Annotated in this window: 57 protein-coding genes and 2 pseudogenes (2 of these 59 only partly in view); 35 read left to right on the top strand and 24 right to left on the bottom strand. The window is 64.5% G+C overall.

The window, feature by feature from the left end; all coding sequences use genetic code 11:
• Nucleotides 1-336, top strand: partial view of an acyl-CoA dehydrogenase family protein gene (locus ACZBJS_RS02965; protein WP_463438330.1) — the 3' portion only. 1,902 nt of this gene lie to the left of the window's left edge; only the last 336 of its 2,238 coding nucleotides appear in the window; the start codon falls outside the window, past its left edge; its stop codon occupies nucleotides 334-336.
• A gap of 10 nt (nucleotides 337-346) precedes the next feature.
• Nucleotides 347-1,540: a CaiB/BaiF CoA transferase family protein gene (locus ACZBJS_RS02960; RefSeq protein ID WP_141342319.1), complete on the top strand. Its 1,194-nt coding sequence runs from the start codon at nucleotides 347-349 to the stop codon at nucleotides 1,538-1,540.
• Nucleotides 1,541-1,561: 21 nt separating this feature from the next.
• On the opposite strand, the gene ACZBJS_RS02955 is transcribed toward ACZBJS_RS02960, so the two are convergent.
• Nucleotides 1,562-2,056, bottom strand: a complete 495-nt coding sequence (locus ACZBJS_RS02955) for a MarR family winged helix-turn-helix transcriptional regulator (protein WP_253587174.1) — start codon at nucleotides 2,054-2,056, stop codon at nucleotides 1,562-1,564.
• Nucleotides 2,057-2,263: 207 nt separating this feature from the next.
• On the opposite strand from ACZBJS_RS02955, the gene ACZBJS_RS02950 reads away from it, so the two are divergent.
• From ACZBJS_RS02950 to ACZBJS_RS02920, 7 genes are all read left to right on the top strand, one after another.
• Nucleotides 2,264-2,590: a hypothetical protein gene (locus ACZBJS_RS02950; protein WP_141342320.1), complete on the top strand. Its 327-nt coding sequence runs from the start codon at nucleotides 2,264-2,266 to the stop codon at nucleotides 2,588-2,590.
• Nucleotides 2,591-2,603: 13 nt separating this feature from the next.
• Nucleotides 2,604-3,923, top strand: coding sequence for a Rieske 2Fe-2S domain-containing protein (locus ACZBJS_RS02945; RefSeq protein WP_141342321.1), 1,320 nt, complete (start codon nucleotides 2,604-2,606; stop codon nucleotides 3,921-3,923).
• The gene (locus ACZBJS_RS02940) at nucleotides 3,920-4,885 is read left to right on the top strand and encodes a PDR/VanB family oxidoreductase (protein ID WP_463438329.1); all 966 of its coding nucleotides are present in this window, start codon (nucleotides 3,920-3,922) and stop codon (nucleotides 4,883-4,885) included. The genes ACZBJS_RS02945 and ACZBJS_RS02940 overlap by 4 nt, the downstream gene beginning before the upstream one ends.
• Nucleotides 4,886-4,912: 27 nt before the next feature.
• Nucleotides 4,913-6,136: an ABC transporter substrate-binding protein gene (locus tag ACZBJS_RS02935; RefSeq protein WP_316394807.1), complete on the top strand. Its 1,224-nt coding sequence runs from the start codon at nucleotides 4,913-4,915 to the stop codon at nucleotides 6,134-6,136.
• Between the two features lie 53 nt (nucleotides 6,137-6,189).
• Nucleotides 6,190-7,473, top strand: a complete 1,284-nt coding sequence (locus ACZBJS_RS02930; RefSeq protein WP_316394809.1) for a CaiB/BaiF CoA transferase family protein — start codon at nucleotides 6,190-6,192, stop codon at nucleotides 7,471-7,473.
• Nucleotides 7,470-8,666, top strand: a complete 1,197-nt coding sequence (locus ACZBJS_RS02925; RefSeq protein ID WP_316394811.1) for a thiolase C-terminal domain-containing protein — start codon at nucleotides 7,470-7,472, stop codon at nucleotides 8,664-8,666. Before ACZBJS_RS02930 ends, ACZBJS_RS02925 begins: the two co-directional genes overlap by 4 nt.
• An 83-nt stretch (nucleotides 8,667-8,749) precedes the next feature.
• Complete coding sequence (locus tag ACZBJS_RS02920; RefSeq protein WP_141342326.1) at nucleotides 8,750-9,151, top strand: Zn-ribbon domain-containing OB-fold protein; 402 nt, start codon at nucleotides 8,750-8,752, stop codon at nucleotides 9,149-9,151.
• Between the two features lie 219 nt (nucleotides 9,152-9,370).
• Here ACZBJS_RS02920 and ACZBJS_RS02915 read toward each other — a convergent pair whose 3' ends face one another.
• Complete coding sequence (locus ACZBJS_RS02915) at nucleotides 9,371-9,880, bottom strand: ParB N-terminal domain-containing protein (protein WP_463438328.1); 510 nt, start codon at nucleotides 9,878-9,880, stop codon at nucleotides 9,371-9,373.
• 406 nt (nucleotides 9,881-10,286) lie between these two features.
• Here ACZBJS_RS02915 and ACZBJS_RS02910 point away from each other — a divergent pair, with 406 nt between their 5' ends.
• Nucleotides 10,287-10,865, top strand: coding sequence for an enoyl-CoA hydratase/isomerase family protein (locus tag ACZBJS_RS02910; RefSeq protein ID WP_463438327.1), 579 nt, complete (start codon nucleotides 10,287-10,289; stop codon nucleotides 10,863-10,865).
• 209 nt (nucleotides 10,866-11,074) lie between these two features.
• Here ACZBJS_RS02910 and ACZBJS_RS02905 read toward each other — a convergent pair.
• Nucleotides 11,075-11,314, bottom strand: a pseudogene (locus ACZBJS_RS02905) (DUF2000 family protein); the annotation flags it as partial.
• A gap of 20 nt (nucleotides 11,315-11,334) precedes the next feature.
• On the opposite strand from ACZBJS_RS02905, the gene ACZBJS_RS02900 reads away from it, so the two are divergent.
• Nucleotides 11,335-11,577 (top strand): DUF3363 domain-containing protein, encoded by a 243-nt coding sequence (locus ACZBJS_RS02900; protein ID WP_244558751.1) that lies wholly within the window; start codon nucleotides 11,335-11,337, stop codon nucleotides 11,575-11,577.
• A 27-nt stretch (nucleotides 11,578-11,604) separates the two neighbouring features.
• On the opposite strand, the gene ACZBJS_RS02895 is transcribed toward ACZBJS_RS02900, so the two are convergent.
• A complete protein-coding gene (locus ACZBJS_RS02895; RefSeq protein ID WP_463438369.1) occupies nucleotides 11,605-12,057 on the bottom strand; it encodes an RES family NAD+ phosphorylase in 453 nt (150 codons plus the stop codon).
• Nucleotides 12,058-12,191: 134 nt separating this feature from the next.
• Nucleotides 12,192-12,857, bottom strand: coding sequence for a hypothetical protein (locus ACZBJS_RS02890; protein WP_463438326.1), 666 nt, complete (start codon nucleotides 12,855-12,857; stop codon nucleotides 12,192-12,194).
• A 481-nt stretch (nucleotides 12,858-13,338) separates the two neighbouring features.
• Between ACZBJS_RS02890 and ACZBJS_RS02885 the strand changes: the two genes are divergently transcribed.
• Entirely contained in the window at nucleotides 13,339-13,668 is a 330-nt protein-coding gene (locus ACZBJS_RS02885) for a hypothetical protein (RefSeq protein ID WP_463438325.1), read from the top strand.
• 338 nt (nucleotides 13,669-14,006) lie between these two features.
• Complete coding sequence (gene dusA / locus ACZBJS_RS02880) at nucleotides 14,007-15,002, top strand: tRNA dihydrouridine(20/20a) synthase DusA (RefSeq protein ID WP_463438324.1); 996 nt, start codon at nucleotides 14,007-14,009, stop codon at nucleotides 15,000-15,002.
• Between the two features lie 9 nt (nucleotides 15,003-15,011).
• Here the strand turns inward: dusA and ACZBJS_RS02875 are convergent, their stop codons facing one another.
• The 5 genes from ACZBJS_RS02875 to ACZBJS_RS02855 form a co-directional block, all read right to left on the bottom strand.
• Complete coding sequence (locus ACZBJS_RS02875; RefSeq protein ID WP_229191310.1) at nucleotides 15,012-15,929, bottom strand: LysR family transcriptional regulator; 918 nt, start codon at nucleotides 15,927-15,929, stop codon at nucleotides 15,012-15,014.
• 165 nt (nucleotides 15,930-16,094) lie between these two features.
• The gene (locus ACZBJS_RS02870; protein WP_456784614.1) at nucleotides 16,095-17,273 is read right to left on the bottom strand and encodes a muconate/chloromuconate family cycloisomerase; all 1,179 of its coding nucleotides are present in this window, start codon (nucleotides 17,271-17,273) and stop codon (nucleotides 16,095-16,097) included.
• Between the two features lie 66 nt (nucleotides 17,274-17,339).
• Nucleotides 17,340-18,209: an intradiol ring-cleavage dioxygenase gene (locus ACZBJS_RS02865; RefSeq protein ID WP_076826429.1), complete on the bottom strand. Its 870-nt coding sequence runs from the start codon at nucleotides 18,207-18,209 to the stop codon at nucleotides 17,340-17,342.
• A gap of 72 nt (nucleotides 18,210-18,281) precedes the next feature.
• Nucleotides 18,282-18,806 (bottom strand): flavin reductase family protein, encoded by a 525-nt coding sequence (locus ACZBJS_RS02860; RefSeq protein ID WP_463438323.1) that lies wholly within the window; start codon nucleotides 18,804-18,806, stop codon nucleotides 18,282-18,284.
• Entirely contained in the window at nucleotides 18,803-19,420 is a 618-nt protein-coding gene (locus tag ACZBJS_RS02855; protein WP_246786706.1) for an FAD synthetase, read from the bottom strand. Before ACZBJS_RS02855 ends, ACZBJS_RS02860 begins: the two co-directional genes overlap by 4 nt.
• A 251-nt stretch (nucleotides 19,421-19,671) precedes the next feature.
• Between ACZBJS_RS02855 and ACZBJS_RS02850 the strand changes: the two genes are divergently transcribed.
• A complete protein-coding gene (locus ACZBJS_RS02850; protein ID WP_028334229.1) occupies nucleotides 19,672-21,249 on the top strand; it encodes a 4-hydroxyphenylacetate 3-hydroxylase N-terminal domain-containing protein in 1,578 nt (525 codons plus the stop codon).
• Between the two features lie 88 nt (nucleotides 21,250-21,337).
• Entirely contained in the window at nucleotides 21,338-21,628 is a 291-nt protein-coding gene (gene catC, locus ACZBJS_RS02845) for a muconolactone Delta-isomerase (protein WP_141342335.1), read from the top strand.
• A gap of 22 nt (nucleotides 21,629-21,650) precedes the next feature.
• On the opposite strand, the gene ACZBJS_RS02840 is transcribed toward catC, so the two are convergent.
• The 4 genes from ACZBJS_RS02840 to ACZBJS_RS02825 form a co-directional block, all read right to left on the bottom strand.
• Nucleotides 21,651-22,241, bottom strand: coding sequence for a TIGR02281 family clan AA aspartic protease (locus ACZBJS_RS02840; RefSeq protein ID WP_076826434.1), 591 nt, complete (start codon nucleotides 22,239-22,241; stop codon nucleotides 21,651-21,653).
• A 25-nt stretch (nucleotides 22,242-22,266) separates the two neighbouring features.
• Nucleotides 22,267-22,470, bottom strand: a complete 204-nt coding sequence (locus ACZBJS_RS02835) for a DUF1289 domain-containing protein (RefSeq protein WP_028334232.1) — start codon at nucleotides 22,468-22,470, stop codon at nucleotides 22,267-22,269.
• A gap of 256 nt (nucleotides 22,471-22,726) precedes the next feature.
• Complete coding sequence (locus ACZBJS_RS02830) at nucleotides 22,727-24,334, bottom strand: sensor histidine kinase (RefSeq protein WP_463438322.1); 1,608 nt, start codon at nucleotides 24,332-24,334, stop codon at nucleotides 22,727-22,729.
• Nucleotides 24,335-24,632: 298 nt separating this feature from the next.
• Nucleotides 24,633-25,505: an NAD(P)-dependent oxidoreductase gene (locus ACZBJS_RS02825; RefSeq protein WP_463438321.1), complete on the bottom strand. Its 873-nt coding sequence runs from the start codon at nucleotides 25,503-25,505 to the stop codon at nucleotides 24,633-24,635.
• Between the two features lie 203 nt (nucleotides 25,506-25,708).
• Between ACZBJS_RS02825 and ACZBJS_RS02820 the strand changes: the two genes are divergently transcribed.
• The 7 genes from ACZBJS_RS02820 to ACZBJS_RS02790 all read left to right on the top strand — a co-directional run bounded on the left by ACZBJS_RS02820 (nucleotide 25,709) and on the right by ACZBJS_RS02790 (nucleotide 32,896).
• Nucleotides 25,709-26,146, top strand: a complete 438-nt coding sequence (locus ACZBJS_RS02820) for a VOC family protein (protein ID WP_016843272.1) — start codon at nucleotides 25,709-25,711, stop codon at nucleotides 26,144-26,146.
• A 57-nt stretch (nucleotides 26,147-26,203) separates the two neighbouring features.
• Nucleotides 26,204-27,334, top strand: coding sequence for an Mrp/NBP35 family ATP-binding protein (locus ACZBJS_RS02815; protein WP_463438320.1), 1,131 nt, complete (start codon nucleotides 26,204-26,206; stop codon nucleotides 27,332-27,334).
• Between the two features lie 293 nt (nucleotides 27,335-27,627).
• A complete protein-coding gene (locus ACZBJS_RS02810) occupies nucleotides 27,628-27,777 on the top strand; it encodes a hypothetical protein (RefSeq protein ID WP_229160782.1) in 150 nt (49 codons plus the stop codon).
• A gap of 308 nt (nucleotides 27,778-28,085) precedes the next feature.
• A complete protein-coding gene (locus ACZBJS_RS02805) occupies nucleotides 28,086-29,174 on the top strand; it encodes a TRAP transporter substrate-binding protein (RefSeq protein WP_028334237.1) in 1,089 nt (362 codons plus the stop codon).
• Nucleotides 29,175-29,414: 240 nt separating this feature from the next.
• On the top strand, nucleotides 29,415-30,503 hold the full coding sequence (locus tag ACZBJS_RS02800) for a TRAP transporter substrate-binding protein (protein ID WP_463438319.1): 1,089 nt from the start codon (nucleotides 29,415-29,417) through the stop codon (nucleotides 30,501-30,503).
• 387 nt (nucleotides 30,504-30,890) lie between these two features.
• Nucleotides 30,891-31,565 (top strand): response regulator transcription factor, encoded by a 675-nt coding sequence (locus tag ACZBJS_RS02795; RefSeq protein ID WP_028344544.1) that lies wholly within the window; start codon nucleotides 30,891-30,893, stop codon nucleotides 31,563-31,565.
• A 2-nt stretch (nucleotides 31,566-31,567) separates the two neighbouring features.
• A complete protein-coding gene (locus ACZBJS_RS02790; protein WP_253623955.1) occupies nucleotides 31,568-32,896 on the top strand; it encodes a sensor histidine kinase in 1,329 nt (442 codons plus the stop codon).
• A 31-nt stretch (nucleotides 32,897-32,927) separates the two neighbouring features.
• Here the strand turns inward: ACZBJS_RS02790 and ACZBJS_RS02785 are convergent, their stop codons facing one another.
• From ACZBJS_RS02785 to ACZBJS_RS02760, 6 genes are all read right to left on the bottom strand, one after another.
• Nucleotides 32,928-34,208: a M20/M25/M40 family metallo-hydrolase gene (locus ACZBJS_RS02785; protein WP_463438318.1), complete on the bottom strand. Its 1,281-nt coding sequence runs from the start codon at nucleotides 34,206-34,208 to the stop codon at nucleotides 32,928-32,930.
• A 216-nt stretch (nucleotides 34,209-34,424) separates the two neighbouring features.
• A complete protein-coding gene (locus ACZBJS_RS02780) occupies nucleotides 34,425-36,026 on the bottom strand; it encodes a TRAP transporter large permease (RefSeq protein WP_057017254.1) in 1,602 nt (533 codons plus the stop codon).
• On the bottom strand, nucleotides 36,023-36,562 hold the full coding sequence (locus ACZBJS_RS02775) for a TRAP transporter small permease subunit (RefSeq protein ID WP_028334243.1): 540 nt from the start codon (nucleotides 36,560-36,562) through the stop codon (nucleotides 36,023-36,025). The genes ACZBJS_RS02780 and ACZBJS_RS02775 overlap by 4 nt, the downstream gene beginning before the upstream one ends.
• 342 nt (nucleotides 36,563-36,904) lie before the next feature.
• Entirely contained in the window at nucleotides 36,905-37,939 is a 1,035-nt protein-coding gene (moaA, locus tag ACZBJS_RS02770; RefSeq protein WP_463438317.1) for a GTP 3',8-cyclase MoaA, read from the bottom strand.
• 254 nt (nucleotides 37,940-38,193) lie between these two features.
• A complete protein-coding gene (locus ACZBJS_RS02765) occupies nucleotides 38,194-38,679 on the bottom strand; it encodes a hypothetical protein (protein ID WP_463438316.1) in 486 nt (161 codons plus the stop codon).
• A gap of 159 nt (nucleotides 38,680-38,838) precedes the next feature.
• Entirely contained in the window at nucleotides 38,839-39,519 is a 681-nt protein-coding gene (locus tag ACZBJS_RS02760; RefSeq protein ID WP_092084387.1) for an HAD hydrolase-like protein, read from the bottom strand.
• A 76-nt stretch (nucleotides 39,520-39,595) separates the two neighbouring features.
• Here ACZBJS_RS02760 and ACZBJS_RS02755 point away from each other — a divergent pair, with 76 nt between their 5' ends.
• The 6 genes and pseudogenes from ACZBJS_RS02755 to ACZBJS_RS02730 all read left to right on the top strand — a co-directional run bounded on the left by ACZBJS_RS02755 (nucleotide 39,596) and on the right by ACZBJS_RS02730 (nucleotide 44,483).
• Complete coding sequence (locus tag ACZBJS_RS02755) at nucleotides 39,596-40,429, top strand: SDR family NAD(P)-dependent oxidoreductase (protein ID WP_463438315.1); 834 nt, start codon at nucleotides 39,596-39,598, stop codon at nucleotides 40,427-40,429.
• 108 nt (nucleotides 40,430-40,537) lie between these two features.
• The gene (rpiA, locus tag ACZBJS_RS02750; protein ID WP_141340543.1) at nucleotides 40,538-41,236 is read left to right on the top strand and encodes a ribose-5-phosphate isomerase RpiA; all 699 of its coding nucleotides are present in this window, start codon (nucleotides 40,538-40,540) and stop codon (nucleotides 41,234-41,236) included.
• Between the two features lie 23 nt (nucleotides 41,237-41,259).
• Nucleotides 41,260-41,790, top strand: a complete 531-nt coding sequence (locus ACZBJS_RS02745; protein WP_057017260.1) for a DUF2059 domain-containing protein — start codon at nucleotides 41,260-41,262, stop codon at nucleotides 41,788-41,790.
• A gap of 216 nt (nucleotides 41,791-42,006) precedes the next feature.
• Entirely contained in the window at nucleotides 42,007-43,392 is a 1,386-nt protein-coding gene (gor, locus tag ACZBJS_RS02740; RefSeq protein ID WP_057017261.1) for a glutathione-disulfide reductase, read from the top strand.
• Between the two features lie 475 nt (nucleotides 43,393-43,867).
• A complete protein-coding gene (locus ACZBJS_RS02735; protein ID WP_057017262.1) occupies nucleotides 43,868-44,077 on the top strand; it encodes a DUF2934 domain-containing protein in 210 nt (69 codons plus the stop codon).
• A gap of 57 nt (nucleotides 44,078-44,134) precedes the next feature.
• Nucleotides 44,135-44,483 (top strand): annotated as a pseudogene (locus tag ACZBJS_RS02730) (cupin domain-containing protein).
• 178 nt (nucleotides 44,484-44,661) lie between these two features.
• On the opposite strand, the gene ACZBJS_RS02725 reads toward ACZBJS_RS02730, so the two are convergent.
• Complete coding sequence (locus tag ACZBJS_RS02725) at nucleotides 44,662-45,588, bottom strand: alpha/beta hydrolase family protein (RefSeq protein WP_253623951.1); 927 nt, start codon at nucleotides 45,586-45,588, stop codon at nucleotides 44,662-44,664.
• Between the two features lie 151 nt (nucleotides 45,589-45,739).
• Here ACZBJS_RS02725 and ACZBJS_RS02720 point away from each other — a divergent pair, with 151 nt between their 5' ends.
• From ACZBJS_RS02720 to ACZBJS_RS02710, 3 genes are all read left to right on the top strand, one after another.
• On the top strand, nucleotides 45,740-47,128 hold the full coding sequence (locus tag ACZBJS_RS02720; protein ID WP_028334252.1) for a class II 3-deoxy-7-phosphoheptulonate synthase: 1,389 nt from the start codon (nucleotides 45,740-45,742) through the stop codon (nucleotides 47,126-47,128).
• A 49-nt stretch (nucleotides 47,129-47,177) separates the two neighbouring features.
• On the top strand, nucleotides 47,178-47,531 hold the full coding sequence (locus tag ACZBJS_RS02715; RefSeq protein WP_463438314.1) for a diacylglycerol kinase: 354 nt from the start codon (nucleotides 47,178-47,180) through the stop codon (nucleotides 47,529-47,531).
• 149 nt (nucleotides 47,532-47,680) lie between these two features.
• Nucleotides 47,681-49,432: an NAD+ synthase gene (locus ACZBJS_RS02710; protein ID WP_057017264.1), complete on the top strand. Its 1,752-nt coding sequence runs from the start codon at nucleotides 47,681-47,683 to the stop codon at nucleotides 49,430-49,432.
• A gap of 7 nt (nucleotides 49,433-49,439) precedes the next feature.
• On the opposite strand, the gene ACZBJS_RS02705 is transcribed toward ACZBJS_RS02710, so the two are convergent.
• Nucleotides 49,440-50,606 (bottom strand): DUF2865 domain-containing protein, encoded by a 1,167-nt coding sequence (locus tag ACZBJS_RS02705; protein WP_076826456.1) that lies wholly within the window; start codon nucleotides 50,604-50,606, stop codon nucleotides 49,440-49,442.
• 143 nt (nucleotides 50,607-50,749) lie between these two features.
• Entirely contained in the window at nucleotides 50,750-51,073 is a 324-nt protein-coding gene (locus ACZBJS_RS02700; RefSeq protein ID WP_076826458.1) for a hypothetical protein, read from the bottom strand.
• Between the two features lie 294 nt (nucleotides 51,074-51,367).
• On the opposite strand from ACZBJS_RS02700, the gene cysS reads away from it, so the two are divergent.
• From cysS to ACZBJS_RS02680, 4 genes are all read left to right on the top strand, one after another.
• Nucleotides 51,368-52,783, top strand: coding sequence for a cysteine--tRNA ligase (gene cysS / locus ACZBJS_RS02695; protein ID WP_463438313.1), 1,416 nt, complete (start codon nucleotides 51,368-51,370; stop codon nucleotides 52,781-52,783).
• Nucleotides 52,780-53,286, top strand: coding sequence for a GNAT family N-acetyltransferase (locus ACZBJS_RS02690; protein ID WP_463438312.1), 507 nt, complete (start codon nucleotides 52,780-52,782; stop codon nucleotides 53,284-53,286). The genes cysS and ACZBJS_RS02690 overlap by 4 nt, the downstream gene beginning before the upstream one ends.
• Nucleotides 53,283-54,881 (top strand): citramalate synthase, encoded by a 1,599-nt coding sequence (cimA, locus tag ACZBJS_RS02685; RefSeq protein ID WP_463438311.1) that lies wholly within the window; start codon nucleotides 53,283-53,285, stop codon nucleotides 54,879-54,881. The genes ACZBJS_RS02690 and cimA overlap by 4 nt, the downstream gene beginning before the upstream one ends.
• Before the next feature lie 109 nt (nucleotides 54,882-54,990).
• A complete protein-coding gene (locus tag ACZBJS_RS02680) occupies nucleotides 54,991-55,368 on the top strand; it encodes a VOC family protein (RefSeq protein ID WP_456784625.1) in 378 nt (125 codons plus the stop codon).
• Nucleotides 55,369-55,528: 160 nt separating this feature from the next.
• Here ACZBJS_RS02680 and ACZBJS_RS02675 read toward each other — a convergent pair whose 3' ends face one another.
• Nucleotides 55,529-55,638 carry the final stretch of an LOG family protein gene (locus ACZBJS_RS02675; protein WP_463438310.1) on the bottom strand. Its footprint extends 496 nt past the window's final position, so 110 of the gene's 606 nt are visible here — the last part of the coding sequence; its start codon lies off the right edge, out of view; its stop codon occupies nucleotides 55,529-55,531.

Genomic DNA, 55,638 nt, shown 5'->3' with positions numbered 1-55,638 from the left:
ATCATCCGCGACAGGATGGTGACCTTGGCGTCAGAGATCGAGATCGGCCGTCTCTTGATGATGCGTTGCGCCGAACTTGCCGCCGACGGCGTGACGCCGCCGGAATATGGCGCGATCAGCAAGGTGTTCTCCGGTGAGCTGATGGAGCGATTCGGCGAGGCTGCGCTCGACATCCTTGGCATGCGTGCCGCGCTGTCCGAGCAGATGCCGGGCGCGATCGACAACGGTCGCTTCGAGCAAAGCCTGCGGCATTCGCTGATGTGGGTCATCAGCATCGGGACCAACGAGATTCAGCGCAGTCTGATCGCGCAACGCGCGCTCGGGCTGCCGAGATAGGAGAGATCGGATGCAGAAGGATGGCGACAGGGCGCCGCTCACCGGCGTGCGCGTGCTCGATTTCTCGATCATGGTGGCAGGGCCGTATTGCGCGCGGCTGCTCGCCGACGTCGGCGCCGAGGTCATCAAGATCGAGCCTCCGGAAGGCGATGACATGCGGTTGCGAACGCCGCTGCGCGAAGGCCACAGCACCTATTTCGGCCAGCTCAATGCCGGCAAGCGTAGCCTGGCGCTGGACCTGAAGAATGCCGACGCCATCAGGCTCGTACATCGCATGGTCGCGGAGGCGGACATTCTCGTCGAGAATTTCCGCCCTGGCGTGATGGACCGCCTTGGTCTTGGCTACGAGACGCTCTGCGAGATCAACCCGCGCCTCATCTATTGCTCGATCTCGGGTTATGGCCAGTCAGGCCCAGCAGCCGAGCGCGCGGCTTATGCGATGATCGTCCATGCCGAGAGCGGATTCGATCACTCCTTGATGCGTTATGCCGGTGACCGGGAGCGTCCCGCGCCGGGCGCGATCTTTGTCGCCGATATCCTCGGCGGCATCTTCGGCTATTCCGCGATCCAGACCGCGATGGTCCAGCGAACGCGCACCGGGAAAGGACAGCGCGTCGATGTAGCCTTGATGGACTGCATGATGAATCTGCTGGTCTATGAGCTTCAGGAGGCGCAATTCCCGATCCGTTCGCCGCGCCCGACCTATGGGCCGGTCCGCGCGCGCGATGGCGATATTCTGATCGCCCCGGTCACGCCGCGTAATTTCGCGGCGCTGTGCGAGGTGACCGGGCAGGAAGAGTTGGTGAACGATCCGCGCTTTTCGACCATTCCAGCGCGCGGCGCCAATTGGACCGCCATGATGCAGGTGATCGAGAAATGGACCGAACGCCACACCGTTGCTGAATGCATCGCGGCGCTGGATCGCGCCGGTGTTCCCTGCGCCGAGTACCGGACGCCGGGCGCGGCGCTGACCGATGCCCATTTGCGCCAACGTGGGGTGTTTGGGACCGTCTCGGACGGGGCAGGTGACTTCATCGGCGTCAATGCGCCATGGCAGATGTCCGGGGCCGATACGCCGATGGGACGTCGAGTTCCCGGGATCGGCGCGCAGCGGGACGATGTGCTGTCGCGGATCCTGGGCCTGTCGCCGGACGCAATCGCGACGCTCGCCGCTGCGGGCACGTTCGGGAAGGTGCAGGCGTAGGGCCGCTGGACGCCGGCGATTTCACGTATCGGCCGGACTGTCCGGCGGCGGAGCCTTCGCGATCGCCAACAGGCATTTCAGGAAATGCGCGCGGTCCTCCTTGCGAAGGGGGGCCAGCATGATGTTTTGCAGCTCGGTGGCGGCCGGAATGACGGCGAGAAGCGCTTCCTCGCCTTTAGCCGTGATCTGCACCTGGAGCGAGCGGCGGTCGTCCGGATTGTCTTTCTTCGAGACCAGTCTGCGCGCGACCATGCGCTTCAGCATTTCGCTGAGCGTGTTGCGGTCGCAGCTGATCCGTTCGGCCAACACGGAGGGGGTTAGAGGACCTAACTGATACAGCGCCATCAGCACACCGAACTGCCGCGGCGTGATATCGCTCTGGCGCGTCATGCTTTGATAAAGCCCATCGTAGCGGGCCTCCAGCAGACGCAACAGGAATCCGACACCACCCTCGAGCTGCCAGTCGCGTGCAACGTCTGCCGCCGAGGTTGTCTGCTTGCCTTTATCGGCTGCCATGCCGTTGTCTGGATCCCAGCTGCGTTCTGCGAATTGCGTCCTAGCCGTTAGCAGCTTGGCTGATCGTCCTCAACCCTGTGGCGAACCACGTCACCAGCCTCTTTCTGAGGGAGACAGGGTCGGCCTCGGCTCTTGCCAGCCTTCCGATAATGTAGTACGTATACGTATCAAATGCGATGCGAAGACGTCGTTCAGGGAGGTTGAAACTTGGACCTGCGTGAGCTGCTGTCGATTCCCTATTTGCTTGAGGCGGAGGCAGTCGAAACCGAGCCGGGGAAGTGGCGGGTTCGCCTTGCCTATCCGGAGCTGCCGGGGTGCACGGCTGAAGCCGCCGTCGTCGAGGACGCTCTGCGCGAGCTCGAGCGGCGGCGCATCGAATTGATTGTCGGCCTGGTGGAGCAGGGCAAGCAACCTCCCATTCCACGCCAGCCGCTCACCGCATCCGATCCGCTCTGGACCGCCCAGGATCTCGGACTGTCTGACCGTGTCGCCGCGCTTCTCGGCGGCGCGGCAGGCCCGGCCACACGCAATTGAAGGAGGCGACCCCATGCTCTCGCGCGAAGACAATGAACGGCTGGTGAGGGTCGGCAAGGGAACGCCACTCGGCGAACTTTTCCGCCTGTACTGGATTCCTTTCCTGCCGTCGGCTGATCTCGCCGCGGACGGGCAGCCGAAGCGCATCCGGCTGCTGGGCGAGGATCTCGTCGCCTTTCGCGATTCCGAGGGGCGCATCGGGCTGGTCGACCAGGCCTGCCCGCATCGCGGAGCGCCGCTGGTCTTTGCACGAAATGAGGATTGCGGGCTGCGCTGCGTCTATCACGGCTGGAAATTCGACGTCACCGGCGCCGTGACTGACATGCCGGCAGAGCCAGTGCGCAGTCGCCTCAAGGAGCGGGTGCGGATCAAGGCCTATCCCTGCAAGGAGCGCAACGGGATGATCTGGACCTACATGGGTCCCGACCAGGCTGAGCTTCCGCCGCTGCCGAATCTCGAATGGAATCTGGTGCCTGCCGAGCAGGTGCACATCTCGGTTCGCGTCCAGGAGTGCAATTGGCTGCAGGCGGTCGAGGGTGAGATCGATTCAGCGCACGCGCCGCTGCTTCATGGACGACTGGATGCGCAGGGCACGACGAGCGCCTGGATCCAGAAGCGCGACCTGCGCCCGACCTTCGAATGCATTAAGCAGGATTTCGGCATGAGCATCGCCGCGCGGCGCAATTACGATGCCAACACGCTGTACTGGCGGGTCAACCAGTTCCTGCTGCCGTTCTATACGCTGGTGCCTCCGCTGTCTCCGTTCCCGGATTTGAGCGGGCACGCCTGGGTCCCGATCGATGACGAGAACACGCTCTGCATCATGTTCTCCTATCATCCATCGGAGCCGCTGCTGGAGAAAACCCGGCAGGTCTTCGCCGAAGGACACAAGGGCCGCGAGAGTGGTCATGCCAGCCGCCACGCGCTCGTCCAGCACCCGGTGACGGTCCCATACGCAGGCTACTGGACGAAATACAATCCGCAGAACGGCTTTCAGTTCGACTACGAGGCGCAGCGGACCACCTGGTTCTCGGGCCTGCCGGGGCTCTGGGTGCAGGACGGCGCCTGCCAAAGTGGCGTCTCTCCGATCTTTGATCGCACCAAGGAGACGCTCTGCTCAAGTGATACCGGCATCGCGATGACGCGACGTTTCATTCTTGAAGCGCTTGGCGCCTATCGCGATCACGCGATCAAGCCCAAAGGAGTCTTGGACCCGGACGTGTTCATGGTGCGAGCGGTCTCGCTGCGGTTGCCGCCGGAGGATTTGTGGGTTGACGTCGGCGCGCCGTTCATGCGTGCGAAGCTTGGCGCCGATTTCGGGTACGAGTTGTGAGCGCATTCAAACATACGGCTGGTACGCTGGAGGTGCTGGTCAAGCGCATCGGATATGAGGCTGAGCGGATCAATTCGTATGAGCTGATTGCCCCGACGGGCGGCGAACTGACGCCGTTCACGGCCGGGAGCCACATCGACCTGCATCTGCCGAACGACATGATCCGCAGCTATTCGCTGGTAAACGACCAATGCGAGCGGCACCGGTATGTCATCGCGGTGAACAGGGATGGCGAGAGCCGGGGTGGGTCCAGCTTTGTCCACGACACCGTCAGGGTCGGGAACATCATAAGGATCTCCGAGCCGCGGAATAACTTCGCGCTCCGCGAGGAGGCCGACCATTCTGTCCTGATCGCCGGGGGCATCGGCATCACGCCGCTGCTGTCGATGATCCGACGGCTTGAGGCGCTTGGACGTCACTGGGAGCTGTTCTATGCCGCGAGGACGCGCGCCGCTGCCGCATTCCTCGACGAACTCGGCACGTATCGATCGAGGGTACATCTTGATTTCGACGACGAGCGATCGGGGCGGGTGTTCGATCTCCCGGCGCTCGTCAGGAACGCTCCGCCTCGCGCGCATCTCTACTGTTGCGGTCCGGTGCCCATGCTCGAGTCGCTCAAGGCGACGACGTCCGATCGCCCGGCCGATCACGTACATGTCGAATATTTCAAGGCCCGGGAAGCTCCAGCCACCGAAGGTGGCTTCGACGTCAGGCTGGCGCGAAGCAACCGCACGATTGCAGTCGAGCCCGGCAAGACGATCCTCGATGCGTTGCTGGAGGCCGGCATTGCCGCGAACTATGCCTGTACCGAAGGTGTCTGCGGCACCTGCGAGACGCGCGTGCTCCAGGGCATACCCGACCATCGCGACCAGTTCCTGAGCAACGAAGAGCAGGCGGCGAACAAGAGCGTCATGATCTGCTGCTCGGGCGCCAAGTCCCGGACGCTTGTGCTCGATCTCTAACACAACAACATACGACGGGTGGAAACAATGAAGTATCTTTCGCAGATAGCCGGAATAGCTCTCCTGGCCTTTTGTGCCGGTTCGCCGGCGACGGCGGTCGCCGCGCGGTCTCTGAAGATCGGCGTGCTCAACGACGCGTCCGGCCCTTACTCGGACAATGCCGGCGAAGGTTCTGTGACAGCGGCCAAAATGGCGGCCGAGGACTTCATGCGGCTTCATCCGGATTTCAAGGTCGAGATCGTCTCGGCGGATCACCAGAACAAGGCTGATGTCGGCGCCGCCATCGCGCGCCGCTGGATCGATCAGGAGAAGGTCGATGCGGTCGCCGACGTGCCGAACTCGGCCGTTGGGCTGGCGGTCAACGAGGTCATGCGCGGCACCAAAGCGGCGCTGATCGCATCGAGCGCGGCGTCGTCCGACCTGACCGGGAAATACTGCTCACCCAATACGATTCAGTGGACCTTCGATACCTGGGCGGCCTCTCACACCATCGGCGCCTATCTCGTGCATCACGGCGGCAAGAAATGGTACTTCATCGCCACCGACAATGCGCTCGGCAAATCGATGGTGCGCGACGGAACGGCGGTGATCGGTGCCGGCGGCGGGACCGTTCTCGGATCGGTCAATGTACCGATCAACAATGCGGACTATGCCTCGTTCATCCTGCAGGCCGAAGGCTCGGGCGCCGACGTGATCGCGTTCGCGACCGCCGGTGGCGACACCGTCAGCCTGATCAAGCAATCCGCCGAGTTCGGGCTGAAGCAGAGCGGGCGCACCTTCGCCGCGCTATTGACCACCACCAACGATGTCGAGTCTAGCGGGCTTGCGGTCGGGGAGGGGCTGATCATCACGCAGCCGTTCTACTGGGACCTCGACGATGCCAGCCGCGCCTGGTCGACCAAATTCGGCGAGCGGCAGCATGGGCAGTCGCCGACCGCCTTCCACGCCGGCGTCTATTCCTCCGTGCTGGCCTATCTGAACGCGGCGCTGGCGGCGGGAACCAATGACGCGCCGGCCGTGATCCAGAAGCTGAAGGAGAAGCCGATCGATGACGCCTTGTTCGGGCCAGTCGTGGTGCGCGCCGACGGCCGCGCCATCCACAACATGTACATCTTCAAGGTGAAGAGCCCGGGTGCCTCGAAGAGCAAGTGGGACCTGCTGGAGCAGGTCGGCGCGCTGTCCGGGCCGGAAGCCTTCCGGCCGCTCGACCAGGGCGGTTGCTCGCTCGTCGACCCGCCGAAGAGCAATTGACGACGACGGCCGCGATCCTTGGATCAACACTGCTCAAATTGACGGATATCCCGATGCTGGATCAGCTTGAAGCCGACTTCCCCGAGCACACGCCTCGTCCCGCCGGCGCGCCAAGAGCGCTTGAGGCGATCCGGGTGATCGATTTCTCGCATTTCATCGCGGGGCCGTTTGCCACCATGATCCTCGCCGACATGGGGGCCGAGGTGATCAAGATCGAAGCGCCGGGCCGCGGCGACGATCTGCGCCGTTATCCCCCGGTGCATCCCGATCTCAGGCACGGTGCGCCGTTCCTGTGGACCAACCGGAACAAGCGCAGCGTCGCCCTCGATCTCAAATCCCTCGAGGGCCTGAAGATCGCGCGCGAGCTGATCGCGACGGCGGACGTCCTTGTCGAGAATTTTTCCGCGAGCGTGATGGCACGGCTGGGGCTCGACTACGAGAGCTGCCGCAAGATCAAACCCGAGATCATCTACTGCTCGGTGTCGGCCTATGGCCGCGACGGGGCATTTTCGGACCGGCTTGGCTTTGATCCGATCGCGCAGGTCGAGAGCGGCTTCGTGTCGATGAACGGCTATGCCGACCGCGAAGGCGTGCGGGCTTTGTCGCCGGTGATGGACATCAGCACTGCGATGATGGCCAGCAATGCGATCCTTGGCGCCCTGTTGGCGCGCGAGCGCAGCGGGCACGGCCAGGCCGTCGAGGTGTCATTGTTCGAGAACGCCGTCCTGATGACCGGCTACGCGACCACGCAGTCGCTCTTTAGCGGTGCCGATCCGAGGCGAAGCGGCAACACCAGCCCGGACACGTGTCCGTCGGGTGTGTTCCAGGCCAGCGATTGCTCCTTCTATATCAACTGCGGCAACGACAAGATCTTCCAGCGCCTGACGGCGCAGGTTCTCGAGCGCGAGGATCTCGCGGGGGCCGAAATCTATGCAACCGGCCCCGATCGAATCCGCCGGCGCGAGGAGTTGTTCGCGATCCTCGGCGATGCCTTTGCCCGGCAGCCCTGGTCGCACTGGCAGTCGCGGATGCGGGCGGCCGGCGTGCCCTGCGGCCAGCTGCGCACCGTCGGCGAGGCGATCCGTTCGCCCGAGGCGAGGGAGCGCGGGATCGTCACCCGGATCCCGCATGAGACGGTGGGGTGGGTGCCGAACGTGAACCTGCCGATCCGGTATTCGCGGACACCGATCGTGGATCCCGTTGCGGCACCGGCAGTTGGGCAGCACACCGAGAACGTGCTGCTTGAGTTGCTCGGCTACGACAAGACGGAGATCGCGCGCCTTGCCGGAGGCGGAGCCTTCGGCAGCGAGGCTTCGCGACAGGATGCCAAACCGTGACCGGGCGCGCGCGAGACGAGCGCACGCTGCGGGGCCGTGTGGCCGTGATCGGGATCGGTGAAACCGAATATTATCGTCATGGCGCTTCTCCCGATCCGGAATTCAAGCTCGCGTTGAAGGCGATCCTGGCGGCTTGCGAGGATGCCGGGCTCGATCCCCGCGAGATCGATGGCTTCTCGTCCTACAGCGACGATCGCAGCGAGGCGTCACGGCTGGCTGCGGCGCTGGGTACGCATCGACTGCGCTCCGCGACCATGCAATGGGGCGGAGGCGGCGGCGGTTGCAGCGCGGCGGTTGCCAATGCGGCCGCCTCGATCGTCGCGGGCCTTGCCGATTGTGTCGTGGTGTTCCGCTCATTGGCGCAGGGCCAATATGGCCGTTTCGGACAGGCAGCCGGGATTCACACCGTTTCGGGCGAACGGTCCTATCTGATGCCCTATGGGGTGCTGGCTCCCCCGCAGCGCTTTGCCATGCGGGTGCAACGCTACATGCACGAGCATGGCGTGCGACAGGAGGCTTTGCGCGCGATTGCGCTCGCCTCCTATCATCATGCCCAGGCCAACCCGCGCGCGGTGATGCGAGGCAAGCCGCTGGATATCGAGAAGTACGATGCCTCGCGCTGGATCGTGGAGCCCTTCCATCTTTACGATTGCTGCATGGAAAATGACGGCGCAGCGGCATTGGTGCTGGTATCGGCAGAGCGCGCCAGCGACTTCCGGCACAAGCCGGCCTATCTGCTCGGTGCGGCCTTCGGATCCGGACATCGTGCGGCGGCAACGGCGCACAATGCGCCGCTCTACGCCACCGCGAACTTCGGCACCGTTGCATCCGATCTGTACCGCATGGCCGGGGTAGGGCCGTCAGATGTCGGTGTGGTCCAGGCGTACGAGAACTTCACCGGCGGTGTCGTGATGGCGCTGGCGGAGCACGGCTTCTTCAGGCCCGAGAAGGCCAACGACTTCCTGACCTTCGACAATTTGATCGCTCCATCCGGGAGGCTCCCGCTCAACACCAGTGGCGGCAACCTTGCCGAATGCTACATGCACGGCTTTGAGCTGGTGTTGGAAGCGGTTCGTCAGGTGCGTGGCGCGTCGGCGAGCCAGGCTCGACGAAATGATGTGGCGCTGGTGATCGGCGGCCCGATGGTGACGCCGGCCAGCAACCTCATTCTGGGTTCAGAGGCGACGCTATGAGTGGGTCTTCACGTGCGCACTATCTCCCTGCCGGGTTGCCCATTCCGGTCAGTGACCCAGATGGGCTTTCGGCGCCGTATTGGATGGGCCTGCGGGAAAACCGCCTGCTGGTGCAACGCTGCGTCCGCTGCCGTTCCTGGCAGTTCGGGCCTGAATGGATTTGCCACAATTGTCATTCCTTTGACCTTAGGTGGACGGACGTCGAGCCGACCGGCCGCATCTACAGTTGGGAACGCGTGTGGCATCCGTCATACCCGGCGCTAAAGCAGCACGGCCCGTATCTCGCGCTGCTCGTCGAGCTACCACACGCCGGTGGCGTGCGCATGGTGGGTAATCTGCTGGGCGATCCGCGCCAGACCGTGGTCATCGGAACTGAGGTTGGAGGAGTCTTCGAACATCACCCGGAGTCCGATCCATCCTTTTCGTTGCTGCAATGGCGGCTGAAGCAAGGCGCTGACCGGGTGGACGGTCACTCGACCGGCTAACAAGTTTTGTGGATTGGCAAGAATAATCCAGACGCAGACGAGCCGGACCCGGTGTGTCGACGTTATTTCTCTTGGCTTAAGCTGGCTCAAACGAGCGCAGGATGGATGGGGCGAAAGTTCAAGTATTGCTGTGACTTAGAAGATCGCTTGAGCAGCGAGAGATCAAGAAAAATCCATCGCCAGCTAGATGACGTTGGATGCAGGACCGAAGGCGGGCAATCAATAACGGCCACCGTCGCGCTTCTGCTGGGCGATCCAATCCGACAACGTCTTTTTCGGCGTCGGCGCTGAGGTCCGGCTTGGCGTTGTTCTCGGGTTCTCGCCCGCGCCCCTTGCCGAGCGGGCTCGCTGCTTATCCGTCCGGTTCAAGGCAGCACTCGAACTTTCTGCAGCTTCCTTCTCAAGACGCAGCTTTTTCAATCGCGCCATCTTGTCGCGTTCCGCATCTGCTTCGGGTCCCTCGGACAAGAGCGTCCTTTGCTGAGCATCCTCCGCCGAGACCACGATTCCCACAATCGTCGTCTCTCCAAGCGCCTTGCAAGCTTCGAGCCGCTGTAGTCCCTCGACCAGAACGAAGCGGTCTTCGTCGGGCCTGACGAGAATGGGGGTTTGTTGTCCGATTTCCAGAATGCTTCCAGCGATCTCCTCGACGACTTGAGGCTTGATTGCCTTCCTTCTTTTCACGGGAACGTAGATCCTCTCGATTGGGAAGCTTTCCGGTTTGGGCATAACGTCTACTCCGCTGTACAGGCCCGTCCGAAACGTATGCCGGAGAGGCAGGATTTTAAGAATGAACCGCGCGGCTGCAATGGCAATCTTAGCGCGCCGAGGCTTGATCGGTGCGGGAGCCGGGCGCATTCTGAGCGGTGCAGCGCCAACGCGTGATTGTCCGGCGAGCGGTTGCAGTGAGAGTAGGCTATGCGCCTTGTTTCCATCCAGGATCACGACGCGATCCGTGTCATCACCTATGCTAACGCCCCATTCGGCACCATGACGGCCGTCGGGGCGGCTGAGATGTTCGATGCGGTAGCCGCTGCAGGGATGGCCCCATCGGTCCGGGTCATTGTCATTACAGGGGGGCTACCTGGCATCTTCATCCGTCACTACGACGTTGGGGAACTCTCTGAGGCCGCTGATGCGATTGAGCGCGGAGCGTCTCGCGCCCCGTCGTCGCCTGGTCCTCCGGCCACCTGGTTTCCACGCGCTGACGGATGCGATTGCAGCGGTCGACAAGCCGGTCATTGCGGCTATCAATGGCCTGTGCATGGGAGGAGGCTTCGAGCTTTCGCTGGCCTGCGACCTGCGCATCGCCGGGAGCAGTGTTACGGCGATCGGGCTTCCGGAAACGCGCATCGGCATCTTTCCGGGTGGTGGCGGTACACAGCGTTTGCCCAGGATCGTTGGAGAGGCCAGGGCGCTCGAGATGATCCTTCGTGGCCTGACAGTGACGGGACAGCGCGCGCACGAAATCGGAATTGTGCATGAGGTCGTCGCCGATCCGCTCGCGCGTTCCCTTGAGATCGGCGCTGAGCTATCGGGCCGAAGTGCCGAAGGCCTGGCCTTTGCCAAGCGCCTTACCCGGTCAGCTCTCGACCGTCCGTTGGCCGAAGGCCTGGCTGACGAGCGCAAAAGCTTTTCCACCGTGATGAGGACAGCTTCGGCTCGGGAAGGCCTGCGGGCCGGCCGACCACCAGCCGAAATCCAGAAGCTCTAATGTCACACGGCTCCCCTTGAGGTAGCCGGACGCTCGCACGCGAGGGCTTCCCGGTGAGCTTGAAACGTGGCTCACGAGGGCTGGAAGTCTTAATCTCCCAACGAGAGCACCTCGCAGCTATGCTTGAGCGGGGATGGCGCCATGGCGTAAGGGTACACGACCATGCTCATGATGAGGTCAGTCCTCAGGTTCACGACGGGGCGTTATCTTCAGCGCAAGAGCTTCAAATTGCCGGTCAGCGACCGAACCCATTTCTCGGGCCCGTAGAAGCCCACGCCGTCAATCGTCTCGTTCGAGAGCGCGCGCAGCGGAAATTCGGCGAGATAGTCCTCAAAGCGGTGGAGTCCCCTGGCGAATTGAGGAAAGGGGACCAAAATGGCGCCGCTCGCCAATGGCTGCGCGCGCGTCAGCAGTACGGACAGCGCTTCGGGCGTGGCTTGCAGAATTGGTACCGGACGGTTTGCACTGTGTGGGCAAGCTTACGGGGCGCGAATATCGCAACGTTAGGGCCGGCGACAGCCTCAGCGGCGTCTACAAGCGAATGCTCACGCTCAGTAGCGGACGGTACGCGCTGATCGAGCAGTCGCGCGAATTCGTCCTGGTGCCCTGGCGGCCGGTTCTGGAGCGCGCGCGTGGCCAACTCGTCAGCGGCAGCGTCGGCGGAGAGGGCATTTCCTGGTCGATCGGAATGAAGCGCGGCATCGGACGCTAGTCCAGAGCCTCTCCGACTTCGACGCGGCTAGCCGGGTGCAAGTCCGACCCTGTATCGCTGCGCAAGGCGCCAGAACCAGTCCTGATCGAGGTTGGTCTGTCGATCGATTTCTCTGACTGAGCTGAGTGCGCGATCGAACAGCGCATAGCAGAGACCTTCGTCGTCGTGGCGGGCGTAATAGGCGATGCCATCGGGATTGAGCGGATGGCTGAAAAGCGCCTTCGACCAGGCCTGCGGCACGTCGTAAGGCAGTCCGCCATGCACCAGCTCGGCGGTCGCGCCGAGAATGGCGAGGGAGGGGCCGGCCAGTCTGACCGGCGAAAGATCTGCCGTGATCTTGAGGCGAGCATAGGCCTTGCGACGGAGCAGGCTGGGGTCGAGCAGCGTCCGTCCCGGCACGCGGAGGAACGTCTCCGCGAAGGCGCCAAAAGGCTCTCGGGCGGCATAGAGAACGCCATAGCTCCCGTCGGGCGCATTCAGCCGGCCGAGACGCGATGTATCGAAGAAGATTGGATCGTACCCGGCGGTTTAGAACCGGTGAACGACCGTACCCGCCCGCAGCCGGACCTGGCGGGGACGGCGACGATCGAGATCGTCCGGCGGCAGCGGAGCGCTCACGCGCCTTGCTGAGCCATGCGCCGGGCGGCCTCGACCACAAGTTCAACCTTGCCTTCCCTCAGGAGGTCGATCGGCTTGCGGCCGCCCAACCGGTCGTCAGGCTGGGCGAGGAAGTTCAGAACCGTCCAGGGGTTGTTGGTCGGCAGCGCCTCCTGGACGGACTTGAGACCTTCGACGACGGTGCCGTCGACGTTGAACTGAAGCGTCGGAAAGCTTCGGTGGTTGCTGGGACCCGGTACCGCAAGGAGGCTGCCTTCCTGCACGCGCTTGTCGACGGCCTGCCGGGAGATGCCCCGCAGGAGCGTTCTGACCTGGTCCAGATCATACGCACCGCCGGATCGCCGAAGATCCTCCTGCGCAATGCGGACGCCCTCGAGAACGGCGAGCGCGCGGGCATTGGGCGCGAATGCGTCCTTGTTGACGCCAGCGGTTTTCTTCGCCGCCTCGGAGAAGAACCGGAATGCTTGCCCCGTTAGTTGCTTGTTCTGCTCACGCACCTTCTGCAGTGCGGTCACGCTTTTGGAAACGATGGCGACCTGCGCGTCGGCAGGAAGCGCGAGGCTCTTCAGGGCCGCGGGTTTCTGCTTAAGTACCATCATCACACCGTCCTCGTGGACGGACAGATCCTCGGTACCGGAGGGCTTTGACTGTGCCTTGGACATGAGCTGAACTCCGCCTTCAATATCGGTATCGAATGCAACTTTGTCAACTTTGACAAACCACAACAGAGGTATTATAGTAGCATAATTGATCCGTGTACGAGATCGCTGCCATCGCGCAGCCCGTCGCGCGGCGATAGTGCTTTCGTCACCGTGCGCCCTTTTTCAGGCTGACGGTCGATGCGACCATCGACGTTGAAGGCACAAGCGGCCCTCGTTCGATTCGTTCATTCGCCGGTGTGCGCATGCGCGATCACCAATCCTGGGCAAGGCCGAACCAGTGATCCAGTTTGATCATGCCATTCACCTTCAATTGAGGAGCTTCCTCACCCACGCCGAGACTGCCGCGACAATGATCTTGCTTCGATGGGTTTGATCGAGCCGGATCTCGTTGCCGACGGCGATTTTTATTCAGGTTGAATGCGAGCCGTCATCCCGCTTTTCATCTCGCCGCGCTCGTTGCGAGCGTCGAGTGGGGCGGACAATGTTTCCGGCAAAAATCTACATCGGTCAGATCACCGTTGTCTTCGGCATCGTCATCGCGTCGACATGGGGAGCGACGCAATGGACGGCGGCGGCGCTCGGATTTCAGGCGCGGCTTGGCGCGCCGTGGTTCGCCATTAGCGGCTATCCGGTCTACCTGCCCTGGCGATTGTTCGAATGGTGGTTCGCCTATGAGCCCGAGATATTTGAGGAGGGCGGGGCTATCGCCGCGGCTGGCGGCATTGCGGGCGCGCTGTTTGCAATCTTGAGCGCCTTCAGTACGGCCGCTTTGGATCGGCGAGGGGGGCGGCCGACGTCGCGCATGTCTTGAATGTGCAGATCAATGATGTCGCCGAAGGTCTTCGCTTTTACGGCAGCGCGGTTTGGGTGACCCGCTACGATCAATATTGCGCTCCACGTCGAGCGCCCATTCCTCGCCGTCCTTGCGGCGGCGAAAGGTCTCTGCCACATAACGGTTCTTGCGGCGAACTTGACCCGCCAGTTCCCTGACGGCAACTGAGTGAAGGTGGCCATGGTCGTGTGCTTTTCCCAAACGGTGTGCGATACGTGTGCGTCGAGAGGTCAAAACGGGTACAAACGTGTGCAAATTCAGCAAATTTGGCGGGTACTCGTTCTTGTTACATCCCATTGAGAGCTTAAGGTAAATCATTGGAATCGCAAGACTATCTCTTTTCTGTGGCACCCATGATGGACTGGACCGACCGGCATTGCCGGGTCTTCCATCGGCTGATGTCGCGGCGGGCGCGGCTCTATACGGAGATGCTGACGACCGGCGCCATTATCCACGGCGATCGGGCCCGGCTGCTCGGCTTCGATGCCAGCGAGCATCCGGTGGCGTTGCAGCTCGGCGGTTCCGACCCGCGCGATCTGGCGACCGCCGCAGGGATCGGCGAGCAGTTCGGTTACGACGAGATCAATCTCAATGTCGGCTGTCCCTCCGATCGGGTGAAGGATGGCCGCTTCGGCGCCTGCCTGATGGCCGAGCCCGCGCTGGTCGCCGAAGGCGTTGCGGCGATGAAGCGGGCGGTGCGGATTCCCGTCACGGTGAAATGCCGGATCGGCATCGACGACCAGGATCCGGAAGTCGCGCTCGATACGCTGGCGCGCGCCGTGATTGCCGCGGGCGCGGCCGCGCTCGTCGTGCACGCGCGCAAGGCCTGGCTCAACGGATTGTCGCCGAAGGAGAACCGCGACATCCCGCCGCTCGACTACGATCGGGTCTATCGCCTCAAGGCGGCGTTGCCGGATGTGCCAATCATCATCAACGGCGGCATCACGAGCCTCGCCGAAGCGAAGCAGCATCTGGCGCATGTCGATGGCGTGATGCTGGGGCGGGCGGCCTATCAGGAGCCGTGGCGGCTGCTCACCGTCGATTCCGAGCTGTTCGGCGAGACTGCGCCGCACGTGACGATGAAGGACGTGTTCGCGGCGATGCTGCCCTATATCGAGCGGCAGCTTGCCGAAGGCACGCGACTGCATTCGATCACGCGGCATTTCGTCGGCGCCTTCCATGGCGTCCCGGGCGCGCGTGCGTTCCGCAGGCACCTCGCGGAGAACGGCGTTCGGCCGGGGGCTGACATCGATGTGCTGCGCGAGGCGATCGCATGCGTCGACGATCGCGCGCCGGCGGCGGTCGCGGCCTGAGGGCGATCGTTACGGCTTGCGCTGACGCCGCGTGACGTCCTGTGCGACCTTCAGGAAATTGAACAGATGTGGCATCCGGTTGTCGCGCCGGTAGTTCAGCGACAGCGCAGTGCCCGGATTGTGTCCCTCATAGGCGCGGTAGGCGACGCCGGGCCGCTCCGCCTCCGAGACCGATTTCGGCACCAGCGCGATGCCGACGCCGACCGACACCAGGCTGATCGCGGTCTGATAGTCCTGGGCCAGCACCTGCGATTTCGGAATGAAGCCTTCTTCGAGGCAGATGTTGAGGATGTGGTCGGCGAAGCTCGGGCGCGGCTTGCGCGGGTAGAGGACGAACGTCTCGGCCTTCAGCGCCGCCAGCCGCGGGATCTTTTGCTCGAGCAGGGGCGAAGTATCTGACAGCGCGAGGATCAGCGGTTCCTGCAGCAACGGCTCCGACTTTAGCTCCTCGTCGTCGAGCGAGGGGCGGGCGATGGCGATATCGATCTCGCGCTGGATCACCGCGCGCTTCTGCTCGGCGTTGTTCATCGCCGACAGCGCGAGCTCGACGTCAGGATAGGCCGACCGAAACGCCTGGATCACGCTCGGCAGCACGCCATAGGTCGCCGATCCGACGAAGGCGACGCGCAGGTGCCCGGAAAAGCCTTCGCCGATCCGCTTGATCTCGCGGTGCGTGCGGTCGAGCCGCTCCAGCACGTCGCGCGCGCGTTCCAGAAGAACGCTGCCGGCCTGGGTCAGCCTGATCTGGCTGCGGCTCCGGTCGATCAGCATGACGCCGAGATCGCTCTCGAGTTGCGCAATCTGCCGGCTGAGCGGCGGCTGCGCGATCGCGAGCCGCGATGCAGCACGGCCGAAATGCAATTCCTCGGCGACGGCGACGAAATAGACCAGCCGCCTGAGATCCATGACATCGTCGCGATCGGTCACGGCTAGCCGAACGCTTGCTCGCGCGCTTCCGCGGAAGCGGCGGAAAAACCCTGCCGGGTTCGATATCGCGTGGTCATGTGCGCACGATCGAGACGATGGTTCCGACGCGAAGACTGGGCGTGGGTCCGTGGATTGTCAATTGTCCGCGGGAACGACGCCATCCGGTTAGTCCTTCCGGGCGAAGGTGCGGATCTTGTCCTCGTCGACCTCTACGCCGAGACCGGGGCCGTCAGGGACGCAGATCTCGAACTCGTCGAATCTGATCGGGTTGACGACCAGATCCTCCACCAGGATTCGCGGACCGAAATGTTCGGTGCCCCATTCGAGCCTGGGCAGGGTGGCGAAGGCGGCGAGATGCGCCGCCGCGCCGATGCTGCTCTCCAGCAGGCAGCCGCCATAGAGCTCGAGCCCGTGCGCGGCCGCGACCGCAGCGGCGCGCTTCATCTCGAACAGGCCGCCGCTCTTGACGAGCTTCAGCGAGTAGACGCTGCCGCAGCCCATCGCGCCCGCGCGCGCGATTTCCTCCTTGGTGAAAGCCGCTTCGTCCACCAGCAACGGGATCGAAGTGCGGGCCGCGACCCGCGCCATCGCTTCCAGTTGCAGCGCCGACACCGGTTGTTCGATCAGGGCAACATCCAGCTCCTCCAGCGCGGGCATGAAACGGATGCATTCGGCCTCGGTCCAGCCCTGGTTGACGTCGACGATCAGGCGCACCTCATCGCCGAGGCCGGCGCGCAGCGCTTGCAGCCGCTTCAGATCGACCTGCGGCCGGTTGAAGCCGAACTTGATCTTGAACTGACGGTGTTCGCGGCGCCGCAGCTTCTCTTCCGCTTCTTCCACCTCCTGGCCGCTGTCGCCCGACGCCAGCGCCCAGATCACCTCCATGCGTTCGCGCACGGCGCCGCCGAGCAGCGCGCTGGCGGGCAGGCCGAGCGTCTTGCCGGCGGCGTCAAGCAGGGCGGACTCGATGGCGCCCTTGGCGGCGAAATTGCGGGTGGCGGCCTTGCTCATGCGCAAGGCATTGGCTTCGAAGGCGAGGGCGGGCTGTCCGAGCAGCGCCGGCGCCAGATAATTCGTGACCGTGGCCTTGATCGACTCCACGCTCTCCTCGGCCCAGCGCGGCCCGCCGAGCGTCGAGGCTTCGCCGATGCCCGTCACGCCGTTATCGAGCAGGACGCGCACCAGCACGTAACCCTGATGCGTGACTTCCGTGTTCGAGAGCTTGTGCCGGCGGCGGGTCGGTGCCTCCACGATGGTCGCGCGGATGCTGCGGATCGCAGTGTCCTTTGCGTGAGCCTGCACGCGCTCCACGGGCTCGGCGATTTCGATCACGGCACGACTCATATGTCCTCGCAGGTCAGTTCAGAATGAGCCCTGCCAGGCCGATGGCTTGGCAGGACGTAACGGGTATTACTCGGCCGCGACGAGCCGTTCGGCGGCGGCTTTCTTGAGCTTGAAGTCGAAGTTGAGAACCAGATCGGTGTCGGCGCCGGCGGGGGCCTTGGCGAACCTGCCGATCAGGCTCTGCTTCACGGCGAACACCGAGTCGTTGTCGAGATACTTGGTCTCGGAATCGTAGATCTGCGAGATCAGCGATTGATAGCCGTCCTTCGAAAGCATGAAGTGGATGTGGCCCGGACGCCAGGGATGGTGGCCCATATATTTCAGCAGCTCGCCGCCGGCGCCGTCATAGGGGATCGGATAGGGCTCGGGGCGGAGCGCCACGAGGGCATACTCGCCGTTGGCGTCGGTCGTGAAGCGTCCGCGCAGATTGTAGGCCGGCTGTTCCGGATCCTGCAGGTCGTAGAGGCCGTTCGGCGCGTCTTCCCAGACGTCGATCGTGACGCCCTCGATCGGCCGCCCCGCGGTGTCGCTGATGCGCCCTGAGACCTTGACGGTCTGCGCGTTGTCGAACGTCTTCTTGATGATGGAGGCGCCCTTGGGCAGCACCGGCGGGTTTTCCCGGTAGAACGGTCCGAGCACGGTCGACTCGCTCTCGCCGTCGGTGACCCGGTGATCGAGCATGTCGACCAGCACCTCGACGCCGAGGATGTCGGCGATCAGGATGAACTCGTTGCGCTTCTCGTCCGAGATGTCGCCGGCACGGCGCAGGAATTCGCATGCGGCGAACCACTCGGCGAAGGTCAGGTCCACCTCCTTGCAGAAGTCGTGCATGTGGCGGATCAGGCTCGTCATGATCTGCCGGTTGCGATCCGGAATGTCCTTGGAGAGCGCGGCGATCACGTGGTCGGTGATGGTGTCCTTGTTGACGTTCAGCATGGTCGTTCCTCCTTTTCTTGCAGTTTGCTCAAACTTGCATCCCCGTTTTTTCGGGAATATCGGTTGCTGGTCTCACCAGACAAATTCGTAAGCGGCATTCTCCAGCGTCGCGGGCGCGGGGTGCGGATCGGCAAGGCCGCCGAAGCGGCCGCGGAAGAACAGCAGCGGCTTCTTGCTGGGCTCCAGCGACATCTCGCGGACGTGGCCGAGGAAGATCGTGTGGTCTCCAGCGACGATCTCATCGGCGAGATCGGTCACGAAGTATGCCGCCGCGTTGGCGATCACAGGCAGGTCGTTGCGGCGTTCGAAGACGTTGCAGAGGTCGAGCCTTGGCTTGCCGGCGAAATGCCAGGCGAAATCCTCCATGCCCTCGGCGAGGATGCTGACCGCAAAGCGGCCGGTGTTCTGGATGTTGCACAGCATCTTCGCGCTCTTCGCGATCGAGATCGCGACCAGCGGCGGATCGAGCGAGACCGACATGAAGGCGTTGGCCGTCATGCCGTGATCGCGGCCCAGGCAATGCGTGGTGATGATGGTGACGCCGGTGCCGAACTGGCCGCAGGCGTTGCGCAACTCTCGCGGATCGATGGCGGTCATTGGCTTGCGACCTCGAGTTGGGCCAAACCGGATCGGTTGGCCGGTGGCGCGGTCACGATATCTCGCCAGTTTTCCAGCGTCGCCGCGGTGGCGGCAAGGCCGGATCGTCGCAAGGCGCGAATCCGGCTGCTGGAGACGATCTCGCCATTGCCGCAGCGCACCGGCGGCAGGATGCGGGTGTTGAAGTGCTGCCGCAACAGCAGCGCGGTGCCGCCCTTGCAGGACCCGAAGCGGAAATCCTCGCCGACGATGACTTCGCGTGGTCGCAGAAGCTGCAATTCGGCGAGGAAATCGAGCGCGGTGCGCCGGACGTAGATCTGGTTGAAATCGGCGACGACGACGTGGTCAGGCGCGAATGTTGCGATGCGCTCGAGTTTTTCGCGAAGCGAAATCAGCGGCTTGGCCTGGCCGAAATACACTTTTGGCGGCGGATCGAAGGTGTAGACCACGGCTGCAATGCCGCGGCGCCGCGCTGCCGCGATGGTCTGCCGCAGCAGTTCCTGATGGCCGCGGTGGACGCCGTCAAATGCGCCGATGGTCACGACGCAGGCGTCGAGGGCCAATTTCCCATCGCGATGGAAAGCGACAGCGCTGCTGTCAAAACCCTTGCCCATGGTTCGCTCCCTTGCCGTGCTGCATCAGCTGCGGCTTGCGCCGGCCGAACAATCCCTGCCGTCCGGTCCGTGCCATCGAGTCATAGCCCGAGCCAGGCCGGTCTGCGCGGTATGGTGTGATACCTTTCGCCCGCTTCGGGTGAGCGCGTAGCGTTTCCTCCGATGTCACGCCGTCCAAGAGCGTGACGAGATGGTCTTAAGGCCGGTGTGGCAACGCCGCCGGTCCAGCGACACAAGCGGAGGAGAAACCCATGACTACAGCAGCAGCCCTGCGGGCCGACGTGCCAGCGTCGACCACCAGCGTCTATACCGGTGCGGAATTCCTGGACAGCATCCAGGATGGCCGGGAAATCTACATCTACGGCGAGCGCGTCAAGAACGTCACCCAGCATCCAGCCTTCCGCAATTCGGCGCGGATGGTGGCGCGCTGGTACGACCGTTTCCATGAGAAGAAGGATCAGATCGGCGTCCTGACCGACACCGGCTCGGGACAGCTGACCCATCCGTTCTTCCTCGGCTCGAAGACGGCCGACGACCTCGTCAAGGGCCGCGATGCGATTGCCGAATTGCAGAAGGTTGCGTTCGGCTGGATGGGCCGCTCGCCGGACTACAAGGCGTCGTTCCTCGGCACGCTGGGGGCGAATTCAAGCTTCTATGGCGATTACGCCGGCAATGCGAAGAAGTGGTATGCCCGGACCCAGGAGCGTCTCGACTTCTGGAATCATGCCATCGTCAATCCGCCGATCGATCGCGACCGCGCCATCGAGGAGGTGCGCGACGTCTTCATGCATGTCGAGAAGGAGACAGACGCCGGCCTGATCGTTTCGGGCGCGAAGGTGGTCGCGACCGGCTCGGCGCTGACGCACTACAACTTCATCGCCCACTACGGTATTCCGATCAAGGATAAGTCGTTCGCGCTGATCTTCACGGCGCCGATGGATGCCAAGGGCATCAAGCTGATTGCCCGCTCGTCCTACGAATTCACGGCGGCGGCGACCGGCTCGCCGTTCGACTATCCGCTGTCCAGCCGCTTCGACGAGAACGACTCGATCCTCGTGTTCGACAAGGTGCTGGTGCCCTGGGAGAACGTCTTCATCTATGGCGATGTCGACAAGATCAACCAGTTCTTCCCGGCCTCGGGTTTCATCCCGCGGTTCACGCTGCACGGCGTGACGCGGCTTGCCGTCAAGCTCGACTTCATCGCCGGCCTGTTCTCGATGGCCGTCGAGGCGACCGGGTCGAAGGATTTTCGCGGCGTGCAGACGGCGGTGGGCGAGGTGATCGCCTGGCGCAATCTGTTCCACGGCATTGCGGACGCCATGGTGAAGTCGCCGATCGCCTGGCAGGGGACCGACGGCTACAATCTGCCGAATCTGAACTACGGGCTGGCCTATCGCGTGTTCGCACCGATGGCCTATCCGCGGATCAAGGAATTGATCGAGCGTCATGTGGCGAGCGGCCTGATCTATCTGCCGTCGAGCTCGGCCGATCTGGAGAGCGAGGCGATCCGGCCCTATCTCGACCGCTTCGTGCGCGGCTCCAACGGCTATGCCGCGATCGACCGGATCAAGCTGCTGAAGCTGCTCTGGGACGCGGTCGGCTCCGAGTTCGGCGGCCGGCATGAGCTCTACGAGCGCAACTATGCGGGCAATTACGAGAACCTGCGCGTCGAGACGCTGATGGCCGCGAGCGCCACCGGCGACCTCGGCGCCATGCAGGATTTCGTGCGCAATTGCATGAGCGACTACGACGTCTCCGGTTGGACGGCGAAGGACCTCGTCAACCCCGACGACATCAACCTCGTCAGCCGCGGTCTGGTGCAGGGCTGACGATTTGTTAGACGGATCAATGGAGCCGCCACAAGTTGCGTGGCGGCTCCACGCTGTTCCATCTTGTTGCAGAAGGGGTTCACTTGTCATGCTGTTCCACGTCGAAATGGATGTGCGGGTTTCGCACGATCTCCCGGTCGAGAAGGTCGACGCGCTGAAGGCGGCGGAACGCGTCCGTGCCATGGAGCTGCAGCGTACCGGGGCCTGGCGCCATCTGTGGCGGGTGGCCGGGCGCTACGCCAATGTCAGCATCTTCGACGTCTCCGGCGCGCAGGAATTGCACGACATCCTGTCCAGCCTGCCGCTGTTTCCGTTCATGGAGATCCAGGTCACGCCGCTGTGCCGGCACCCGTCGTCGATCCACGACGACGACCGGTAGTGGTGGAGTAGGCGCCGTCGCGCTAGTCGACGGCCGTGCGCGCGCGCCGGTGGCGGCTTGAGGTGTTGATGCTGCCGGTGACATCGGGGTAGCCGGTCAGGCTCAGCGTGTCGGCGCGAACGCCCCAGCTCTCGAGCCGGTCGAGGAAGCTCATGCCGAGCAGGTTGGTCTTCATCTGCCCGCGCTGCACCACCAGCGCCGGCACCGATTTCTCGACCAGCTTGCCGACCGCGAGCCGGTCGAGCGTCAGCCGCGCCGCCTTGGTGTGACCGCCGGCGGTCTCGAGGTCGACATTGTATTCGAGCATATCGATCGGCAGCCCGATCGCTTTCGCGGTTTCCCAGGTCAGCACGACCGAGGTCGCGCCGGTGTCGATCACCATCGGGGCGCTGACGCCGTTGATCTTGGCGCGGAACGCGAACTCGCCACCCTGGCCGCGCGCGATCTGCACGGCGGGGGCGGAGCTGGAGGTCGAGGCTGAGGCGGTGATGCTGCGGCCGAAGATCTGGGTCAGATTCTCCCTGGCGCGGGCGATCTGCTCGGGGTCGCCATAGGCAACGACGGCGCCGGCGGTTGCCATCAGCAGCACGATGACGAGGAGGATACGGGTCACGGCGCCACTCCCGCCGCAACGCCGATCACGCGCGCTTCGGACGCGGCTCCATGCGCTCGAGCCCAGCCTCGGCCATGCGCGCCGGCAACGTCGCCATCACCGATAGCCGCTCCGCGCGGTCCATCTTGTGCCAGCGCGCGATCTCCGGAAGCGTGCGGCCACAGCCGAAGCAGAGCTTCGTCCTGGGGTCCATCATGCAGACTGCGATACACGGCGTCTCTGAGCTCATTGTTCAAGTGTTGAACGGTTTCGGCGGCCGGTGCAAGCCGGTTGACATGGGATGCTGCATCACGCCTCGGCATTTTGTCGCGAGCATGGTCCTGGCGCGAACGCCTTGGGTTTGTTGCCAAAGCGTTTTCGAGCGAAGTGGATACCGGTTCGCGTAGAGAGAGCGCGTCAGAACCAAGATCTGGAGCCCCGTTCCGAATCGATCGGAACGGAAAGGGCTCTATCGATAACTGCGTCACGATCTTCCGCGACATGCTCTACAATCCGGTGCCGGCACTCATGATCGACTTGCGGCGCACGCGCTTCCGGTCGGCGCCCATCGCGGGCTCGACGGGCTCCGGCGGCTGCATCGGCGGCGCTTCTTCCGCCATCGGCGCCAGCGCGCTCATCACCCGTTCCGGCGGCAAGGTGACGATCACCTCGGTGCCGATGCGCAGCTTCGACTTCAGCGTGAAGGTGCCGCCATGCATGTCGATCAGGCTTTTCGCGATCGGCAGGCCAAGGCCCGCGCCCTGTTCCGCCGACTTGATCGAGTTGGAGCCCTGGCCGAAGGAGGCCAGCACGACCGGGATCTCGTCCTCGGCGATGCCACTTCCGGTGTCCTTGACGCTCAGATATTGCCCGCCCGACGCGGTCCAGCCGACCTTCAGCCAGATTTCGCCGCCCTGCGGGGTGAACTTGATCGAGTTGGAGAGCAGGTTGAGCACGACCTGGCGGATGGCGCGCTCGTCGCCCCAGATCCTCGGCATGCCGTGCTCGAACACCTCGTGGATGGTGATGCCGCGGCTGGAGGCGCGCAGCTTCAGGAGATGGTGGCAATCGGCGACGACATGCACCAGCGCCACGGCCTCCTCGTTCAGCTCGTAGCGGCCGGCTTCGATGCGCGACAGGTCGAGGATCTCGTTGATGAGATTGAGCAGATGCACGCCGGAATTATGGATGTCGGCGGAATATTCCTTGTAGACCGGCACGGTGTGCGCGCCGAAAATCTCGCTCTTCATCACCTCGGAGAAGCCGAGGATCGCATTGAGCGGCGTGCGCAGTTCGTGGCTCATCTGGGCGAGGAAGCGCGACTTGGCGACGTTGGCGGACTCGGCGCGGTGCCGCGCCTCGTCCGAGATCGCCTTGGCCTGTTCCAACTCGCCGATCAGCGCATCCTTTTCGGCGCGGGCCTCCAGCGTCGCCAGCGTGGTCGAATGCAGGCGGTGCGCGAGCAAGGCGAAATAGCCTTCGGCCGCAAGCGCCAGCAGCGCCAGCACGTAATTGTCGAACGCGCCATTGAGCACGAGGTCGAGCGCGATCCCGACCGTCACCGGAACCGTTGCCGCAAGGGCCGCGATCGGCAGGCTCGCGGCCAGCATGCTGGAGACCGCGATCACCAGCAGCATCAAAAACATCATCAGCGTGTTGGAGGCGAGATCGCGCCCGGCGGGGTGGATCAGGATCGCGGTCCAGCACAGGCCGTAGAGCAGGTCGAGCAGCACGAAGCGGGTCCGCCATTTGCGGGTGACCGCGACCGAGGTTGGTTCGGCGAGGAAGCGGGAACAGCTGCGGATGATCGCGAGATGGACGCAGAGGATGCCGACCGTCCAGGCGCCGGCCACGATCGGCTTCATCCAGAGGCCAAACAGCACGCCGGTTGCCACCACGAGCAGCATCACGACGTAGGACGCCGAGATCCGGGTCTGGGCGTATTGACGGAGCAGTTCGGCGTCGAACGCCGGGCGGGTTCCACTGGTTGACGTTAACCGATCCCGCGCCTCGCGCACCCGCTGCGCGGCGACGCGCCGGCTGTTCACCGGCGCCGTCACCTGAGGTCCTGCCGGAAGCGCTACAACTTCAGGCTTTTCTGCGGAATTACTCATCAACAACACAAATCCTGCCCACGAACCGCGCGGGCTTTTTGCATTGTCTATCTGTGACGCTAAATCATTAAGCGTTGCCTTAAAGAGCTAAGGAAAAGCGTAAACGGGGAGTTAAATTAACTTTTGCGCGGGGGGCCTGCTGTTGTGCGATGGCGGGCGCACACGCGCATGCCGGGTCTGACAATCCCATGTTGTCATGGCCGGGCTTGTTGTCCCGGCCATCCACGTCTTGCTTTTCGTGGATCCAAAGACGTGGATGCCCGGGACAAGCCCGGGCATGACGAGATCGTGGGAAGCGTTACCGCTGCAGCCGCGCCAGCAGGCTCGACGTATCCCAGCGCTTGCCGCCCATCTTCTCGACCTCGGCATAGAACTGGTCGACCAGCGCGGTTGCCGGCAGGGTGGCGCCGTTGCGGCGGGCCTCCGCCAGCGCAATTGAGAGGTCCTTGCGCATCCACTCGACCGCGAAGCCGAAATCGTACTTGCCCTCGTTCATGGTCTTGTAGCGGTTCTCCATCTGCCAGGACTGCGCCGCGCCCTTGGAGATGGTCTCGATCACGTCGGCGACGTCGAGGCCGCTCTTCTTGGCGAAGTGGATGCCCTCGGACAGGCCCTGAACCAGACCGGCGATGCAGATCTGGTTGACCATCTTGGTGAGCTGGCCGGCGCCCGCCGGCCCGAGCAATTTGCACATCCGCGCGTAAGCGCCGGTGATGATCGGCTCGGCGCCCGCATAGGCGTCTTCGCTGCCGCCGCACATCACCGTCAGCACGCCGTTCTCGGCGCCGGCCTGGCCGCCGGACACCGGCGCGTCGACGAATTTGAAGCCGGCCTTGGTCGCGGCGGCATCGAGCTCGCGGGCGACCTCGGCGGAGGCGGTGGTGTGATCGACGAAGGTCGCGCCCTTCCTGATCCCGGCGAAGGCGCCGTCGGTGCCGATCGTGACCGCGCGCAGGTCGTTGTCGTTGCCGACGCAGCACATCACGAAATCCTGGCCTTCGGCGGCGGCCTTCGGGGTCGGCGCCGTCTTGCCGCCGAACTTGTCGGCCCATTCCTTCGCCTTCGCCGCGGTCCGGTTGTACACGGTGACCTCATGGCCGCCTTTTTTCACGAGGTGTCCCGCCATCGGGAAACCCATCACGCCGAGACCGAGGAAAGCGACTTTAGCCATATCTGTTACCTTGTGATTTGCCGTGGTGATCGCCCCTTGAGACCGCCGGAAAACGTCGCGGCGGGCAGGGCATTCCGTCCATGGAAGGAGCCGCACCATACCCCCTGTGCAGCGGAGGGCAACGGCCTTGGTGGGATGGCAGAACCCGGTTTTGTGCTAGGATTGGGCCACCAACGAACTTCACAAAAAAGGGAGTGTATCGCATGGGCATGAGCGTCGGTGTGCTCGATCATTTCAATATCCGGACCCGGAATCTCTCCGCCACGGTGCGGTTCTATGAGGACATCCTGGGCCTGGAAAAGGGCGCGCGGCCGAACTTCGCGTTCCCCGGTGCGTGGATGTACAGCGAGGGCAAGGCGGTCGTGCATCTGGTCGATATTTCGGCGACCGACGAGGCACAAAAGCCTGACTCGGGCGTCGTCCATCACGTCGCCTTTGCCAGCCAGGGCTTCGATGGGATGCGGCAGCGGCTTCAGTCCAAGGGCATGGAATTCGACTCGCGCCAGGTTCCCGGCGGCGATCTCTGGCAGATCTTCGTCAACGACCCCAACGGGGTCATGATCGAGCTGAACTACGAGGCCGCCAAGGAAGGCGGCTCCGCCGCGCCGGCCGAGCGGCGGGACGACGTCGGAGCGAGGTAGCCTTTTGCGCTGCAACGCTCTATGGGTCGGTCTCTTGAACTTTCCAGGAGATGCGCGGTGAGCGTGACGCAGCAACAGGTCCTCGATTGCCTTGCCAAGGTGATGTCGCCACGCGGCACAGCCTTGACCAACGCCAATGTGCTGTCGGCGATCACGGTCACCGACGGCAAGGTGTTCTTCTCGATCAATGTCGACGCCGCGGAGGCCCGCGCCTGGGAGAGCGTGCGTGCGCAGGCCGAGAATGCCGTGCGCGCCATCCCCGGCGTCAGCGTCGCCATGATCGCGTTGACCGCCGAGCGCAAGGCGGGCGCTGCGGCACCGGCGCCGCGGCCGGCCGGCGGCGTCCCGCCGGCGTCCGCCCATCGCCATCCGCATCCGCCCGGCGGGCAATCGCCGATGGCCCGGCAGGCCGAGATCCCCGGCATCTCCGCCGTCATCGCCGTCGCCTCCGGCAAGGGCGGCGTCGGCAAGTCGACCACGGCGCTCAACCTCGCGCTCGGCCTGCGCGACCTCGGCCTGCGCGTCGGGCTGCTCGACGCCGACATCTACGGCCCGTCGGTGCCGCGGCTGACCGGCATCCGCGAGAAGCCGCAGCTCAATGACGACAAGAAGATGGTCCCGCTGCAGCGCTTCGGCCTGTCGATCATGTCGATCGGCTTCCTGGTCGAGGAGGACACCGCGATGATCTGGCGCGGGCCGATGGTGATGTCGGCGATCACCCAGATGCTGCGCGACGTCGCCTGGGGCACGCTCGACGTGCTCGTGGTCGACATGCCGCCCGGCACCGGCGATGCCCAGCTCACGCTGGCGCAGAACGTTCCGCTCAAGGGCGCCGTCATCGTCTCGACCCCGCAGGACCTCTCGCTGATCGACGCCCGGCGCGGGCTTGCGATGTTCAAGAAGGTCAGCGTGCCGGTGCTCGGCATCGTCGAGAACATGAGCTATTTCCAGTGCCCGCATTGCGGCACCCGCTCGGATATCTTCGGCCATGGCGGCGCCCGCCACGAAGCCGAGAAGCTGGGGGTGCCGTTCCTCGGCGAGATCCCCCTGCACATCGCGATCCGCACCGCCTCCGATGCCGGCAACCCGGTGGTCGAGAGCGAACCGGACGGCCCGCACGCGACGATCTACCGCGCGATCGGCGGCAAGGTCCGTGAGCAGCTGCAAGGCGTCATCGCGGCTGCCTGAGCCTGCGCTGCTGGGCCGATTGGTCGCGAAGCGTCGGGAGCCCGGCGGGCTTTCTTCACAGGCCCGTGGCCTTTGGACGATTGCTGAATCGGTTCCGGCCTGTATGTTTATGCAGGAGTGGCCGAATCGTACCACCCTTCGATCAGCGGAAGGCGGCCACGGGTGAAGCCAAAACTGCGGGAAGGGGCCGTGAGGCGACCATCGACATGGCAGCATCACGCGAAGCAAACAAGCAGCACCGCAAACATCTGACGCGGGAGAAGCGCGCAGAGGCCTCCCGGCTGGCATTCAACATGGCCAAGAAATCCGACTCGATCGGCGAGGCCGCCGAGGTGATCGCCAAGACGTATGGTGTCAGCAAGACAACCGCGCAAAGTTGGATCCGGCGCGGGCGGTATTTGGCTGATCAAGCCAAGAAGGCGCGGGCGACGACGCGGCGCTGATAGCTCCGGTAACCCGACGGTTGAGAGCGGGCCGGACGGTCCGCACGCGGCGATTTACCGCGCGGTCGGCGGCAGCTCCGCGGCCACCTGCCAGGCGTCATCGTCGCTGCCTGAAGGCGCATTTTCCGGCTGATTTCCAGCCCCATCAGACTTTCGTTTAATTGGCGCGGTCATGCCATTGTCGCGTTTCCGTGACGCCGCCTTCCGTGTTAAAGGGCCGACCCAGAGCGCCTCGGCAAGCCTTTCACGCGGCTGTCGGAGAACTGCTTGCGGTCACTGGGAAACGCCCCTGAAGGAGAAGTCTTACGATGAAGCGTCGTGATTTTTTGAAAGTTTCTGCGGCCGGTGCTGCCGCGACGGCGGTTGCCGCGCCGGCGATCGCGCAGTCCTCGCCTGAAATCAAGTGGCGCCTGACCTCGAGCTTCCCGAAGTCGCTGGACACCATCTATGGCGGTGCCGTCGAGCTGTCGAAGTACGTCGCCGAAATGACCGACAACAAGTTCCAGATCCAGGTGTTCGCGGCGGGTGAGATCGTCCCCGGCCTGCAGGCGCTGGACGCGACCTCCAACGGCACGGTCGAGATGTCGCACACCGTCGCCTACTACTATGTCGGCAAGGACCCGACCTTCGCGATCTACGCGTCGGTGCCGTTCGGTCTCAATGCCCGCATGCAGAACTCCTGGTGGTATCAGGGCGGTGGCCAGGAGCTCGGCAACGAGTTCTTCAAGAAGTTCGGCGTGATCGGTTTCCCGACCGGCAACACCGGCACCCAGATGGGCGGCTGGTTCCGCAAGGAGATCAAGACCGTCGCCGACATGTCGGGCCTGAAGATGCGCATCGGCGGCATTGCCGGCCAGGTGCTGCAGAAGGTCGGCGTGGTGCCGCAGCAGCTCGCCGGCGGCGACATCTATCCGGCGCTCGAAAAGGGCACCATCGACGCGGCCGAGTGGGTCGGTCCCTATGACGACGAGAAACTCGGCTTCCAGAAGGTCGCCAAGTACTACTACTATCCGGGCTTCTGGGAAGGCGGTCCGACCGTGCACTCCTTCGTCAACCTGGAGAAGTGGAACGCGCTGCCGAAGAACTACCAGGCGATCCTGGCCAACGGCGCCGCCAACGCCAACAGCTGGATGGCCGCGCGCTACGACATGCAGAACCCCTCCGCGCTGAAGCGGCTGGTTGCCGGCGGCACGCAGCTGCGTCCGTTCACCAACGAGGTGCTCGAGGCCTGCCTCAAGGCGACCAACGAGCTGTGGGGTGAAATCTCGGCCAAGAATGCCGACTTCAAGAAGTCGATCGAGGCCATGCAGGCGTACCGCTCCGACCAGTATCTGTGGTGGCAGGTCGCCGAATACACCTTCGACAGCTTCATGATCCGCTCGCGCACCCGCGGCTGATCGGCGTCTAGCCTTTTGGACGAGCGTTCGCGCGACGCGAACGCATTGCCCGGCCTCCGCAAGGAGGCCGGGTTTTTTGCGTCTGGCATTCGTGAAGGGGATGCTCCATGCTCGCATCCGAAGCCTCGGCACGAAGGCGGCGTGTGATCGGTCACCGGTCATGGCGGCAAAAAGAAAAGCGGCGCGACGATCGAAAGCAGTCGACGCTCGGACAACACAATCGAACAGGGCAGGATTCAAATGAAGCGAAGAGATTTCATCAAGGTCACGGGTCTGGGCGTCGCCGGCGCCGCCACGGTCGCAGCTCCCGCGATCGCGCAGTCGATGCCGGAGCTCAAGTGGCGCTTGACGACGAGCTGGCCGAAGTCGCTCGACACGCTGCACGGCGGCGGCGAGCTGATGGCGAAGGCGGTCGGTGAAGCCACCGACAACAAATTCCAGATCCAGACCTTTGCCGCGGGCGAGATCGTGCCGGGCCTGCAGGTGCTCGACGCCGTGCAGAACGGCACCGTCGAGATGGGGCACACCGCGCCCTATTATTATTTCGGCAAGGACCCGACCTTCACCTTCGGCTCGGCGGTGCCGTTCGGGCCCAACATGCGCCTCAACCAGGCCTGGTTCATGCTGGGCGGCGGCAAGGACCTGCTCAACGAGTTCTACAAGAGCTACAACGTCACCTCGCTGCTCGCCGGCAACACCGGCTGCCAGATGGGTGGCTGGTTCCGCAAGGAGATCAACAGCGTCGACGATCTCAAGGGCCTCAAATTCCGCATCGGCGGCTTTGCCGGCAAGGTGATGCAGAAGCTCGGCGCGGTGCCGCAGCAGCTCGCCGGCGGCGACATCTATCCGGCGCTCGAGAAGGGCACCATCGATGCGGCCGAGTGGGTTGGTCCCTACGACGACGAGAAGCTCGGCTTCTACAAGGTCGCGCCGAACTATTACTTCCCCGGCTGGTGGGAAGGCGGCCCCATGCTGGTGGCGATGATCAATCTCGACAAGTGGAACGCGCTGCCGAAGCATTATCAGTTCGTGCTCGAGCAGGCAGGCCATCTCGCCAACAACTGGATGATGGCGCGCTACGACCAGGCCAATCCGATCGCACTGAAGAAGCTGCTCGCGGTCGGCACCAAGCTGCGTCCGTTCCCGCCTGCGGTGATGGAAGCTTCCTTCAAGGCCGCCAAGGAGCTGCATGCCGAGGTTTCCGCGACCAACGCCAACTTCAAGAAGGTCTATGACTCGCTGACCTCGTTCTCCAACAACGGCTATCAATGGTTCCAGGTCGCCGAGGTCGGCTACGACAATTTCATGGCGCGCCACTCGCAGGCGTGATTGCTGCGAGTTGGACAGGAAATCAGCCTCGGAGCGAAAGCGCCGGGGCTTTTCCATGCCGCGATCGCGGCCGCGGCGCGACGCGGCTTGCGAAGACGCATGACCGCCGGTCGCTGGCCGTGGCGGCAGCTGCCAGTTCTCGATCTCCGGGCGCGAACGCGCAATCCGTTATGTTATCATGGCTAGCTGACGTCAGCCTTACACGGGCGCAATCAAAGGCGCCTGGCGTAGATTTTGATTGCAGCGGGGAGGCGGTATCTGTTTTCAGGGCAGTAACACGAGCTGGAGCAACATGCGCTTGTGTCGCCATCGAGACGTCACCTTCGCATGCGTCTTGTTTGACGACAGCAAGCAGAAGATCGATTGAATGAAGTCAGGATTGCTGCGATGCGCCTTCTGATCGTCGAGGACAATGTCGAGCTCTCGCGGCTGCTCGCCAGCGGGCTGATGGCGGCGGGATATGAGTCCGATGTCGTCAACAGCGTTGCCGAGGCGCGCGATGCGCTGCGCAGCGTCAGTTATGCCGCCATGATCCTCGATCTCGGTCTGCCCGACGGCGATGGCTTGTCGGTGCTGTCGGAGCTTCGCCGCAAGACCGATCCGCTGCCGGTCCTGGTGCTGACCGCGCGGGGCGGCCTGCAGGATCGGGTCAGCGGCCTGCGCAGCGGCGCGGACGACTATCTGGCGAAGCCGTTCGCGCTGGAGGAGCTGGTGGCGCGGCTCGAAGCCATCCTGCGCCGACCCGGCCAGCTGCTCGGCTCCTCGCTGAAGCTCGCCAATCTGGTCTACGACACCGAGAGCAAGCAGGTGTTCGTCGACGGCGCTCCGCACGTGTTCTCGGCGCGCGAGACGTCGGTCCTGGAGATCCTGTTGCGACGGCAGGGGCGGGTGGTGCCGAAGAAGAATGTCGAGGACCACATCTTCGGCCTGTCCGGCGAGGTCGCCTCGAACGCGGTCGAGGTCTACGTGTCGCGGCTGCGCAAGCTGCTCACCGAGCACCGCGCCAGGGTCATCATTCATACCATTCGGGGCGTCGGTTATCTGATGGCGGAGGAGAAGTAGGCGTGTTCCGCTTCAAGTCGCTGACGTCGCGGATCGCGTTCCTGCACATCGTGGCGGTCGCGGTCGCGGCGATCTTCCTGCCGCTGCTGCTGCTGTGGCTGTTGAATTCGGAGATCAATCAGCTGCATCGCGAAGCGATGCGCGACCAGGCCGCCGATCTCGGCCAGAACCTCTCGGTCGATGCCGCGGGCAAGGTGCAACTCAACCTGCCGGACAGCCTGAAGGGACTCTATTCCGACGCCTATGGCCGCTACCGCTACGACATCTACGATGCCGACGGTCACCTGCTGTTTTCGTCGCATCGCGAGGCGCCGCGACTGCCGGCGTCCGCCAACCGGATTTCCGGTGCCAGCGTCACCAAGCTGCTCGGCGGCCAGACGCTGCGCATCCTGGTCGCCGAGGACCTGTCGCATCGCGACGTCATCATCGACGACATCGTCTCCAACTTCTTCCGGCGGGTTGGCTGGATCACCATCCCGATCCTTCTGATCCTGCTTGCCACCGACATCCTGATCTTCCGCCGCGCGGTGACACCGCTGTTGCGGGCCTCGGAGGAGGCGAGAAGCATCGGGCCGGCAAGGACCGATATCCGCCTGCCGACGGAGGGGATTCCAAGCGAGATCCTGCCGCTGGTGACCGCCGTCAACCAGGCGTTCGATCGCCTTGAGGAAGGTTTTCACGTGCAGCGCCAGTTCACGGCCGATGCCGCGCATCAGCTGCGCACGCCGCTTGCGATCCTCAGGACCCGGATCGAGACGCTCGATGCGGCCAAGGGGACCAGGGAGCTGCATGCCGACATCGAGAGCATGAGCCGCATCGTCAGCCAGCTGCTCGAGATCGCCGAGCTCGACACGCTGGTGCTGGATCCCGGCGAGACCGCGGATTTGCGCGCGGTGTGCGCCGAGGTGGTCGGCTCGATCGCGCCCTACGCGCTGGCGCAGCGGAAAGATATCGCGTTGCGCGGCACCGACAGTCCGGTGCAGGTCAGGGGCAATGCGGAGATGCTGCAGCGGGCGATCTTCAATCTGGCGGAGAACGCCATCAAGTACACCGCCGAGAGGACCTCGGTCGATGTCGAGGTGCACGACAACGGTTCGGTGCAGGTGCGCGACTGCGGGCCGGGGATTGCGCCCGCCGAGCAGGGGCTGATCTTCCAGCGCTTCTGGCGCAGCGATCGCCAGCGCACCGACGGCGCGGGGCTCGGGCTCTCGATCGTGCGCGGCGTCGTCGACGATCACGATGCGACGGTGAGGGTGGAGAACCTGCCGTCCGGCGGCGCCCAGTTCACGCTGCGCTTCCGCCTCGCCAAGGCGGAGCCGGCGGCGTCCTGAGCGCCCGCGAACGTGCCGCGGCCTTGCCGGTCTACTTCACCTTGCCGTCGGACAGGTCCATGATCATGCGTGTGGTCAGCACCAGGCGCGGCACGATGCTGTTGATCTGCACGTATTCGGCATCGTTGGAGTGCGCGCCGAAGCCCGACAGGCCCATGCCTTCCACCACGGCGCCCTTGGTCTTGAGGGCGGCAAATGCGGCGTCGGTGCCGCCGCCGGTGGCCCGCTCGGCGACGTTCAGCGACAGGCCGAGTTCCTGATAAATCGTCTTGCCGTGGGCGGCCACGCGGCGCGAGGTGTCGCCGGCTTCGAGCGGCGGGCGGCGCACCTCGAACTTCACGTCCACCCTGGAGTCCGGCAGCAGGCGGTTCTTGATCTTGTCCTGCAGGGCTTTCTCGAGCTCGTCGAAATCCGCCACCTTGAGCGCACGCGCATCGGCCTGGGCGGTGGCTTCGGCTGGGATCACGTTGCGATTGGTGCCGGACTTGGACACCGTCCAGTTCAGCTTCAGGCCCTGCTCCGGCTTGGACAGGTCCTTCATCTGCAGCACCTGGTGTGACAGCTCATAGAGCGCATTCACGCCGCCTTCGGGCCTGGCGCCCGCATGCGACGACTTGCCGTGCACCGTGAGATAGGCCGAGCCGATGCCGCTGGTGGCGAGGCGCAGCGTGCCGTCCGTGCCGCCGCCCTCGAACGAGAACACGGCATCCTGTTCCGCGGCGAGACGGGTGATGGTGCTGCGCCAGCCGGGCGAAGAGATCTCCTCGTCGCCATTGATCAGCACCGTGAGCGTACCGTAATTTTTGAAGTTCAGCTTCTGCAGCAACGCCGCGGCGTGGAGGATGGTGGCGACGCCCTGCTTGTCATCGGCAATGCCGAGCCCATAGGCCTTGTCGCCATCGATGCGGAAGGGTTGGTCCTTCAGCATGCCCTTGAGATACACCGTATCCATGTGCGCGATCAGCATGATCTTCGCGCTGCCCGTGCCCTTGAAGACGGCCTGCACGGCGGGACCGATCTTCTCCGGCGTGTCGTCGAGGCGGTAGATATCGGTGGTCTGCAGGATATCGACCGTGCCGCCGAGCTGCTTGAGCTGGCGGGCGACGCGCTCGGCGAGCTGGTTCAGGCCCTCGATGTCCTTGCTGCCGGATTCGATCTGCACGAGGTCGCGCAGGGTGTCGAGCAGCGGCTGCTGTTCCTGTTGCGCCAGCGCGCGAATGTCGGCTGCATGCGCTGCGGGCGCGGCAAGCGCCAGACCAAGCGACAGCATCAGCGGGCGAATGAGCGAGCGGGCGGGATGCAATTGGGGCATGCGGCGATCTGTGAGTTGGAGGACGATCCGTATCCCCGTCTTCACAGGCCTCGCCGGTGCCGTCAACAGCGGCGTGCCTCGCGCCCGCGAGCGTTTTCGAGCGAAGTGGACGCCGGTTCGCGTGAAGAAAACGCGACAAAACGAGAATCCAGGGCTTCGGTTCTGATTTAATCAGAACCGAAATGCTCTGGGCACGCCGAATGCGCTGATGCCGGGCTACTGTTTCGGCTGTCCGAAGTCGAGCGGCGGCAGGTCGATCTGCGGCACCTCGATCTTGACCTTGTTGAGGTCGACATCGAGCGGCTTGTCGAGCAGTCCGGTGACGACGACCGGGAACGCGATCACCAGCGCCACCATGATCGCCTGCAAGCCGATCCACGGCATTGCGCCCCAGTAGATGTCCGAGCTCTTCACTTCCTTGGGCGCCACGCCGCGCAGATAGAACAGCGCGAAGCCGAATGGCGGATGCAGGAACGAGGTCTGCATGTTGACGCAGAGCATCACGCCGAACCAGATCAGCGCGGCGTCGGGGCCGACCACCGGCGCCAGCACCTTCTGCGCGATCGGCGCGACCATCGGCAGGATGATGAAGGCGATCTCGAAGAAGTCGAGGAAGAACGCCAGGAAGAAGATGAACAGGTTGATGAAGATCAGGAAGCCCCAGACGCCGCCGGGCAGCGAGGTCAGATGGTGCTCCAGCCAAGTGCCGCCGGATACGCCGAGGAACACGACCGAGAAGCAGGTCGAGCCGATCAGGATGAAGGTGACCATGCAGGTGATCCGCATGGTGGTCTCGTAGCCCTGCTTGATCAGGTCGCGCAGGTCCGGGATCTTGACGGCCTCGAGGCAGATCCAGACCACCGCGGCGTAGGTGATCGCGAAGGCGAGCTTGAAGAGCAGGTTCTCGCTGTAGAGCATCGCGATGATGGTGCCGATGCCGCCGGCGATCACACCGACCATCAGCACCTTGTTGCCGGTGGCGCTGAAATCCTTGTGGTGGATGGCGGCGAGCACGATGGCGCCGACCGCGCCCATGGCGCCGGCTTCCGTCGGGGTCGCAAGGCCCATCATCATGGTGCCGAGCACGACGAAGATCAGTACCGCCGAGGGGATGATGCCGAGCAGGCACTTCTTCCACAGCGCCCACCCGGTCAGCGTGCGTGCCTCGATCGGCACCGCCGGCACATGGCTCGGCTTGAAGATGCCGAGCAGGAAGGTGTAGCCGGCGAACAGCAGGATCTGGAACACCGATGGGCCCCAGGCGCCGAGATACATGTCGCCGACCGACTTGCCGAGCTGGTCGGCGAGCACGATCAGGACGAGAGAGGGAGGGACAAGTTGCGTGATGGTGCCGGAGGCGGCGAGCACGCCCGTGATGTAGCGGATGTTGTAGCCGTAGCGGATCATCACCGGCATCGAGATCAGCGCCATCGCGATCACCTGCGCTGCCACCGTGCCGGTGATGGCGCCGAGGATGAAGCCGACGATGATCACGGAATAGCCGAGGCCGCCGCGGATCGGGCCGAACAGCTGGCCCATCGAATCCAGCATGTCCTCGGCGAGCCCGCATCTCTCCAATATCGCGCCCATGAAGGTGAAGAACGGGATCGCCAGCAGCAGCTCGTTGGACAGCACGCTGCCGAAGATGCGGCCCGGGATCGCCTGCAGGAAGTTGAGGTCGAAGAAGCCGAGATAGATCGAGAGGAACCCGAACGACAGGCCGACCGCGGCGAGCGTGAACGCCACCGGATAACCGATCAGCATCGCTACGATCAGGCCGCCGAACATCAGTGGCGGCATCATCTCCAGCGTGATCATTGAGTCGGCCTCTCATACTTCGCGTCGATGGTCACGTAGCCCTGCAGCGCGGCGATCCGCTTGATCACCTCTGAGACGCCTTGCAGCGCAAGCATCACGAAGCCGGACGGGATAACGAACTTGATCGGCCAGCGCAGCAGGCCGCCGGCGTTGCCGCTCATCTCGCCGACTGCATAGGCCTGGTAGAAGAACGGCCATGACAGATAGGCGAGCAGGAGGCAGGCCGGGATCAGGAAGAACAGCGTTCCGATCAGGTCGAGCCAGAGCTGGCCGCGTTCGGACAGCATCAGATACATGATCTCGACGCGGACATGCTCGTTGCGCTTGAAGGTGTAGGAGGCGCCGAACATCACGAGGATCGCGAACATGTACCACTGCGCCTCGAGCCAGCCGTTCGACGAGTAGCTGAACGCGTAGCGGATCATGGCGTTGCCGGCGCTGACCAGGCACGAGATCAGCACCAGCAGGTTGCAGATGTAGCCGATCTTCTCGTTGAGTTGGTCGATGGCCTGACTTAATGCCAACAATGGGCGCATCACGATCTCCACGGTCGCGCCATCCGCGCGCCGAATATCTCTTCAAGCATCATCTGGCCGCCGCGCGCATGCGCACGGAGCCACGGCTCACTTTCAGGAGCAGTTGCAAACGTTCGTCCTCCCCCGAAATCCGCTTGAGCCGTTCTTGGCTGCCGGGAATCGTCGGCAGGAGCCGACGGAGGGCAGCGGCCTATGCTGGCCAGACTAGCGTGAAAGCTGATTCACCAAATCAGCGCCGTGGAACGCCGTCAATCGGAAAATGGACAAATTGACGCCGCGGCAAACTGTTGTCCCGCCTTGGTAATCGGGGGACAGGCCGCGCGTCGGAAGGGAGCTTGAAGACTAGCCGCCGGTCACGCTCATGTGGCGGCTGACGCTCGGACGGTTGTGGCGGCGGTCGATGATGAAATCGTGCCCCTTCGGCTTCAGTCCGATGGCCCGGTCGATGGCCGCCGCCAGCAAATCGTTGTCGGCGGAGGCACGCAGCGGCCGGCGCAGGTCGGAGGCGTCCTCGTGGCCGAGGCAGGTGTGCAGCGTGCCGGTGCAGGTGATCCGCACCCGGTTGCAGGATTCGCAGAAATTATGGGTCATCGGCGTGATGAAGCCGAGCTTGCCGCCGGTCTCGGCGACCCGGACGTAGCGGGCGGGGCCGCCGGTGTCGTCGGACAGATCGGTCAGCGTGTAGTGCTTCTCGAGCCGCGCGCGCATCAAGGACAGCGGCACGTACTGATCGATCCGGCCTTCGCCGATGTCGCCCATCGGCATCACCTCGATCAAGGTGAGGCCCATGCCCTTGCCGTGCGCCCATTCCATCAGCGCCGGTATCTCGTCCTCGTTCATGTTCTTCAGCGCGACCGCGTTGATCTTGACCGCGAGCCCCGCCGACCGCGCCGCCTCGATGCCCGACAGCACCTTGTCGATGTCGCCCCAGCGGGTGACGGCCCGGAATTTTACGGGGTCGAGGGTGTCGAGCGAGACGTTGACGCGGCGCACGCCGCAATCGGCCAGCTCCTGGGCGAAGCGCGCCAGCTGCGAACCGTTGGTGGTCAGCGTCAATTCGTCGAGTGCGCCCGTGGTCAGATGCCGCGACAGCGAGCGCACCAGGCCCATCACGTTGCGGCGGACCAGCGGCTCGCCGCCGGTGAGGCGGATCTTGCGCACGCCCTTGGCGACGAACGCCGAGCAGAGCCGGTCGAGCTCTTCCAGCGTCAAGAGATCGGCCTTCGGCAGGAAGGTCATGTCCTCCGACATGCAGTAGAAGCAGCGCAGGTCGCAGCGGTCGGTGACGGAGACGCGCAAATAACGGATGGTCCGGCCGAACGGATCGGTCATCGGACGAAACAGCGTGTCGGAATGTGCTTGCGTGGATCCGTTCATTCAGTTCGGGCCTTGCAATCTGTTTCCTGCCTGCCGCGCCGTGATCGGCTCCGGCATCCGCAATCTATGCATGTTGGCGCGTTGTCACAATGCGTCCCAAGGGATGATCGTATGGATGATCCGCAGCATGCAAAGCGATAGGCGAGGCAGATCGCGCGATGTAGGATCGCAATCGCGGATGTGTCTCGACCAAATACAAAAACCGGCTTTGGGCCGGGCTCTTGTGCAGTGCAAATGCGGTTCGGCCGCCCGCGCTAGCGCGACGGCGCGGCGGCCGGCGCCGGCGCAGCCGCGCTCGGGGCGGGGAACGCGGAGTTCGGAGCGGCGGCAGGCGCCGCAGCGGCAGCCGGTTTCGGCTTCTTCTTCCGTATCGGCTTCTTCGCCGCGCGCGGCGGCGGTCCGGCCGGCTGCAGCTCGGCGAACACCGGACTGGGATCCAGCGTCGTGGTGGCCGGCGTGGTGAAGTCGCCGGGAACGCGGGTCACGGTGACCGGAACGGTCGCCGGCTGGAACTTCGGCATGTTGAAGGTGACGGAGAAGTTGGTCTCCGGCGCCGGGATCGACACGGTGCAGGGCGTCTTGCAGCCCGGTCCGAGCGAGGTCACGGCGTCGGCGCCCGGCGGGTTTGAATCCAGCTGAACCGGCATCGGTGGCGGCGCCGACTTGAACGAATCCAATGAGAAGGAGGAGCAGCCGGCCAGGCTCAGCCCGGCGGCCGCAATCACGATGATACGACGCATGATCCACACTCTACTGCGGCAATCAGCCACAATCCCCGGAGCGGACCATAGGTGCGTCGGAACAGAGGCGCAACAGCGGGGGGCCTGCTCGTTAAAGGATGGTTAATGGTGGAATCGCATGGCTAAATATTGCCAAGCGATCAGTGTGTTGCGGAAAGTTTATGCCGCGCTCAGGCTGGCGACGGCGTCCGGCAGATCGCGCATATGGCTGATCAGCCGGTCCGGCTTCAGCTCGGTCATCGGAACGTCGGTATAGCCAAAATCGACGCCGATCACCGGGACCTGGGCGCGCCTTGCGACCCCGACATCGGGGCCAGCATCGCCGACCATGATGGCGCCGGGCAGCCGGCCGCCGGCGCGGGCCACCGTCTCGCGCAGGAACGTCGGATCGGGTTTTGCGATGCCGAAGGTATCGGCGCCGCAGATCGCGGCGAAGCGCTTGGTTAGGCCGAGCCGGTCGAGCAGCAGCTTCGACAGCCATTCCAGTTTGTTGGTGCACACCGCAAAGCGATGGCCCTTTGCTTCGAGCCGGTCGAGCGCGGCCTCGAGCCCGTCGAACGGTCGCGAGCCGTCGGCGATATGCTCGGCATAATAGTCGACGAAATCCGCGGTCAAGCGGTCGAGGTCACCGACGCTGACCGCGCGTCCTTCCACCTCGAGCCCGCGTTCGAGCAGCTTGCGCGCGCCGGCGCCGATCATGTTGCGCGCGGCCGCCAGCGGCACCGGCCGCAGGCCCTCGCGGTCGAGCACATGGTTCAGCGCGCCGATCAGATCAGGCGCGGTGTCGACCAGCGTGCCGTCGAGATCGAATACGACGATGGGGGGAGAGGCGGCGGACATGATGCTTTTGGCTATCGGGCCGGGCGCTGCGATGCAAGAGTAGATGTGGGCACGTCATGAGATAGGGGAGGCTGAGATGCGGGAACTTGCCGGAAAAGCCGCTTTCGTCACCGGCGCGGCCAGCGGAATCGGACTGGCGATGGCAACCGCCTTTGCTCGCGAGGGCATGAAGGTGATGCTCGCCGACATTGAAGCCGGTCCGCTGGACGAGGCCGTCGATGCGCTGCGCGCCGGCGGTGCGGATGCTGATGGCGTGGTCTGCGACGTTGCCGATCGCCTAAGCGTCGATCGCGCGGCGGAGGCGTCGTTCCGCGCCTTCGGCAAGGTCCATGTCGTCTGCAACAATGCCGGCGTCGCGGCCGGCGGCGGCATTGACCCGATCTCGGTCGACGACTGGCGCTGGGTGATCGACGTCAACCTGATGGGCGTCGTGCACGGCATCAGGAGCTTCCTGCCGCACATCCGCGGGCACGGCGAGGGTGGCCATATCGTCAATACGGCTTCGATGGCCGGGATGAATGCCGGGCTTGGCTTGAGCCCGTATTCGGCGACCAAGTTCGCCGTCGTCAGCCTGTCCGAAGGGCTCGCCATGCAGCTCAGGCCGCTCGGGATCGGCGTCAGCGTGCTCTGTCCGAGCTTTGTGCGGACCCGGATCGGCGAGAGCGGGCGCAACCGCCCGGAGCAGTACGGCCCGACCCGTCAGTTCGATCCGGCAAGCCCGATGGCCGCTGTCGTCGCCGAGATCGCGCGACGCCTGGAGGCCGGTCTCGATCCGGCGTCGGTTGCAGGACATGTGCTGGCCGCGATCCGCGACGACCAGTTCTACATTTTCACCCACCCCGGGATGCGGGCCGAGGTCGAACAGCGCTTTTCGGCGATTTTGGCCGCGATGGACGCCGTTTCGGCCTAAAGACTGGTCCGCTTGCCGCTATTCCTGCCTGCAAAACGACGCTAGATATGCGCCCGCCGGGCCACCCGATGGCGGCCCGTAACGGACCAACCGAGGGGCTATCGGCACGTGGACATGGACGCACTGAAACGCCAGGCGGCGGCGCGCGCGCTCGAAGAGGTGCGCGACGGCATGAAGCTCGGGCTCGGCACCGGATCGACCGCGAAGCATTTCGTCGAGCTGCTCGGCGAGAAGGTCCGGTCGGGCATGAAGGTGATCGGCGTGCCGACCTCGGAAGCGACCCGCGCGGATGCGATCCGCTGCGGCATTCCGCTGACCACGCTGGACGAGATCGACCATCTCGACCTCACCATCGACGGCGCCGACGAGATCGACCCGGCGCTCAACCTGATCAAGGGCGGCGGCGGGGCGCTGCTGCGCGAGAAGATCGTCGCGGCCGCCAGTGATCGCATGATCGTGATCGCCGACGACAGCAAATGGGTCGACGTGCTCGGCCGCTTTCCGTTGCCGGTCGAGGTGATCCCGTTCGGGCTCGCCGCGACCCAGGCCGCGATGGCGCGGGCGTTTTCAGAGGCTGGCGTATCCGGCGAAATGCTGGTCCGTCAGGGCAAGGACGGTCACGTTTTTGTCACCGATGGCGGCCACTGGATCGTCGATGCCCATCTCGGCCGGATCGGCGATCCGCCGCGTCTTGCCGGTTTGCTCAGCGTGATTCCGGGCGTGGTCGAACACGGCCTGTTCATCGGGCTTGGCAGCGTCGCCGTGCTGGCCGGCGTGCAGGGAATTCGGGTTGTTGAACGGCCATGAGGCCGCAAGCAAGGAGACTTGGAATGAATCGTTTTTCGGGACTTTTGTCGGCTGCGGCCCTGGCGGCTGGACTGGCGCTCGCACCGGCGATGGCGCAGCAGCCGCAGCTGCCTCCCATGCCCCAGGTCAAGCAGTCGACCCCCGCGGCGATTGGGTACGCCAAGGAAATCCTTCAGATGAAGAACGTGCAGGTGATGTATGCCGGCGCCGTTCCTGGAATCATCGAGAAGACCAAGACCGGTCTGCTCCAGCAATACCTCAACTACCAGAAGGACCTCAACGAGGTCGCGCTCGTCATCGCCAAGAACCTGGGTGGCAGTGAGAAGGAAATCGGCGAAGGCATGGCGCAGCTCTACGCCGCCGAGTTCACCGAGCAGGAGCTGAAGGATCTCGTGATCTTCTACAAGACGCCGCTCGGTCAGAAGCTTCTGACCTCTGAGCCCAAGGCAATCAACGATTCGCTGCAATATATGCAGCAGTGGGCGCAGCAGTTTGGCGTGATCGTCAACGCCCAGTTCAAGGCCGAGATGAAGAAGCGCGGCAAGGATATCTAAACGACGCCTCAGCATGACGGGCGTCAAGTTGAGTGCGCCGCACTAATCTACGTCATTGCGAGCGAAGCGAAGCAATCCATTGTCCCACAAGCGGAGAGATGGATTGCTTCGTCGCTATCGCTCCTCGCAATGACGGCGGTGAAAGACTAGATGCCCTCAAGCTGAGGGAAAGCAGTTGATCAAGCCGAATTCCGGCGATTAGAGCTGAGATTTACCATGGCCGAGTTTGACGTCGACCTGTTTGTCATCGGTGGTGGTTCGGGCGGCGTTCGTGCCGCCCGCATCGCCGCGGGTTACGGTGCGAAGGTCATGGTCGCCGAAGAGTACCGGATGGGCGGCACCTGCGTGATCCGCGGCTGCGTGCCGAAGAAGCTGTTCGTGATCGGCAGCCACGTCCACGACGAGATCGAGGACGCGGCCGGCTTCGGCTGGAGCATCGGGCAGGTCTCGTTCGACTGGGCCACTCTCGTCGCCAACAAGGACAAGGAGATCGCCCGGCTCGAGGGCGCCTACACCACCAACGTCGAGAAGTCGGGCGCACGGATCGCGAAGACCCGCGCGGTGCTTGAGGATGCCCACACCATCAGACTCGCCACCGGCGAGAAGGTGACGGCGAAGTACATCCTGATCGCGACCGGCGGCGCGCCCAATCACGGGCCGATCGTGCCCGGCATCGAGCACGTGATCTCCTCCAACGAGGCGTTTCACCTCAAGGAGCTGCCGAAGCGGATCGTGATCCAGGGCGGCGGCTACATCGCGCTGGAATTCGCCGGCATCTTCGCCGGCTTCGGCTCCGACGTCACGGTAATCTATCGCGGCGACAACATCCTGCGCGGCTTCGACGAGGACGTGCGCAAGCATGTCCGCGCCGAGATGGAGAAGCGCGGCATCACCATCATCACCGGCTGCACGGTGGCGAAGGTCGACAAGCACGGCCGTGACTTCACCACGCACCTGTCGAGCGGCTCGAGCATCGCCTCCGACCAGGTGATGTTCGCGATCGGCCGGCATCCCAATGTCGCCAATCTCGGGCTCGAGACCGCCGGCGTCGCCATCAATCCAGCGAATGGCGGCATCCAGGTCGACGGCTGGTCGAAGACCTCGGTCGACAACATCTACGCGGTCGGCGACGTCACCCACCGCACCAATCTGACGCCGGTTGCGATCCGCGAGGGCCATGCCTTCGCCGACACGGTGTTCGGCAAGCGCCCGGTCGAGGTCGACCACGCCACGATCCCGACCGCGGTGTTCTCGCAGCCGGAGGTCGGCACCGTTGGTCTGACGGAAGAGGAGGCGCGGGCGCAGTTCAGCCACGTCGACATCTACAAGACCGATTTCCGCCCGATCAAGGCGACGATGTCCGGCCGCGACACCCGCGTGCTGATGAAGCTCGTGGTCGACGGCGCGAGCGACCGCGTGCTCGGCTGCCACATCGTCGGCGATGGCGCCGCCGAAATCACCCAGGCCGTCGCGATCGCCGTCAAGATGAAGGCGACCAAGGCCGATTTCGACGCCACCATCGCGCTGCATCCGACCGCTTCCGAAGAGCTGGTGACGATGCGGACGCCCACCGCGCGCCACGTGCGCCAGGCGGCGGAATAGCGGTAGCCCGCAGGGGCCGGCGCTGCCGTCCTGGTGTTCTCCTGGCGATGGGGAACGGGGAATGAGCCCTGCCTGACAGCCCAACGCCGCCCGCTTAAAATACATGCGGACGGCGCTGTCTCTAGCCCCAGGAAGGTTGGCAAAATCCTGATGAGTTTTTGTCTGCGGAAGCGGGGCAAAGGTTTCATACCTCGGAAGGGGTAGCGCGCCTCCGCAAGACCGACGCCGACGGCCGTGCTTCGTGCCCGGGAATTAGGGCACCCTTGTTGACATGCACATCCGCCCGGGACTTTTCCTCAGGGTCGCTTCGCGCCCTCAAATCGAACGCGGTTTCCGGCGAATGGTCTGCGCAACGGCGCTTGTGCACAGGCGATGCGCCATCGGCGCGCGGCCGTCTCGCGCACCCTGGAACCTTGCGCTATGCTGTCCGTTCCACTCTCAAACAGTTTGATGTCTCAAATTGAGGGAGCCGCGCATGAGAGGCCCAACCGAGCAGGAGATCCGGACCCGCGCCTACGAATTGTGGAAGGACGCCGGCGAGCCGCCGGGCAAGATGGATCAGCTCTGGTATCAGGCCGAAAAGGAACTGCTGGCGCGGCGGGCCACCAACGGCGAAGCGCCTTGCGACATCAACGGGCACAATGGGCCGAGTACATATCCGGAGAGGCTGAGGGGCGTGCATTGAGTGCGTCGCGCGGCTGAGCTAACGAGTCCGGCAGGCTGGCCCGGACCCGGAGGCATCATGAGCGGCGCGATCGATCTTTCGCAGAAACTGTCGACATTCAGCGATCACTGGTCGCCGCGCACCGTCGCGCAATTCAACGCCTGCGACGTCATGGTGGTGAAGGTGCAGGGCGAATTCGTCTGAGCACGACGACACCGACGACTTCTTCCTCGTCCTGAAAGGCATCCTCGACATCGAGCTGCGCGACCGCACCGTGACGCTAACGCCCGGCCAGATGTACATCGTGCCGAAAGGCGTCGAGCATCGGCCTGTCGCAAGGGAAGAGGTGCATCTGCTGCTGATCGAACCGACCGGGACGCCGAACACGGGTGACGCTGCGACGGCTGCGCCGCGGAAGGTGGTGTGAGGCTGGCAGGGTGGGCGGAGCGAAGCGATACCCATCATCTTGACCGCGAATCCGGGTTGAAGAGCAAAGCTCGCGCGATTCATGTCGCGAGAATGCGAAATTATGATTCACCAGCGGCGCAATATAATGCGGCGTCGTCCCTGCGAAAGCGCAGGGACGACGCCGGAGAGTGCCGCGTCTATCCCTCCGCCTCAATCCACTCCGCGGCACCGCGCCACAGCGCGTCGCGGTGGTCGCTGCGGAAGAAGCCGAGATGGCCGATCGCTTTTGCGCCGGCGTCGGCGGGACGGATCGAGATGATCTCCGGCGTGATCGACGTGAAGGCGGAGCACAGCAATTCGACCGCCGGCCGCGTTGCCCAGGTGTCGTCGGTCATGACAAGCGCGCGGAGCTTGCCCTTGAACTTCGGAAAATTCTCGCGCGCTGTCAGCGTGGCATCATCGAGCAGATAGCGCTCCCGCATCACCCAGTTCCGCCATTGCTCGAACGCGCCCCTCGGCAGGTCCATGCCGAGGCCGGCCCAAGCGGGGAGGTAACCGAGCGTGCGCGCCAGCGGCAGGCCGACGCCGGTCATGAAGGCGACGACGCGGTAGCGCTCGGGCGAGGCCATCAGCTTCCAATAGGCGGCCTGCGATGCGATCAGGAGCGCGCGCGGGATCTCGGCATTGTTGGCAAGCAGCCCGAGCGCCTGGCCGCCGAAGGAGTGGCCGACATAGGCGAAGGGGAGGCTGCGATAGCGCTCGCGCATCCAGCTCACCGCCGCGGTGGCGTCGAGCGCAGCCCAGTCCGCCATCGTGGCCTTGAAGCCGGCCAGTGATTTCGGCTTGTTGAGGCCGGTCGCCGCCATCGGCCGGCTACCGCCGGTGCCGCGGTAGTCGTAGGTCAGTACCGCGGCGCCGCGGCGGGCGAGGTAGCCGGCGAAGCCGCGATAGACCTTGCGGGGCACGGCAGTCGCCGAATTGATCAGCACGGCCTGACGCCGCGTGCCGCGCGGCAGGAACAGCGTCGCGGCGAGCGGATAGCCGTCCGCGGCCGGCACGACGATGTCGTCGCTAAAAACGTCGTCCAGCGCGGCGGAGGCCACGGCGATTTCCCCGGCATTCATGCTATGCTCTACCAAATGCGAATTCGGATTTCCCTGCAAGGGTTTGACCAGATTGCAGGAATCCTTCTAGCGGGAAAGCGGGGCCCTGTGTATAAGCCGGGCTTTCGTCATGCCGTGATTAAGTTGCGGTTTTTGCTCAGGAGTTGACCTCATGTCCGAGCGGTGGACACCCGATAGCTGGCGCGCCAAGAAGGTGCTGCAGGTGCCCGATTATCCCGATGCCAAGGCATTGGCCGATGTCGAGGCCCAGCTGGCGACTTTTCCGCCGCTGGTGTTCGCGGGCGAGGCGCGCAGCCTGAAGAAGGCGCTGGGGCGGGTCGCCGCCGGCGAGGCCTTCCTGCTGCAGGGCGGCGACTGCGCCGAGAGCTTTGCCGAGCACGGCGCCAACAACATCCGCGACTTCTTCCGCGTCCTGTTGCAGATGGCGGTCGTGCTGACCTATGCCGGCGCGCTGCCGGTGGTGAAGGTCGGCCGGATCGCCGGCCAGTTCGCCAAGCCGCGCTCGTCGCCGACCGAGAAGCAGGGCGACGTCGAGCTGCCGAGCTATCGCGGCGACATCGTCAACGACATCGCCTTCACCCCGGAAGCGCGCATTCCCGATCCGCAGCGCCAGCTGATGGCTTATCGGCAATCCGCCGCGACGCTGAACCTGCTGCGCGCGTTCGCCACCGGTGGTTTCGCCAATCTCGGCAGCGTGCATCAGTGGATGCTCGGCTTCCTGAAGGATTCGCCGCAATCACGCCGCTACAAGGAGCTGGCCGACCGTATCTCGGATGCGCTGAACTTCATGCGCGCCTGCGGCCTCGACCTCGAGAGCCATCCCGAGCTGCGCGCCACCGATTTCTACACCAGCCACGAGGCGCTGCTGCTCGGCTACGAGCAGGCGATGACGCGGGTCGATTCCACCACCGGCGACTGGTACGCGACCTCCGGCCACATGATCTGGATCGGCGACCGAACCCGTCAGCTCGATCACGGCCATGTCGAATATTTCCGCGGCATCAAGAACCCGATCGGCCTGAAATGCGGCCCGTCGCTGAAGCCGGACGAACTGTTGAAGCTGATCGACATCCTCAATCCCGACGATGAGCCGGGGCGCCTGACCCTGATCAACCGGTTCGGCGCCGACAAGGTCGGCGACCATCTGCCAGGCCTGATCCGCGCCGTGCAGCGGGAAGGGCGCAAGGTGGTGTGGTCGTGCGATCCGATGCACGGCAACACCATCACCTCGACCTCGGGCTACAAGACGCGGCCGTTCGATCGCGTGCTGTCGGAGGTGAGGTCGTTCTTCCAGATCCACGCTGCCGAAGGCACCCATGCCGGCGGCGTGCACCTGGAGATGACCGGACAGGACGTCACCGAATGCATCGGCGGCGCGCGCGCCATCACCGATGAGGACCTCAACGACCGCTACCACACGGTCTGCGATCCCCGTCTTAATGCCGAACAGTCGATCGACATGGCCTTCCTGATCGCCGAACTCCTGAAGCAGGAGCGCGCCGGCAAGGTCAAGCCGATGCCGGCCGCTGCGGGGTTGTGATTGGGGCTGTGGCTTGGGCAGGCAGTGACTTGGACTTGGGGGCCGTGACTTGCTGAGGTTCTGGCGAGCCACCATCAACTCGCGCAACGGGCTGGCATTCGCCATTCGCTCGGAGCAGGCGATTCGCGAGGAGGTGGTGGCGCTGGCGCTGTCGCTGCCGCTGGCCTGGCTGGTCGGCGCCACCGTGATGCGCCGGGTCGAATTGGTTGCGACCGTGGTGCTGGTGCTCGTCATCGAGCTGCTCAACACCGCGATCGAGAAGCTAGCCGATCGCCTGACCATGGATCACGATCCGCAGATCGGGCGGGTCAAGGACATGGGCTCGGCCGCGGTCGGCGTCGCGCTCGTCATGGGCGGGCTGTTCTGGCTGTTCGCCCTCGCCGAACGCATGGGCGCGTTCTGATTCCCGAGCATGATCCGGAAACGTGGGAACCGGTTTTCCGATCAGATCATGCTCAAAAGAAGCTCCCGCCGGTCATGGCGCGATTTCTGCAATCGCACCATGACTGGAAGATGATTGAAGTTTGCTGTTGTGCAGGACAACTTAAGCGTATGAGCGAACAACAGATCAAGATTACCCTGGCGCAACTCAATCCGACGGTCGGTGACGTCACCGGCAACGCCGCGAGGGCGCGCGCCGCGCGCGAGAAAGCCAAGGCCGACGGCGCCGACCTCGTGGTGCTGTCGGAACTGTTCATCGCCGGCTACCCGCCGGAGGATCTGGTGCTCAAGCCGGCGTTCCAGTCGGCCTGCCGCGCCGCGATCGAGGAACTGGCGCGCGAGACCAGGGATGGTGGCCCAGCGATGCTGATCGGCACGCCGTGGGTCGAGGACGGCAAGCTCTACAATGCCTGCGCGCTGCTCGACGGCGGCCGCATCGCCGCGCTGCGCTTCAAGGCCAATCTGCCGAATTACGGCGTGTTCGACGAGAAGCGGCTGTTCGCGCGCGGCCCGGCGCCGGGCCCGGTGACGGTGCGCGGCGTGCGTATCGGCGTGCCGATCTGCGAGGACATCTGGCTCGAGGAGTCCGAAGAATACGAGAACGTCGTCGAATGTCTCGCCGAGACCGGCGCCGAGATTCTCGTCGTGCCGAACGGCTCGCCCTATGCTCGCGACAAGGCCGACCTCAGGCTGTCGATCGTCGTCGCGCGCGTCACTGAGAGCGGGCTGCCGCTGGTCTATCTCAACGAGGTCGGCGGCCAGGACGAGCTGATCTTCGACGGCGCCTCGTTCGCGCTGAATGCCGATCTTTCCGTCGCGGCGCAGCTTCCGGCGTTCGAGGAGAACATCACGACGCTGACCTGGCGCAAGACCGCCGACGGCTGGCGCTGCAACGGGCCGATCACGGCGCAGCTCGAGGGCGACAAGGCCGATTACGCGGCCTGCGTGCTCGGTCTGCGCGACTATGTCCGCAAGAACGGTTTTCCCGGCGTGCTGCTCGGCGTCTCCGGCGGCATCGACTCGGCGCTGTGCGCGGCGATCGCGGTCGATGCGCTCGGCGCCGACAAGGTGCGCGGCGTGATGCTGCCGTTCCGCTACACCGCGCAGGTGTCGCTCGACGATGCCGCCAAGCTCGCCGCGGCGCTCGGCATCCGCTACGAGATCCTGCCGATCGCCGATGCCGTGAACGGCTTCGAGACGATTCTGGCGCCGGTGTTCAAGGGGCTGGACCGCGACATCACCGAGGAGAATTTGCAGGCGCGCGCCCGCGGCACGCTGTTGATGGCGATCTCCAACAAGACCGGCGCCATGGTGGTGACCACCGGCAACAAGTCGGAGATGTCGGTCGGCTACGCCACGCTGTACGGCGACATGAACGGCGGCTTCAATCCGATCAAGGACATCTACAAGACCGAGGTGTTTCGCCTGTCGAGCCTGCGCAATGGCTGGAAGCCGGACGGCGCGCTCGGGCCGTCAGGCGAGGTGATCCCGGTCAACATCATCATCCGGCCGCCGACCGCCGAGTTGCGCGAGAACCAGACCGACCAGGATTCGCTGCCGCCCTACGACGTGCTGGACGCGATCCTCGAGCGGCTGGTGGAGCGCGAGGAGCCGCTGGCGACCATCATCGAAGCCGGCTTCGACCGCGACGTGGTGGCCCGGGTCGATCGCCTGCTCAACATCGCCGAATACAAGCGGCGGCAGGCGGCGCCGGGGGTGAAGGTGACGCGGAAGAACTTCGGCCGCGACCGCCGCTATCCCATCACCAACCGCTTCCGCGATTTCGGCAAGGCGCTGCCGGCGCCCGACGAGACGCTGGTGGCGCGCACCTCGCGCGCGTCGGCGGAAGCGTTCGAGGGCTGAACTCTTCTTACCGCTTGGGAATGAAGGTCGGGCCGACGGTGCGGATCTGGCCGTCGCTCGCCGGCGCGGCCGGTGCCGCGGCGTCAGCGGCGGCGGGCTGCTGTTGAGCTGCGGCTGCGGGCGCGCCCTTCTTGCCGGCGGCGGCCTTGGTCTGGGCGCGCTGCTGCATCTTCCGCGCGCTCTCCTCGGTGACGATGATGTCACCCTGCTGCTCGGCGGACGCCTTGTCGTCGACCGCCTTCAGCGCCTCGGCCCAGCTCTGGCCGGCCGGCTTGCAGGAGCAGGATGGATTGAACTCGGTGCGGTACTTGAAGGCGTTCGGCAGCGACGAGTAGGACACGCCGCTGATCGAGACCGCCTGGTTGATGTCCTCGCCGGGATTTCGGTAGGTGAACAGGCTGGCATCCGCGGCAGGGCACTGCGCCTTGCAGATCTGCTCGTCGGCGGCGAAGCGCGCCTGCACGGTCGCGAACGAGATCGGGAAATAGGCGCCGTCGCAGGTGCGGACGCAGACGGTGCGGAAGGTCCCGGACTGGGCGCCATACTGCGCATCGGGCGGGGGCAGCGGATTGTTGGGATTGCCGCCGCCACCGCCGCCGAACAGGTTCTCGAGGAAGTTGCCGGGGCCACGCGCGGCCGCGGCATATTGCGGGCCGCAATTATTCTGCGCCAGAGCGGTCAGGACCGAACGGCGCTGGTTCTCGCGGTCGGCGCCGCCGAGCCCGCCCGAGCGCAGCCGCTCGAGATTGGCGGTGATCTGGTCGAGATTGGCGCGCATCTGCTGGATCTGGGTGTTGACCGGACCGCACTGCGCCGAATTGTTGTTGAAGAGCGAGAAGAATCCGGAGCTGTCGCAGCCCATGCGCCGGGCCTGCGCCGTCACGCGATCGAGCTCGCCCTGCTGGCGGGTTGCCGCGTCCTGATAGCGGCGGATCTGCTCGTCCTTGGCCGGGTCGCCGGAGCCGCCGCCGCGGTCGATCGCCGCCAGCTGGCCTTCGAGCCGGCCGCACATCGGATTGGCCTGCGGATTGGGCTGTGGCGCGCCTTGCGGAGCCGGACCGGGCGGGCCGGGCGGCACTTGCGCCAGGGCATGCGTGGCGGGCAGGGACATGCCGGCCAGCACGGCGCAACTCAGAAACCAGCGGGAGAAGCGAGAACGGGAGCTATTGGGCATATCCGGCCATTAAAACGACGCCGCGCGGCGATCAACGCCAAAGCGCGCGGGCAAGGCCGCTGCAATAGCCGTTTCTCGGGGCAGCGTCACGTCGTTTCCGGGGCGCCGGTGTGGCAATAACCCCGTCTGGCCAGCGGCTTGGCTCAGCGCTGGCAGGTGATGGCGACGAATTCACCACAGCTGTTGCCGTTGCATTTTTCATTCGCGGCGTGCGGACCCGCACCGGTGATCTCGTCGGGATCGACGCGGCGGTAATTGGTGGCCTGCGCAAAATCGCGTGACCGGCAATAGGCGCGGGCGGCGGAGGCACCGCAGCGATCGCCGCGGGCGAGGCACTGGTCGATGCCGTAGCCGTCGGCCTGGTTGGCGACGATGAAGACGCGGCTGTCGGCCAGCGCGGCCGAGGAAACAAGGAAGGACGGAGCAACAAAGAGCGTGCAGGCAATCAATGCTGAAACAGGCCGCATGGTGCACCAGTGAAAATGGCGGGGAATCCGCAAGCGACCGGATACGCCCAAATCCTTAATAATGATTAACCATGAGGGCGTTGACGTGATTTCGGTGCGGAGCGGGTGGCTAACTGCCCGAAAACAGCCCCTTGACGCAATAATGGGGCCGTGAGACATGGTGGAACCATGAACGGCCACCTCGCCATCTGCAGCATTTGCCGCGAGATTATGAGCTAGCGATTCGCTGGCTGAGGCCGTCTTTTCTCAACACATGAGAGCATTGGACCGCCCGGCCGCAAGGGAACGGTTTCCATGGATTTGCGCCTCTACGATACGCTGACCCGGGAGAAGCGGCCGTTTGTGCCGCTCGATGCCGAAAACGTCCGCATGTATGCCTGCGGACCGACGGTCTACGACTTCGCCCATATCGGCAACGGCCGCGCTGCCATCGTTTTCGACGTGCTGTTTCGCGTGCTGCGCCATCGCTATGGCGCCGATCACGTGACCTATGTCCGCAACGTCACCGACGTCGACGACAAGATCAACGTCCGCGCCGCGCGGGATTATCCCGGCGTGCCGCTGAACGAGGCGATCCGCAAGGTCACCGAGCAGACCTATCAGCAGTATCAGGACGACGCCACGGCGCTCGGCTGCTTGCCGCCGACCGTGCAGCCGCGCGCGACCGAGCACATCCCGGAGATGCGCGCCATCATCGAGAAGCTGGTTGCCGGCGGCTTTGCCTATGTCGCCGAGGATCATGTGCTGTTCTCGCCGCAGGCGATGAACGCGGCCAATTCGATGTTGCCGCGTTACGGCGCGCTGTCGAAGCGTTCGCTCGACGAGATGATCGCCGGCGCCCGCGTCGATGTCGCGCCCTACAAGCGCGACAACACCGATTTCGTGCTGTGGAAGCCGTCGAAGCCGGGCGAGCCGTCATGGCCGTCGCCCGCAGGCATCAAGGTCGAGGGCCGCCCCGGCTGGCACATCGAGTGCTCGGCAATGGCCTGGAAGCATCTCGGCGAGAAGTTCGACATTCACGGCGGCGGCATCGACCTGGTGTTCCCGCACCATGAGAACGAGCTAGCCCAGACCTGCTGCGCGTTCCACTCCGACCGCATGGCCAATGTCTGGATGCACAACGGTTTCCTGCAGATCGAAAGCGAGAAGATGTCGAAGTCGCTCGGCAACTTCTTCACGATCCGCGATCTGTTGGCCGATTGGCCCGGCGAGGTGCTGCGGCTTGCCATGCTGAAGACGCATTATCGTTCGCCGCTCGACTGGACCGCCAAGGCCACCGAGGAGGCCGCGAAGACACTCGACGACTGGTACGCGGTCGCGGCCGACGCCGATCCCGGCGCGCCGTCGCCGGCGATGGTCGAGGCGCTCTACGACGACCTCAATACGGCGCAGGCGATGGCCGTGCTGCACGGCCTGCGCGGTGCTGCGTCGAGCAGCGAACAGAGCCGCAGGGAGTTTGCCGGCTCGCTCCGGCTGCTCGGCTTCCTGTCGGAGAGCGCGGCCGCGTGGGAGGCCCGCAAGCAGCAGGCGAGCGGTGTCGATGCCGCCGCGGTGGAAGCACTGATCACCGAGCGCACCGCGGCGCGGGCCCGCAAGGACTTCAAGGAGTCGGATCGGATCCGCGATCAGCTCGCCGCGATGGGCGTGGCGATCAAGGACGGAAAGGATGCCGAAGGAAAGCCGATCACCACCTGGGAGGTCGCGCGATGAGCCGCTCCGCGCCCGCCTTGCGCCCGTATCTGCCCGACGACGCGCCGCTGCTGGCGGCGATCTTCTCGGCCTCGATCATGGACCTGACCGGCGACGACTACAGCGAGGCGCAGCAGGAAGCCTGGGCGATGGCCGCCGACGACGAGGCGGCCTTCGGCAAGAAGCTCGCCGGCCAGCTCACGCTGATCGCGACCTTGCAGGGCGCCCCGGTCGGTTTCGCCTCGCTGAAGGGCGCCGATCTCATCGACATGCTCTATGTGCATCCGAGCGCGGTCGGGCAGGGTGTCGGCAGCGCGCTGTGCGATGCGCTTGAGAAGATCGCGAGTGCCCGCGGCACCAAGACCCTGAAGGTCGATGCCAGCGACACCGCGCTGGAATTCTTCCGCAAGCGCGGCTACGTCGCTCAGCAGCGCAACTCGGTCACTATCAACGACGAGTGGCTCGCCAACACCACGATGCAGAAGCAGCTCGATGGTGTCGCGACCCCGGGAGGCCACGCGTGAGCCGCGAGCGCCTCTATCTGTTCGACACCACGCTGCGCGACGGCGCGCAGACCAATGGCGTCGACTTCACCCTGCAGGACAAGCAGGTGATATCAGGCATGCTCGACGCGCTCGGCATCGACTATGTCGAGGGCGGCTATCCCGGCGCCAATCCGACCGACACCGAGTTCTTCAGCAAGAAGCCTGCGTTCGACCACGCACGCTTCACCGCCTTCGGCATGACGCGGCGGCCGGGCCGCTCGGCGTCGAACGATCCCGGGCTTGCCGGCATCCTCGAGGCCAAGGCGGACGCGATCTGCTTCGTCGCGAAATCCTCCGCCTACCAGGTCCGCGTCGCGCTCGAGACCACGAATGAGGAGAACCTCGCCTCGATCCGCGACAGCGTCGCTGCCGCGAAGGTGCTCGGCCGCGAGGTGATGGTCGACTGCGAGCATTTCTTCGACGGCTACAAGGAGAACCGCGACTACGCGCTCGCCTGCGCCAAGGCGGCCTATCAGGCCGGCGCCCGCTGGGTGGTGCTGTGCGACACCAATGGCGGCACCATGCCGCATGAGATCGAGACCATCGTCGGCGAAGTCATCAAGCAGGTGCCCGGCGCCCATCTCGGCATCCACGCCCATAACGACACCGAGCAGGCGGTGGCGAATTCGCTCGCCGCGGTGCGGGCCGGCGCGCGGCAGATCCAGGGCACGCTCAACGGCCTCGGCGAGCGCTGCGGCAACGCCAACCTCTGCTCACTGATCCCGACCTTGAAGCTGAAGCAGGAGTTTGCCGACAAGTTCGAGATCGGCGTCACCACGGAGAAGCTGGCGACGCTGATGAAGGTGTCGCGCACGCTCGACGACATGCTGAACCGCGCGCCCAACCGCCATGCGGCCTATGTCGGCGAAAGCGCATTCGTCACCAAGACCGGCATCCATGCCTCGGCTGTCATGAAGGATCCGCAGACCTATGAGCACGTGCTGCCGGATTCCGTCGGCAATCACCGCAAGGTGCTGGTGTCCGATCAGGCCGGCCGCTCCAACGTGATGGCCGAACTCGACCGTGCCGGCATCGCCTATGACAAGAGCGATCCGCGGCTGATGCGGCTGGTCGAGGAATTGAAGGAGCGCGAGGCCGCGGGCTTTGCCTATGAATCGGCGAACGCCTCCTTCGACCTGCTGGCGCGCCGCACGCTCGGCAAGGTGCCGGAATATTTCAAGGTCGAGCAGTTCGACGTCAATGTCGAGCAGCGCTACAACGCCAACGGCCAGCGCGTCACGGTGGCGCTCGCGGTGGTGAAGGTCGATGTCGACGGCGAGCGGCTGATCTCGGCCGCCGAAGGCAACGGCCCGGTCAACGCGCTCGACGTCGCGCTGCGCAAGGACCTCGGCAAGTACCAGAAATATATCGATGGCCTGAAGCTGATCGACTACCGCGTGCGTATCCTCAATGGTGGCACCGAGGCGGTCACGCGCGTCTTGATCGAGAGCGAGGACGAGACCGGCGAGAGCTGGACCACGGTCGGCGTCTCGCCCAACATCATCGACGCCTCGTTCCAGGCGCTGATGGATTCGGTGTTCTACAAGCTGGTGAAGTCGGGCGCGCAGGCGTGAGTGATTGAGCCGTCATTCCGGGGCGATGCGAAGCAGCGAACCCGGAATCTCGAGATTCCGGGTCTGGTCCTTCGGACCATCCCGGAATGACAACGGGGAGGGAGTATCCATGATCGACCACGTCTCCGTCGGCGTTCGCGATCTGGAACGGGCCGCGCGGTTCTACGAGCCGACGTTGGCCGCGCTTGGCCTGAGCCGCCTCGTCACGCGGCCGGCGACGGTCGGCTTCGGCAAGGCCTATCCAGAATTCTGGATCAATCTGCGCGCCACGATGGCGCAGGTGCCGCATGAGAGCGGCACCCATATCTGCCTGCGCGGGAAGACTACCGCCGAGGTCGACGCCTTCCACGCCGCTGCGTTGGCGTCCGGCGGCCTCTCCGATGGTCCTCCGGGCCTGCGCCCGCACGACCGCGTGCGCTACTATGCGGCCTTCGTCCTCGATCCCGACGGCAACCGCATCGAGGCCGTGACGTTTCCGAGCGAGTAGTAAGGATTTCAGGCTAGCACTTGTCTCGACCCGTCATCCTGAGGAGCGCGTAGCGCGTCTCGAAGGATGCACGGCCACCAGCGGGGCGATCGTGCTTCGAGACGGCCGCTCCGCGGCCTCCTCAGCATGACGGTCATGGAGCCGAAAGTGCGGCGAACAGTTACAGCCGACGCGCGACTTCGGGCGCGAGTTCCTTCGCGGCCTCGGGCGTGCGTGCCACCGCCGAACGCAGCCGCGGCAGGATCTCGTCGATGCGATCGGCCATCAGCA

Source organism: Bradyrhizobium sp. KZN70725, from assembly GCF_055264925.1.
Note: the sequence above shows the minus strand (reverse complement) of the source record. Positions and strands in the feature narration are given on the sequence as shown.

Coding starts and splice junctions, on each gene's coding strand:
- ACZBJS_RS02960 (WP_141342319.1), top strand. CDS start 347: ATGCAGAAGGATGGCGACAGGGCGCCGCTCACCGGCGTGCGCGTGCTC.
- ACZBJS_RS02955 (WP_253587174.1), bottom strand. CDS start 2,056: ATGGCAGCCGATAAAGGCAAGCAGACAACCTCGGCGGCAGACGTTGCA.
- ACZBJS_RS02945 (WP_141342321.1), top strand. CDS start 2,604: ATGCTCTCGCGCGAAGACAATGAACGGCTGGTGAGGGTCGGCAAGGGA.
- ACZBJS_RS02935 (WP_316394807.1), top strand. CDS start 4,913: ATGAAGTATCTTTCGCAGATAGCCGGAATAGCTCTCCTGGCCTTTTGT.
- ACZBJS_RS02930 (WP_316394809.1), top strand. CDS start 6,190: ATGCTGGATCAGCTTGAAGCCGACTTCCCCGAGCACACGCCTCGTCCC.
- ACZBJS_RS02920 (WP_141342326.1), top strand. CDS start 8,750: ATGGGCCTGCGGGAAAACCGCCTGCTGGTGCAACGCTGCGTCCGCTGC.
- ACZBJS_RS02915 (WP_463438328.1), bottom strand. CDS start 9,880: ATGCCCAAACCGGAAAGCTTCCCAATCGAGAGGATCTACGTTCCCGTG.
- ACZBJS_RS02910 (WP_463438327.1), top strand. CDS start 10,287: ATGCGATTGAGCGCGGAGCGTCTCGCGCCCCGTCGTCGCCTGGTCCTC.
- ACZBJS_RS02890 (WP_463438326.1), bottom strand. CDS start 12,857: ATGTCCAAGGCACAGTCAAAGCCCTCCGGTACCGAGGATCTGTCCGTC.
- ACZBJS_RS02885 (WP_463438325.1), top strand. CDS start 13,339: ATGTTTCCGGCAAAAATCTACATCGGTCAGATCACCGTTGTCTTCGGC.
- ACZBJS_RS02870 (WP_456784614.1), bottom strand. CDS start 17,273: ATGAGTCGTGCCGTGATCGAAATCGCCGAGCCCGTGGAGCGCGTGCAG.
- ACZBJS_RS02865 (WP_076826429.1), bottom strand. CDS start 18,209: ATGCTGAACGTCAACAAGGACACCATCACCGACCACGTGATCGCCGCG.
- ACZBJS_RS02860 (WP_463438323.1), bottom strand. CDS start 18,806: ATGACCGCCATCGATCCGCGAGAGTTGCGCAACGCCTGCGGCCAGTTC.
- ACZBJS_RS02855 (WP_246786706.1), bottom strand. CDS start 19,420: ATGGGCAAGGGTTTTGACAGCAGCGCTGTCGCTTTCCATCGCGATGGG.
- ACZBJS_RS02850 (WP_028334229.1), top strand. CDS start 19,672: ATGACTACAGCAGCAGCCCTGCGGGCCGACGTGCCAGCGTCGACCACC.
- catC (WP_141342335.1), top strand. CDS start 21,338: ATGCTGTTCCACGTCGAAATGGATGTGCGGGTTTCGCACGATCTCCCG.
- ACZBJS_RS02835 (WP_028334232.1), bottom strand. CDS start 22,470: ATGAGCTCAGAGACGCCGTGTATCGCAGTCTGCATGATGGACCCCAGG.
- ACZBJS_RS02830 (WP_463438322.1), bottom strand. CDS start 24,334: ATGAGTAATTCCGCAGAAAAGCCTGAAGTTGTAGCGCTTCCGGCAGGA.
- ACZBJS_RS02825 (WP_463438321.1), bottom strand. CDS start 25,505: ATGGCTAAAGTCGCTTTCCTCGGTCTCGGCGTGATGGGTTTCCCGATG.
- ACZBJS_RS02820 (WP_016843272.1), top strand. CDS start 25,709: ATGGGCATGAGCGTCGGTGTGCTCGATCATTTCAATATCCGGACCCGG.
- ACZBJS_RS02810 (WP_229160782.1), top strand. CDS start 27,628: ATGGCCAAGAAATCCGACTCGATCGGCGAGGCCGCCGAGGTGATCGCC.
- ACZBJS_RS02805 (WP_028334237.1), top strand. CDS start 28,086: ATGAAGCGTCGTGATTTTTTGAAAGTTTCTGCGGCCGGTGCTGCCGCG.
- ACZBJS_RS02800 (WP_463438319.1), top strand. CDS start 29,415: ATGAAGCGAAGAGATTTCATCAAGGTCACGGGTCTGGGCGTCGCCGGC.
- ACZBJS_RS02795 (WP_028344544.1), top strand. CDS start 30,891: ATGCGCCTTCTGATCGTCGAGGACAATGTCGAGCTCTCGCGGCTGCTC.
- ACZBJS_RS02785 (WP_463438318.1), bottom strand. CDS start 34,208: ATGCCCCAATTGCATCCCGCCCGCTCGCTCATTCGCCCGCTGATGCTG.
- ACZBJS_RS02780 (WP_057017254.1), bottom strand. CDS start 36,026: ATGATCACGCTGGAGATGATGCCGCCACTGATGTTCGGCGGCCTGATC.
- ACZBJS_RS02775 (WP_028334243.1), bottom strand. CDS start 36,562: ATGCGCCCATTGTTGGCATTAAGTCAGGCCATCGACCAACTCAACGAG.
- moaA (WP_463438317.1), bottom strand. CDS start 37,939: ATGAACGGATCCACGCAAGCACATTCCGACACGCTGTTTCGTCCGATG.
- ACZBJS_RS02765 (WP_463438316.1), bottom strand. CDS start 38,679: ATGCGTCGTATCATCGTGATTGCGGCCGCCGGGCTGAGCCTGGCCGGC.
- ACZBJS_RS02760 (WP_092084387.1), bottom strand. CDS start 39,519: ATGTCCGCCGCCTCTCCCCCCATCGTCGTATTCGATCTCGACGGCACG.
- ACZBJS_RS02755 (WP_463438315.1), top strand. CDS start 39,596: ATGCGGGAACTTGCCGGAAAAGCCGCTTTCGTCACCGGCGCGGCCAGC.
- ACZBJS_RS02745 (WP_057017260.1), top strand. CDS start 41,260: ATGAATCGTTTTTCGGGACTTTTGTCGGCTGCGGCCCTGGCGGCTGGA.
- gor (WP_057017261.1), top strand. CDS start 42,007: ATGGCCGAGTTTGACGTCGACCTGTTTGTCATCGGTGGTGGTTCGGGC.
- ACZBJS_RS02735 (WP_057017262.1), top strand. CDS start 43,868: ATGAGAGGCCCAACCGAGCAGGAGATCCGGACCCGCGCCTACGAATTG.
- ACZBJS_RS02725 (WP_253623951.1), bottom strand. CDS start 45,588: ATGAATGCCGGGGAAATCGCCGTGGCCTCCGCCGCGCTGGACGACGTT.
- ACZBJS_RS02720 (WP_028334252.1), top strand. CDS start 45,740: ATGTCCGAGCGGTGGACACCCGATAGCTGGCGCGCCAAGAAGGTGCTG.
- ACZBJS_RS02710 (WP_057017264.1), top strand. CDS start 47,681: ATGAGCGAACAACAGATCAAGATTACCCTGGCGCAACTCAATCCGACG.
- ACZBJS_RS02705 (WP_076826456.1), bottom strand. CDS start 50,606: ATGCCCAATAGCTCCCGTTCTCGCTTCTCCCGCTGGTTTCTGAGTTGC.
- ACZBJS_RS02700 (WP_076826458.1), bottom strand. CDS start 51,073: ATGCGGCCTGTTTCAGCATTGATTGCCTGCACGCTCTTTGTTGCTCCG.
- cysS (WP_463438313.1), top strand. CDS start 51,368: ATGGATTTGCGCCTCTACGATACGCTGACCCGGGAGAAGCGGCCGTTT.
- ACZBJS_RS02690 (WP_463438312.1), top strand. CDS start 52,780: ATGAGCCGCTCCGCGCCCGCCTTGCGCCCGTATCTGCCCGACGACGCG.
- ACZBJS_RS02680 (WP_456784625.1), top strand. CDS start 54,991: ATGATCGACCACGTCTCCGTCGGCGTTCGCGATCTGGAACGGGCCGCG.